The organism is Polaromonas sp. CF318, from assembly GCF_000282655.1.
GTDB lineage: Bacteria > Pseudomonadota > Gammaproteobacteria > Burkholderiales > Burkholderiaceae_C > Polaromonas.
Genome location: NZ_AKIV01000082.1, coordinates 1 through 56,260, shown reverse-complemented (window position 1 = coordinate 56,260; position 56,260 = coordinate 1). Strand labels below are relative to the sequence as shown.

At 65.2% G+C, this 56,260-nt stretch carries 55 protein-coding genes and 1 pseudogene (1 of these 56 cut by a window edge); 13 read left to right on the top strand and 43 right to left on the bottom strand.

Annotated features, from left to right (window positions below; all coding sequences use genetic code 11):
- The 3 genes from PMI15_RS16160 to PMI15_RS16155 form a co-directional block, all read right to left on the bottom strand.
- Positions 1-165 carry the 5' portion of a hypothetical protein gene (locus tag PMI15_RS16160; protein ID WP_007871299.1) on the bottom strand. The gene continues 111 nt to the left of window position 1, outside the view, so the window shows 165 of its 276 coding nt (coding positions 1-165); it begins with the start codon at positions 163-165; its stop codon lies beyond the left edge, outside the window.
- 97 nt (positions 166-262) lie between these two features.
- Positions 263-580: a hypothetical protein gene (locus PMI15_RS24870; protein ID WP_157214650.1), complete on the bottom strand. Its 318-nt coding sequence runs from the start codon at positions 578-580 to the stop codon at positions 263-265.
- 7 nt (positions 581-587) lie between these two features.
- Positions 588-1,436: an AraC family transcriptional regulator gene (locus PMI15_RS16155; protein WP_007871296.1), complete on the bottom strand. Its 849-nt coding sequence runs from the start codon at positions 1,434-1,436 to the stop codon at positions 588-590.
- A gap of 76 nt (positions 1,437-1,512) precedes the next feature.
- On the opposite strand from PMI15_RS16155, the gene PMI15_RS16150 reads away from it, so the two are divergent.
- The 4 genes from PMI15_RS16150 (at position 1,513) to PMI15_RS16135 (ending at position 4,239) form a co-directional block, all read left to right on the top strand.
- Positions 1,513-1,872, top strand: a complete 360-nt coding sequence (locus tag PMI15_RS16150; RefSeq protein ID WP_007871294.1) for a cupin domain-containing protein — start codon at positions 1,513-1,515, stop codon at positions 1,870-1,872.
- Between the two features lie 78 nt (positions 1,873-1,950).
- Positions 1,951-2,928, top strand: coding sequence for a GNAT family N-acetyltransferase (locus tag PMI15_RS16145; RefSeq protein ID WP_007871292.1), 978 nt, complete (start codon positions 1,951-1,953; stop codon positions 2,926-2,928).
- 145 nt (positions 2,929-3,073) lie between these two features.
- Positions 3,074-3,649 (top strand): chromate transporter, encoded by a 576-nt coding sequence (locus PMI15_RS16140; protein WP_157214649.1) that lies wholly within the window; start codon positions 3,074-3,076, stop codon positions 3,647-3,649.
- Positions 3,646-4,239 (top strand): chromate transporter, encoded by a 594-nt coding sequence (locus PMI15_RS16135; protein WP_007871287.1) that lies wholly within the window; start codon positions 3,646-3,648, stop codon positions 4,237-4,239. The genes PMI15_RS16140 and PMI15_RS16135 overlap by 4 nt, the downstream gene beginning before the upstream one ends.
- Before the next feature lie 16 nt (positions 4,240-4,255).
- Here PMI15_RS16135 and PMI15_RS16130 read toward each other — a convergent pair whose 3' ends face one another.
- Positions 4,256-5,401, bottom strand: coding sequence for an NAD(P)/FAD-dependent oxidoreductase (locus tag PMI15_RS16130; protein ID WP_007871285.1), 1,146 nt, complete (start codon positions 5,399-5,401; stop codon positions 4,256-4,258).
- Positions 5,398-6,150 carry a 23S rRNA (guanosine(2251)-2'-O)-methyltransferase RlmB gene (rlmB, locus tag PMI15_RS16125; RefSeq protein WP_007871283.1) on the bottom strand — a complete coding sequence of 251 codons (753 nt, stop codon included), beginning with the start codon at positions 6,148-6,150 and terminating at the stop codon, positions 5,398-5,400. The genes PMI15_RS16130 and rlmB overlap by 4 nt, the downstream gene beginning before the upstream one ends.
- Positions 6,151-6,358: 208 nt before the next feature.
- Here rlmB and PMI15_RS16120 point away from each other — a divergent pair, with 208 nt between their 5' ends.
- Both PMI15_RS16120 and PMI15_RS24085 read left to right on the top strand, forming a co-directional pair.
- A complete protein-coding gene (locus PMI15_RS16120; protein WP_007871282.1) occupies positions 6,359-7,237 on the top strand; it encodes a DUF3365 domain-containing protein in 879 nt (292 codons plus the stop codon).
- A 35-nt stretch (positions 7,238-7,272) separates the two neighbouring features.
- The gene (locus PMI15_RS24085; RefSeq protein ID WP_007871279.1) at positions 7,273-9,549 is read left to right on the top strand and encodes a protein kinase; all 2,277 of its coding nucleotides are present in this window, start codon (positions 7,273-7,275) and stop codon (positions 9,547-9,549) included.
- Between the two features lie 7 nt (positions 9,550-9,556).
- On the opposite strand, the gene PMI15_RS16110 is transcribed toward PMI15_RS24085, so the two are convergent.
- The gene (locus PMI15_RS16110) at positions 9,557-10,276 is read right to left on the bottom strand and encodes an ABC transporter ATP-binding protein (RefSeq protein ID WP_007871276.1); all 720 of its coding nucleotides are present in this window, start codon (positions 10,274-10,276) and stop codon (positions 9,557-9,559) included.
- A 49-nt stretch (positions 10,277-10,325) separates the two neighbouring features.
- Here PMI15_RS16110 and PMI15_RS16105 point away from each other — a divergent pair, with 49 nt between their 5' ends.
- The 3 genes from PMI15_RS16105 to PMI15_RS16095 are packed head-to-tail and all read left to right on the top strand — an operon-like array spanning position 10,326 to position 13,176.
- Positions 10,326-11,018 carry an arylesterase gene (locus PMI15_RS16105; RefSeq protein ID WP_157214648.1) on the top strand — a complete coding sequence of 231 codons (693 nt, stop codon included), beginning with the start codon at positions 10,326-10,328 and terminating at the stop codon, positions 11,016-11,018.
- Positions 11,015-12,082, top strand: coding sequence for a tRNA 2-selenouridine(34) synthase MnmH (gene mnmH, locus PMI15_RS16100; RefSeq protein WP_007871272.1), 1,068 nt, complete (start codon positions 11,015-11,017; stop codon positions 12,080-12,082). The genes PMI15_RS16105 and mnmH overlap by 4 nt, the downstream gene beginning before the upstream one ends.
- The gene (locus PMI15_RS16095; protein ID WP_007871270.1) at positions 12,079-13,176 is read left to right on the top strand and encodes an SMP-30/gluconolactonase/LRE family protein; all 1,098 of its coding nucleotides are present in this window, start codon (positions 12,079-12,081) and stop codon (positions 13,174-13,176) included. Before mnmH ends, PMI15_RS16095 begins: the two co-directional genes overlap by 4 nt.
- 75 nt (positions 13,177-13,251) lie before the next feature.
- On the opposite strand, the gene PMI15_RS16090 is transcribed toward PMI15_RS16095, so the two are convergent.
- The 22 genes from PMI15_RS16090 to PMI15_RS15985 form a co-directional block, all read right to left on the bottom strand.
- Positions 13,252-13,437, bottom strand: coding sequence for a hypothetical protein (locus PMI15_RS16090; protein WP_007871268.1), 186 nt, complete (start codon positions 13,435-13,437; stop codon positions 13,252-13,254).
- A 79-nt stretch (positions 13,438-13,516) separates the two neighbouring features.
- Positions 13,517-14,695, bottom strand: coding sequence for a PLP-dependent transferase (locus PMI15_RS16085; protein WP_007871265.1), 1,179 nt, complete (start codon positions 14,693-14,695; stop codon positions 13,517-13,519).
- A gap of 166 nt (positions 14,696-14,861) precedes the next feature.
- Positions 14,862-15,386: a phosphoribosyltransferase gene (locus tag PMI15_RS16080; RefSeq protein ID WP_007871242.1), complete on the bottom strand. Its 525-nt coding sequence runs from the start codon at positions 15,384-15,386 to the stop codon at positions 14,862-14,864.
- A gap of 89 nt (positions 15,387-15,475) precedes the next feature.
- Positions 15,476-16,819 (bottom strand): adenylosuccinate synthase, encoded by a 1,344-nt coding sequence (locus PMI15_RS16075; protein WP_007871240.1) that lies wholly within the window; start codon positions 16,817-16,819, stop codon positions 15,476-15,478.
- Between the two features lie 55 nt (positions 16,820-16,874).
- Positions 16,875-18,065: an ATP phosphoribosyltransferase regulatory subunit gene (locus PMI15_RS16070; protein WP_007871222.1), complete on the bottom strand. Its 1,191-nt coding sequence runs from the start codon at positions 18,063-18,065 to the stop codon at positions 16,875-16,877.
- 118 nt (positions 18,066-18,183) lie between these two features.
- Entirely contained in the window at positions 18,184-18,372 is a 189-nt protein-coding gene (locus tag PMI15_RS16065) for a DUF2065 domain-containing protein (RefSeq protein WP_007871221.1), read from the bottom strand.
- 6 nt (positions 18,373-18,378) lie between these two features.
- Complete coding sequence (gene hflC, locus PMI15_RS16060; RefSeq protein ID WP_007871219.1) at positions 18,379-19,281, bottom strand: protease modulator HflC; 903 nt, start codon at positions 19,279-19,281, stop codon at positions 18,379-18,381.
- An 11-nt stretch (positions 19,282-19,292) separates the two neighbouring features.
- Positions 19,293-20,717 (bottom strand): FtsH protease activity modulator HflK, encoded by a 1,425-nt coding sequence (gene hflK, locus PMI15_RS16055; RefSeq protein ID WP_007871217.1) that lies wholly within the window; start codon positions 20,715-20,717, stop codon positions 19,293-19,295.
- Between the two features lie 57 nt (positions 20,718-20,774).
- Positions 20,775-21,956: a GTPase HflX gene (gene hflX, locus PMI15_RS16050; RefSeq protein ID WP_036839414.1), complete on the bottom strand. Its 1,182-nt coding sequence runs from the start codon at positions 21,954-21,956 to the stop codon at positions 20,775-20,777.
- Entirely contained in the window at positions 21,953-22,222 is a 270-nt protein-coding gene (gene hfq / locus PMI15_RS16045) for an RNA chaperone Hfq (protein ID WP_074574082.1), read from the bottom strand. The genes hflX and hfq overlap by 4 nt, the downstream gene beginning before the upstream one ends.
- Before the next feature lie 51 nt (positions 22,223-22,273).
- The gene (der, locus tag PMI15_RS16040; protein WP_007871207.1) at positions 22,274-23,617 is read right to left on the bottom strand and encodes a ribosome biogenesis GTPase Der; all 1,344 of its coding nucleotides are present in this window, start codon (positions 23,615-23,617) and stop codon (positions 22,274-22,276) included.
- Between the two features lie 31 nt (positions 23,618-23,648).
- The gene (gene bamB / locus PMI15_RS16035; RefSeq protein WP_007871206.1) at positions 23,649-24,803 is read right to left on the bottom strand and encodes an outer membrane protein assembly factor BamB; all 1,155 of its coding nucleotides are present in this window, start codon (positions 24,801-24,803) and stop codon (positions 23,649-23,651) included.
- On the bottom strand, positions 24,800-25,492 hold the full coding sequence (locus PMI15_RS16030; protein ID WP_007871205.1) for a tetratricopeptide repeat protein: 693 nt from the start codon (positions 25,490-25,492) through the stop codon (positions 24,800-24,802). The genes bamB and PMI15_RS16030 overlap by 4 nt, the downstream gene beginning before the upstream one ends.
- A 97-nt stretch (positions 25,493-25,589) precedes the next feature.
- Positions 25,590-26,939 carry a histidine--tRNA ligase gene (gene hisS, locus PMI15_RS16025; protein ID WP_007871204.1) on the bottom strand — a complete coding sequence of 450 codons (1,350 nt, stop codon included), beginning with the start codon at positions 26,937-26,939 and terminating at the stop codon, positions 25,590-25,592.
- A gap of 5 nt (positions 26,940-26,944) precedes the next feature.
- Positions 26,945-28,201: a flavodoxin-dependent (E)-4-hydroxy-3-methylbut-2-enyl-diphosphate synthase gene (ispG, locus tag PMI15_RS16020; protein WP_238541138.1), complete on the bottom strand. Its 1,257-nt coding sequence runs from the start codon at positions 28,199-28,201 to the stop codon at positions 26,945-26,947.
- 20 nt (positions 28,202-28,221) lie between these two features.
- The gene (locus PMI15_RS16015) at positions 28,222-29,286 is read right to left on the bottom strand and encodes a helix-turn-helix domain-containing protein (RefSeq protein ID WP_007871202.1); all 1,065 of its coding nucleotides are present in this window, start codon (positions 29,284-29,286) and stop codon (positions 28,222-28,224) included.
- Positions 29,279-30,097: a type IV pilus biogenesis/stability protein PilW gene (pilW, locus tag PMI15_RS16010; protein WP_007871200.1), complete on the bottom strand. Its 819-nt coding sequence runs from the start codon at positions 30,095-30,097 to the stop codon at positions 29,279-29,281. The genes PMI15_RS16015 and pilW overlap by 8 nt, the downstream gene beginning before the upstream one ends.
- The gene (gene rlmN / locus PMI15_RS16005) at positions 30,094-31,242 is read right to left on the bottom strand and encodes a 23S rRNA (adenine(2503)-C(2))-methyltransferase RlmN (RefSeq protein WP_007871198.1); all 1,149 of its coding nucleotides are present in this window, start codon (positions 31,240-31,242) and stop codon (positions 30,094-30,096) included. Before rlmN ends, pilW begins: the two co-directional genes overlap by 4 nt.
- 80 nt (positions 31,243-31,322) lie before the next feature.
- Complete coding sequence (gene ndk / locus PMI15_RS16000; RefSeq protein ID WP_007871196.1) at positions 31,323-31,748, bottom strand: nucleoside-diphosphate kinase; 426 nt, start codon at positions 31,746-31,748, stop codon at positions 31,323-31,325.
- Positions 31,749-31,873: 125 nt separating this feature from the next.
- Entirely contained in the window at positions 31,874-33,478 is a 1,605-nt protein-coding gene (locus PMI15_RS15995) for a pseudouridine synthase (RefSeq protein ID WP_007871190.1), read from the bottom strand.
- Positions 33,479-33,481: 3 nt separating this feature from the next.
- Positions 33,482-34,309, bottom strand: coding sequence for an SMC-Scp complex subunit ScpB (scpB, locus tag PMI15_RS15990; RefSeq protein ID WP_007871185.1), 828 nt, complete (start codon positions 34,307-34,309; stop codon positions 33,482-33,484).
- Positions 34,310-34,430: 121 nt separating this feature from the next.
- Entirely contained in the window at positions 34,431-35,465 is a 1,035-nt protein-coding gene (locus PMI15_RS15985; protein WP_007871184.1) for an RluA family pseudouridine synthase, read from the bottom strand.
- 17 nt (positions 35,466-35,482) lie between these two features.
- On the opposite strand from PMI15_RS15985, the gene PMI15_RS15980 reads away from it, so the two are divergent.
- A complete protein-coding gene (locus PMI15_RS15980; RefSeq protein ID WP_007871182.1) occupies positions 35,483-36,307 on the top strand; it encodes an outer membrane protein assembly factor BamD in 825 nt (274 codons plus the stop codon).
- On the opposite strand, the gene PMI15_RS15975 is transcribed toward PMI15_RS15980, so the two are convergent.
- Positions 36,270-38,276 (bottom strand): ATP-dependent DNA helicase, encoded by a 2,007-nt coding sequence (locus tag PMI15_RS15975; protein WP_007871180.1) that lies wholly within the window; start codon positions 38,274-38,276, stop codon positions 36,270-36,272. The two genes, PMI15_RS15980 and PMI15_RS15975, sit on opposite strands and share 38 nt — an antisense overlap.
- A complete protein-coding gene (locus tag PMI15_RS15970) occupies positions 38,276-38,479 on the bottom strand; it encodes a DUF465 domain-containing protein (RefSeq protein WP_007871178.1) in 204 nt (67 codons plus the stop codon). Before PMI15_RS15970 ends, PMI15_RS15975 begins: the two co-directional genes overlap by 1 nt.
- 84 nt (positions 38,480-38,563) lie before the next feature.
- Between PMI15_RS15970 and PMI15_RS15965 the strand changes: the two genes are divergently transcribed.
- On the top strand, positions 38,564-39,352 hold the full coding sequence (locus tag PMI15_RS15965) for a PP2C family serine/threonine-protein phosphatase (RefSeq protein ID WP_007871176.1): 789 nt from the start codon (positions 38,564-38,566) through the stop codon (positions 39,350-39,352).
- Here the strand turns inward: PMI15_RS15965 and PMI15_RS15960 are convergent.
- The 13 genes from PMI15_RS15960 to PMI15_RS15900 form a co-directional block, all read right to left on the bottom strand.
- Positions 39,338-40,003, bottom strand: a complete 666-nt coding sequence (locus PMI15_RS15960) for a hypothetical protein (RefSeq protein WP_007871174.1) — start codon at positions 40,001-40,003, stop codon at positions 39,338-39,340. The genes PMI15_RS15965 and PMI15_RS15960 overlap by 15 nt on opposite strands.
- Positions 40,000-41,103 carry a cell division protein ZapE gene (gene zapE, locus PMI15_RS15955; RefSeq protein WP_036839423.1) on the bottom strand — a complete coding sequence of 368 codons (1,104 nt, stop codon included), beginning with the start codon at positions 41,101-41,103 and terminating at the stop codon, positions 40,000-40,002. The genes PMI15_RS15960 and zapE overlap by 4 nt, the downstream gene beginning before the upstream one ends.
- Positions 41,104-41,122: 19 nt before the next feature.
- Entirely contained in the window at positions 41,123-42,550 is a 1,428-nt protein-coding gene (gene lpdA / locus PMI15_RS15950) for a dihydrolipoyl dehydrogenase (protein ID WP_007871170.1), read from the bottom strand.
- A 65-nt stretch (positions 42,551-42,615) separates the two neighbouring features.
- On the bottom strand, positions 42,616-43,887 hold the full coding sequence (odhB, locus tag PMI15_RS15945) for a 2-oxoglutarate dehydrogenase complex dihydrolipoyllysine-residue succinyltransferase (protein WP_007871166.1): 1,272 nt from the start codon (positions 43,885-43,887) through the stop codon (positions 42,616-42,618).
- A 51-nt stretch (positions 43,888-43,938) separates the two neighbouring features.
- Positions 43,939-46,827 (bottom strand): 2-oxoglutarate dehydrogenase E1 component, encoded by a 2,889-nt coding sequence (locus tag PMI15_RS15940; RefSeq protein ID WP_007871164.1) that lies wholly within the window; start codon positions 46,825-46,827, stop codon positions 43,939-43,941.
- Between the two features lie 278 nt (positions 46,828-47,105).
- On the bottom strand, positions 47,106-48,824 hold the full coding sequence (gene soxB / locus PMI15_RS15935) for a thiosulfohydrolase SoxB (RefSeq protein WP_007871162.1): 1,719 nt from the start codon (positions 48,822-48,824) through the stop codon (positions 47,106-47,108).
- Between the two features lie 75 nt (positions 48,825-48,899).
- A complete protein-coding gene (gene soxX / locus PMI15_RS15930) occupies positions 48,900-49,559 on the bottom strand; it encodes a sulfur oxidation c-type cytochrome SoxX (RefSeq protein WP_007871159.1) in 660 nt (219 codons plus the stop codon).
- Positions 49,560-49,576: 17 nt separating this feature from the next.
- The gene (soxA, locus tag PMI15_RS15925; protein WP_007871156.1) at positions 49,577-50,383 is read right to left on the bottom strand and encodes a sulfur oxidation c-type cytochrome SoxA; all 807 of its coding nucleotides are present in this window, start codon (positions 50,381-50,383) and stop codon (positions 49,577-49,579) included.
- A 64-nt stretch (positions 50,384-50,447) separates the two neighbouring features.
- A complete protein-coding gene (gene soxZ / locus PMI15_RS15920; protein WP_007871154.1) occupies positions 50,448-50,759 on the bottom strand; it encodes a thiosulfate oxidation carrier complex protein SoxZ in 312 nt (103 codons plus the stop codon).
- A 49-nt stretch (positions 50,760-50,808) separates the two neighbouring features.
- Positions 50,809-51,276: a thiosulfate oxidation carrier protein SoxY gene (gene soxY / locus PMI15_RS15915; RefSeq protein WP_007871152.1), complete on the bottom strand. Its 468-nt coding sequence runs from the start codon at positions 51,274-51,276 to the stop codon at positions 50,809-50,811.
- A gap of 130 nt (positions 51,277-51,406) precedes the next feature.
- Positions 51,407-52,555: a c-type cytochrome gene (locus PMI15_RS15910; protein WP_007871151.1), complete on the bottom strand. Its 1,149-nt coding sequence runs from the start codon at positions 52,553-52,555 to the stop codon at positions 51,407-51,409.
- A complete protein-coding gene (gene soxC, locus PMI15_RS15905) occupies positions 52,542-53,885 on the bottom strand; it encodes a sulfite dehydrogenase (RefSeq protein WP_007871149.1) in 1,344 nt (447 codons plus the stop codon). The genes PMI15_RS15910 and soxC overlap by 14 nt, the downstream gene beginning before the upstream one ends.
- Positions 53,886-53,902: 17 nt before the next feature.
- A complete protein-coding gene (locus PMI15_RS15900) occupies positions 53,903-54,286 on the bottom strand; it encodes a helix-turn-helix transcriptional regulator (protein ID WP_007871148.1) in 384 nt (127 codons plus the stop codon).
- Positions 54,287-54,542: 256 nt separating this feature from the next.
- Here PMI15_RS15900 and PMI15_RS15895 point away from each other — a divergent pair, with 256 nt between their 5' ends.
- Entirely contained in the window at positions 54,543-55,877 is a 1,335-nt protein-coding gene (locus tag PMI15_RS15895) for a surface lipoprotein assembly modifier (protein WP_007871145.1), read from the top strand.
- A 46-nt stretch (positions 55,878-55,923) separates the two neighbouring features.
- A pseudogene (locus PMI15_RS15890) lies at positions 55,924-56,260 on the top strand (iron dicitrate transport regulator FecR); the annotation flags it as partial.

Sequence of the window (56,260 nt, the reverse complement as noted above, 5' to 3'; positions counted from 1 at the left end):
GAATTCGATCCAGCCCCCGTCCGTGAGCAACTCCAGAAGCATGTCCGCCCAGCTCACGGGCTGGCTTTGAATTTCCGGCTCATGCCTGGAGATCAGCAGCTTCCAGGCCCCCACCAGGAACAGGCCGCCGATAAAGCAGCAGAGGACCGCGAAGGCGTCAATCATGGGAGAGGAAGGGGCGATTCTTTTTACGCATTCTTTCCTTCCGTACTTTCAAGATCTGCGGCATAAACCGGACACGGAAAAATCATAAGCCGATAGATCATTGGCAATCTATGGTGGCTTGAGGTTTTGCAGCACATGTCGGCCGCGGCAAGAGCAGGAAGCTGCCGGCAAGCAATGCAATGCCCACCAATGCCCTCAGTGGCCACGACAACCGCCAAAAACCATAGCCAAGTGCCACCAGCATTGCCAAAGCCACCAGGCCGAAAACAACACCGATCGCTGTACCGCCAAGAGCGCTGCCGCAAAGCATTACCGCATAAAGCGCCGCAAGCAGAGACACAACCACCGCCGCGGCACCCGCAATCGTCACGGTTGCGGCTTTGCCGATGGAGGAAAGATAGTGAGATGCTGGCATGGTTTGGCTAGCACCCAAGCCGCATCTGCCGCAACCAGGCCCCAGGCGCAAGCCCCACACTCCCTTTGAAACGCCGGCTGAAATGGCTCTGGTCGGCGAAGCCGCAGGCTGCGGCGACGTCGGCCAGGCCCTGGCCGGCCAGCATGGCGGACTGGGCGCGTTCCAGGCGCACGGCATTGAGGTAGATATGCGGCGGCACGCCGAACTGCCGGGCAAAAGCGCGGGTCAGGTGTACGCGCGAAAGGCCGGCCTCGCGCGCCAGGGCGTCAACGGTGATGTCCTGGTCGTAGTGGCTGCGCAGGTAGTCGCGAATGCGGGCCATGCGGGCCGCGCCGGCGGCCTTGCTACCCTCGCCCGCGCTGCGCCGCTCGCCGTAACGCTGCAGCAGCCGCACCAGCACATGGCGCGTGAGTTCCTCGGCGCGCAGCGATTCCTGGGCCTGGCCCGCCGCGCCTATGGCGTGTGCCAGCGCGCGGCCCATGGCCGCGTCGCGCACCACGGGCTGGCGGAAGTAGGCCGCCATGTCGACGCCGGCCTCCTTGTCGCGGCACTCTTCCACCACATGCGGCGCCACATACAGCATGCTGTAGCCAAAGCCCTCCTGCGTGCCGCGCTGGCCGTCGTGCGGCTCGTCGGGATTAAAGAGGATGACGTCGCCGCGCAGGCTGGCGTGCAGTGTGCCGCCGCAATGAAAAGTCTGCACGCCGGAGGCGGTGACGCCTATGGAATAGGTTTCGTGGCTGTGGCGCTCAAACGTATGTTCGGTGAAGTGGGCCTTCATCTGCGTCACGCCGGCCAGCGCGCCGGGGCGAAAGCGCGCCCAGTCCTGGGCAGTGGGTTGCTGGGCATGGTGCATGAAACAATCGTACAAGACGCGGCAGGCGCGGACAAGCAGACTCCTTTCTTCCAACACAACGCAAGAGGAGTTCTCCGTGAAAACAGACGCCATAGACCTGCAGGCCAAGCTCGCGAGCTTTGAGGGCCACTGGCAGCCGCGCACCGTGAGCGAGTTTAACGGCCACGACGTCATGGTGGTCAAGGTGCAGGGTGAGTACAGCTGGCATTCGCACCCCGAGAGCGACGATTTCTTTCTGGTGCTCAAGGGGGAACTGCACATCGACATCGAAGGCAGCCCCACCGTGATCCTCAAGCCCGGCCAGCTTTATGTGGTGCCGCGCGGCGTGCGGCACCGGCCGCGCGCGGTGCAGGAGGCGCAACTGCTGCTGATAGAACCGACGGGCACGCCCAACAGCGGCGATGCGGCCACGGCAGCGCCGCGCAGGGTGATCTGAAGCCGGGCCTCGGGATTGGGATCTATCGGGGAATCTAATTACTTGACTTTGTCAATTAATTGCTTGACGATAGCCGGCATGGCTCTATCAAGCTCCCCCACCCTCCCCACGTCCGTCACCGCAGCCACACCGACCGCCGCCGTGGCGCACATCAAGGCGATACGCGGCTTTAACCGCTTCTATACCCAGCGCATCGGCGTGCTGGCCCCTTACCTGGGCAGCGAGTTCTCGTTGACGGAGGTGCGGGTGCTCTACGAGCTGGCCCACCGCGACCAGCCGACCGCGACCGAGCTGGGGCGCGATTTGTCGCTGGACGCGGGCTATTTGAGCCGCATCCTGCGGCGCTTTGAAAGCCAGGGCTGGCTGGCGCGTGTACCCTCGCCGGCCGACGCGCGGCAAAGCCTGCTGAAACTGACAGAGGCCGGGCACAAGGTATTCGCGCCGCTGCAACAGCAGTCGCGCGACGAGGCGGCCGCCCTGCTGGCCCCGCTGGCGCCAGAGGACCAGCACAAGGTGGTGAGCGCGATGGGCACGGTGCAGCGACTGCTGGCCGGTGCGGACGATGCCGCGGCGACGCGCACCGTAGTGCTGCGCGACCCGCAGCCCGGCGACATGGGCTGGGTGGTGCAGCAGCACGGCGAAATCTATGCGCGCGAATACGGCTGGAACAGCGAGTTCGAGGCGCTGGTGGCCGACATCGCGGGCAAGTACCTCAAGAACCACCGGCCCGACTGCGAGAAATGCTGGATCGCCGAACTCGACGGCGAGCGCGTGGGCGCGGTGTTTGTGGTGCGCAAGTCAGCCACGGTGGCGCAACTGCGCATGCTGATCCTCACGCCGGGGGCGCGCGGCCTGGGCCTGGGCGGACGGCTGTCGGACGAATGCATCGCCTTCGCGCGCGCCAAGGGCTACAAAAAAATGGTGCTCTGGACCAACAGCTGCCTGGCGGCGGCGCGCGCGATTTACGCCAAGCGCGGCTTCGAGCTGGTCAAGAGCGAGCCCTACCAGGGCTTTGGCCATGCGCTGGTGGGCGAGACCTGGGAGCTAAAGCTTTAGGGCTACAGCCTTGAAAGCTCCTGAGGTGTTCAGCCCGGGGCCTCGTGAACCACGAAGAGCGGGCTATTGTTTTAATAGCAGATGAAGCGCCTCGGCTTCTTGCGCGCGGACCTGGGAATGCGCTATGCGCGGCGATAATGGGCGCATGAGCCTCCCGCCCGCGCAAGAGCATCCGCAACCCAAATCCCTCACCGACCTCTTTGTTTCATTCACCCTGCTGGCCCTGCAGGGTTTCGGCGGCGTCCTCGCCGTCGTGCAGCGCGAGCTGGTCGAGAAAAAACGCTGGATGACGCGTGAAGAGTTCATCGAAGACTGGGCGGTGGCGCAAATCATGCCGGGCCCCAATGTGGTGAACCTGTCCTTGATGGTGGGCGGGCGTTATTTCGGCCTCAAGGGCGCGATGGCGGCGCTGGCCGGCATGCTGACGGTGCCGCTGGTGCTGGTGCTGCTGCTGGCGGTGCTGTATGCCCAGTTCGCGGGCCACCCCGGCGTGGCGGGCGCGCTGCGCGGCATGGCCGCGGTGGCGGCCGGGCTGATAGGCGCGACCGGCCTCAAGCTCTTCGGCGCCCTCAAAAAGAACGTGCTGGGCCTGCGGCTGTGCATGGGCCTGGGCGTGCTGTGCTTTGTGTCCATCGCGCTGCTGCGCATCCCGCTGGCTTACGTGCTGCTGAGCCTGGGCCTGGCGGCCTGCGTGCTGGCCTACCGGAAGCTCGCGCCATGAACGAACCGCTGCAAACGCTGCACCTGGTCTTCGGCGCGCGGGAATGGTTTGACCTGTTCCTGCACTACCTCTCGCTGTCGCTGCTGTCGGTGGGCGGCGCCATCAGCACCGCGCCCGACATGCACCGCTTCCTGGTCGACAAGCAGCACTGGCTGACCGACGCGCAGTTCAACGCCTCCATCGCCATCGCGCAGTCGGCGCCCGGGCCCAATGTGCTGTTCATCGCGCTGATGGGCTGGAACGTGGGCCTGAACGCCGGTGGCATGCTCAGCGGGCTGCTGGGCGTGTTCCTGGCGCTGCTGGGCATCCTGATTCCGAGCACCACGCTGACCTATACCGCCGCGCAATGGGGCCACCGCAACCGTGAGCTGCGGGCGGTGCGCGCCTTCAAGCAAGGCATGGGGCCCATCGTGGTGGCCTTGCTGATCGCCACCAGCTGGATCCTGGCCGGTGCCAACGGCAGCTCGCTGAAGGACTGGCCGGTATGGCTGGTGACGGCGGCCTCGGCCGTCATCGTCTGGCGCACCCGCATCCATCTGCTGTGGCTGCTGGGCGCGGGCGCGCTGCTGGGCTGGTACGGGCTGGTCTGAGCCGCTGCCCGAAAAGCTACTGTGGCTTGCCGCGCCGGTGAAAGTACACCATGCGCGCCGCCTGCCGCATGGGCTCGGTGTCCAGCGCCAGGTTGAAGATCCAGTCGGCCTGGAAATGATCGAACAGCCAGCGCAGCGTGCGCTTGGCGCGAAACGTCGGGTAGTTCCGCACCAGCCCGCGCATGGGATCGGCCGGGTCACCGCCATCGGCCGCACCGGCTTGCAAAAAGGCCGCCACGGCGCCACCCACCGCATCCCCATGCTCCAGCGCCGTATGGATGCCGCCGGCCGTCACAGGCGACACCATGCCGGCGGCGTCGCCGACCAGCATCACGCGCGCATCGGACACGCGCTTCAACACGCCGCCGCAGGGAATCATGCCGGCGCGCGTCGCCAGCGGCGCGGCATCGCCGACATCGACGTGCGGCGCGATCCTGGCCGTGAAAGAGTCCATCCAGGCCTGTTTGGGGGGCACACCTGAGGCCGACATCCGCCGGGCCAGGCCGATCTGCTGGATGCCGACGCCGGCGACAGCCCAGCCGATGTAGCCGGGCGCGAGCTTGCGGTTGATGAAGCAATGCAGCAGGTTGGCGTCCAGCCGGGCCTGGCCGTATTCGTGCTCGATGCCGAACAGGAACTGGGTATTGAGCGACAGGCCCAAGGCCTTGGCGACACGCGAATGCGGGCCGTCGGCGCCGACCAGGTAGCCGGCCCGCAGCACGGCCGGCTCCTGCGAGGCCACCGATTTGACCGACACGGCCCAGCCGCCGCCGCTGTCCCGCGCGGCGCTCTCAAACAGCGTGCCCGCGAGCAGCGTGACGCCGTCTGCCCGGACGGACGCGCACATCCAGTCCAGCAGGGCCGGCGTGTCGGTCGCCCAGAAGTAATAACCGGGCGCGTGCAGGTCCACGTGGCGCAGGTTGGGCGAATACAGCCGCACGCCGTCCACCCGGCGCACCAGCGATTCGGGCACCTGCTGCAGCCACGGGATGGTGTCTATGGCATCTTTGACGATGATGCCGGTGGTGTGCAGCTTGTCCCCTGAAGAAGATTTTTTTTCGACAACGGCGACTCGCAGGCCGGCCCGTACCGCGGCGCGCGCGCAGGCCAGCCCGGCAAAACTCGCGCCTATGACGACGAGGTCAAAGCGCTGCTGCGTCATGCCCTGCGCTGGCGCAAAGCTTCGTAGAGGCAGACGCCGCTGGCCACGGACACATTGAGGCTTTCCACCGCGCCGCGCATGGGAATGCTGACCAGCTCATCGCAGGTCTTGCGCGTGAGCTGGCGCATGCCCTCGCCTTCGGCGCCCAGCACCAGGGCGACCGGGCCTGTCAAATCCACGTCGTAAATGGTTCTTTCGGCATCGTCGCTGGTGCCTATGCACCAGATGTTGCGTTCCTTGAGCTCGCCCAGGGTGCGGGCCAGGTTGGTGACCATGAAATAAGGCATGGTCTCGGCCGCGCCGCTGGCCACCTTGGCGACGGTGGCATTGATGCCGGCGGCGTGGTCCTTGGGGGCGATCACGGCATGGGCGCCGGCGCCGTCGGCCACGCGCAGGCAGGCGCCCAGGTTGTGCGGGTCGGTGACGCCGTCCAGCACCAGCAGCAAGGGCTGGGCCGTACCGGCTTCCTCGAGTTGCTCGAGCAGTTCATCAAGCGACTTGACCTGGGCCAGGGCATCGACCCGGGCCACCACCCCCTGGTGGCCGTGGCTGCCGCACATCTTGGCCAGGCGCAGGCCGTCGGACTCGATCAGCCGTATGCCGGCTTCGCGGGCACGATCCGTGAACTGGCGCATGCGTGCATCGCGGCGTGAAGCGTCGAAAAACACCTCCAGAACGGACTTGGGCGCGGTTTTGATGCGCACGCCGACGGCATGGAAGCCAAAAAGGACTTTGGGGGTAGATGACATGCAGGGGATTATCACTGCAGCCCCGGAAGCCGCCGACGGTCGAAGCGCAGCCCTGTTTAGGCCGTCAACAGCTTCTTAGGCATTACTACCGGTGCATGGGGGCCGACCGGCGGTCACAATGCGGGCTGGGTAAGTCTAAAATAGTAACAATTTGTTGATCCTGCAGGGCAGGACGTTTTCCGCAATAAAGCGCACAGTTGGGGGCACTATGGGATTGAGGCTTAAATTTAATCTGGTGTTGATCGTGGTGTTCCTGGCCGGCTTCGGCGCCGCCGGGTTCATGTCGCGCCAACTCCTGCAGGAAAACGCACGCGAGGAAGTCCTGCGCAATGCGCGGCTCATGATGGACACCGCCCTCTCGGTGCGCGCCTACACGGTGGAGCAGATCAAGCCGCACCTGGACAAGCAGCTCGAAGAAGTCTTCCTGCCGCAGACCGTGCCGGCCTACGCCGCCACCGAAACCCTGGGCCACATCCAGAAGAAGTACCGGGACTACGGCTACAAGGAAGCGACGCTGAACCCGACCAACCCGCGCGACCGCGCGACCGACTGGGAAGCCGACATCGTCCAGCAGTTCCGCCAGAACGCCGACTCGAAAGAGCTGATCTCGGAGCGCGCCGCCGCCACGGGCCGGCTGCTCTACATCGCCAAGCCCATACAGATCACCAACGCGGCCTGCCTGCAGTGCCACAGCGTGCCGGCCGCCGCGCCGGCCAGCATGATCAAGATCTACGGCGAGGCCAACGGCTTCGGCTGGAAACACAATGAAATCATAGGTGCGCAGGTGGTGACGGTGCCCATGGAGATTCCCATCCGCAACGCCGAACGCACCTTCAAGACCTTCATGGCTTCGCTGGCCGCGGTGTTCGCCGTGGTCTTCGTGGTGCTCAACCTGATGCTGAGCTGGCTCATCGTGCGGCCCATACGCCGCATGTCACGGGCCGCCGACAAGGTCAGCACCGGCGACTTCGAGGTGCCCGAATTCGCCGACGGCGGCAAGGACGAGATGGCGGTGCTGGGCAGTTCCTTCAACCGCATGCGCCGCAGCCTGGAAAAAGCCATGCAGATGATTGACCGCGGCGACTGACCGAGAGATTGCCCGCCCACCACGACACCGGACGCATGACCGAGCCCGAAGACAAGACCCGAACACTGCCCGTGCGGCCCGACGCCGCGGGAAGCGGGGATGTGGCCGCCCTGGCGCCGGGGCAGACCGTCTTTGAATACCGCATTGAAAAAATGCTGGGCGGCGGCGGTTTCGGCATCACCTACCTGGCGCAGGACATCAACCTGCAGCTGCCGGTGGCCATCAAGGAGTATTTTCCGGGCGACCTGGCCGTGCGCTCGGCCGACCTGTCGGTCCACGTCCGCTCCGGCGAAAACCGGGGCCAGTTCCAGTGGGGCCTGGAACGCTTCCTGGACGAAGCCCGCGCGCTGGCCTCGTTTCGCCACCCCAACATCGTGCGGGTGCTGCGTTACTTCAAGGAAAACGGCACCGCCTACATCGTCATGGAGTACGAGTCGGGCGACCCGCTCAAGCGCTGGCTGGCCAAGCAGCCCGCGCTGGACCAGCAGGGCCTGCTGAAGATCGTCTATCCGCTGATGGACGGCCTGGAGGCGGTGCACAAGGTGAATTTCCTGCACCGGGACATCAAGCCGGACAACATCTACATCCGCGCCGACGGCACTCCGGTGTTGCTGGATTTCGGCGCGGCCAGGCGCCTGACCGGCAACCAGGACATGACCAACATCGTGAGCCCGGGCTTCGCGCCGTTCGAGCAGTACCACAGCAAGGGCCACCAGGGGCCGTGGACGGACGTCTATTCGCTGGGCGCGGTGATGTACTGGATGACGACCGGCCACAAGCCCATGGAGTCGGCTTCGCGCGTGCGCGAGGACAGCATGCCCAAGGCCGCCGACACCGCCAGCGCGGTGGTCTTCGGCGCGCCGCTGCTGCGCGCCATCGACTGGGCGATGACGCCCAACGAAACCCAGCGGCCGCAGGACATCGCGGCGCTGCGCCAGGCGCTGCTGAGCTCGGACTTCGTGAAGACGCAAACCCTGCGAGCGGCCAGTGTGCTGGTGCCCGCCACGCCCCCTGCTGCGCCCGCCCCGGCCGCGCCGGTGCCGGCGCCCGTTGAAACCAGAACAGTCACCGCGCCGCCCGACAACGCCCTGCTCGCCTACGCCGCCAATTCGCAGTCCATCCCGCTCAACAGCGCCGAAAACCTGCGCAAGAACGTGCTGGGCACCATCATGTTCCTGGACCTGGTGTCCTACTCCACCTATTCGGTGGACCAGCAGGTGGTGGTCAAGTCGCTGTTCAACGAGCTGATCACCAAGGCCATAGGCGGGGTGAAAGAGTCGTCGCGCATCATGATAGACACCGGCGACGGCGCGGCCATCTGCTTCCTGGGCGATCCCGAGGAGGCGCTGCAGTCGGCCCTGCTGCTGCGCGACCTGCTGGCGCAGAAGTACGGCCGCAAGCTGTCGCTGCGCGTGGGCCTGCACCTGGGCCCCATCCGCATGGTGTTCGACATCAACAACCGGGTCAACGTGGTGGGCGACGGCATCAACGTGGCCCAGCGCATCATGGACTTCGCCAGGCCCAACCAGGTGGTGGTCTCGCGCGCCTACTACGACGTGATCTCGCGCATCACCGACAGCGCGGCCGGCCATTTCGACTACCTCGGCCCGCACATGGACAAGCACCTGCGCTCGCATGAGATCTACGCGGTGCTGGACCCGAATGCCGCCCCGGCGGCGCCCGCGGCGCGCAACCTGGAATTCGAGCACACCGCCTCCTTCGCCGCGCTGGCCTCGCTGACACCCGAAGTCGTGCACGACATTGAAACCGAGCTGGCCAAGCTGATCGGCCCGCTGGCCCGGGTGCTGGTCAAGAAGTCGGTGCCGCGCACGGTGAGCGCCCAGGGCCTGCGCGACCTGCTGGCCGTCTCCATTCCCGACGCCACGGCGCGCGAAGCCTTTGTGCGGCCGCGCAGTGCCAGCGCGCCCGTGCATTCAACGCCGCTGGGCGCCTCGGGCCCGCGCACCGGTGTTACCAGCGCCACCGGCGGCACCAGCGTGCCCAGCCGCGTGCTGTCCATGCCGGTGTCCGGCCTGCGGCACCAGGACATGAGCCGGCCCTCGGGACTGTCGACGCCTTCGGGACCGTCCGCGACCTCGACCTCCATCAATGTGCAGTATTTCAGCGCCGAGCTGCAGGCCCAGCTGGAACGCATGCTGAGCCTGTACATAGGCCCGCTGGCCAGGACGCTGGTGCGCAGGGAATCGGCGCGCCACACTACGCTGGGCGGCCTGGCCAAGGCACTGGCCCTGCAGATCGACAAGCCCGACGACCGGGCGAAATTCCTGGCCGCGGCGCAAAAGCTGCGCTGAGCCCGGCTCAGGCCGAAACAACCCGTCCCGCGTCTATGGTGATGCGCCGCTCGCAGCGCGCGGCAATGCCCTGGTCGTGCGTCACCAGCACCAGGGTGGTCCCGAGTTCGCGGTTGAGCTCGAACATCAGCGACATGACGGTTTCACCGGTGGCGAAGTCCAGGCTGCCGGTGGGCTCGTCGGCCAGCAACACCGCCGGCTGCACCACAAAAGCCCGCGCCAGCGCCACGCGCTGCTGCTCGCCGCCCGACAGCACCTTGGGGTAGTGGCCCAGGCGCTCGCCCAGGCCGACGCGCCTGAGCATCTCGGTGGCCTGCGCGCGGGCGTTTTTGGCGCCCGACAGCTCCAGCGGCAGCATGACGTTCTCGAGCGCGGTCAGGTTGCCCATGAGCTGGAAGCTCTGGAACACAAAACCGACCTTCTGGGCGCGCAGGGCGGCGCGGTCGTCCTCACTGAGGGCGAACAGATCCTGCCCGGCCAGCTTGACCGTGCCCTCGGTGGGTGTGTCCAGCCCCGCGATGATGGACAGCAAGGTGCTTTTGCCCGAGCCCGAAGCGCCGACAATGGCGGCGGTTTCGCGCGCGGCGAGCGCGAAGTCAATATCGCGCAAAATGGCCAATGTGCCGGTGGAGTCGGTCACCGACTTGAAAACATGCTCCACGGAAATAATTGAAGCTGCCTGGGGCTTTGCAGCCGCGCCTGGAAAGCCGGGCGCCGTAGAGCCCATGGAAGCATCACTCACCGCAGGTTCAAACATGTCAGCCTTGTCAGAAAATATGAAATCCGACTTTACCAAGCTTGCCGGCCAAACAATAGCGCGCCTGCTAAAACCTTTGGCCGCGCTGCTGGTGGCCGCCGTGCTGGGGGTGGTCCCGGCCGTCCGGGCGCAAGCGCCCGCCTCCGCCGCCCAGGGCGACACGGTGCTGGTCGTTGGGGACTCCCTGAGCGCCGAGTACGGCCTCAAGCGCGGCACCGGCTGGGTGCCGTTGCTGGAAAAGCAGATCGCCGGCGAAAAGAAAAGCGCCAAGGTCGTCAACGCCAGCATCAGCGGCGACACGACTTCGGGCGGCCGCTCCCGGCTGCCGGCCCTGCTGGCGCAGCACAAGCCCGCCGTGGTGGTGATAGAGCTGGGCGGCAACGACGCCCTGCGCGGCCTGCCGCTGGACATGACCGAGCAAAACCTCAGCGCGATGACGCAGGCCGCCAAAAAGGCCGGCGCGCGGGTGCTGCTGGTGGGCATGCAGGTGCCGCCCAACTACGGCAGCGCTTATGCGGCGAATTTTTCGGGCCTGTTCGCCAAGGTCGCCAAAGCGGAAAAAGTGGCGCTGGTGCCGTTTTTCCTCAAGGGTGTCGCCGACGCCGCCGACCCGGTGGCCGCCTTCCAGGCCGACCGCATCCACCCCAACGAGCAGTCGCAGCCCCGCATGCTGGCCAATGTGTGGCCCGAACTCAAGAAACTGCTCAAGTGAGCCTGGACCGCATTTCCGCCGAGGAAGCGCTGGCCAGCCTGGGCCGGTACTCCGACATCATCGACGCCCGCAGCGAGGATGAATACGCCGAGGACCACCTGCCCGGCGCGCTGAACTGGCCCAGCCTGCACGACGAGGAACGCAAAATCGTCGGCACCCGGTACAAGCAGATCAGCCAGTTCGAGGCCAAAAAACTGGGCGCGGCGCTGGTCGCGAAAAACATCGCCGAACACATACAGCGCGAGGTGCTGGACAAACCGCGTGAATGGCAACCCCTGCTTTACTGCTGGCGCGGCGGCAAGCGCAGCGGCGCGCTGGCGCTGGTGCTGGAGCAGATCGGCTTTCGGGTCACGCTGGTCGACGGCGGCTACAAGGCCTTCAGGGCGGCGCTGGTGGCCGACCTGCCGCGGCTGGCGGCGCACTTTCACTACCGGGTGGTGTGCGGCCCCACCGGCTCCGGCAAGACCCGGCTGCTGCAGGCCCTGGCGGCCGAGGGCGCGCAGGTGCTGGACCTGGAAGCGCTGGCCCGGCACCGCAGCTCGGTGCTGGGTGCGATTCCCGGCCTCGAGCAGCCCAGCCAGAAGGCCTTTGACAGCGCTATCTGGTCCATCCTGCGCGGCTTCGATCCGGACAGGCCGGTGTATGTGGAAAGCGAAAGTAAAAAAGTCGGCAATGTGGCGGTGCCCGAAGGCCTGATGACCGCCATGCGGGCCAGCCCCTGCCTGGACCTGCGCCTGCCCGAGGACGAGCGCGTGGCGCTGCTGCTCGAAGACTATGACTTCTTCGTCAAGGACACCGCGTTTTTCTGCGAGCGTTTGGGCGCCTTGACCGAGGTGCGCGGCAAGGCCACGGTGCAGGACTGGCAGGCCCGCGCGCACGCCGGCGACGCGGCATCGGTGGTGCGCGAGCTGCTCACCCTGCACTACGACCCGGGCTATGCGCGCTCCATGGAGCGCAACTTCAGCCAGTACCCGAAAGCCACCCCGCTCAACGCGGCCGACCGGTCGGGGCAGACCATGGCGGGGCTGGCCAGAGCCATTCTTGAGGAGGAGACATCAACATGAAAAAAATCCTTGCCGCCCTCGGTATCGCCCTTGCCGGGTTGGCCGCCTACCTGTGCCTGTGGCCGGTGCCCATCGCGCCGCAAAGCTGGGAAGCGCCCGTGGCACCCGGCTACACCGGCCCATTCGCCGCCAACAGCAAGCTCGCCAACCTGAAAACCATCCCGCTGGGGGCCGAGGAAGGCCCTGAGCACCTAGTGGTGGCCCGGGACGGAAAGCTTTACGCCACGGTGGCCAGCGGCGCCGTCCTGCGGATGAACCCGGACGGCAGCGGCCGGGAGGTGGTGGTCAACACCGGCGGCCGCGTGCTGGGTTTTGACTTCGATGCAGCCGGCAACATCATCGCCGCCGACGCCTTCAGGGGCTTGCTGTCGATTTCGCCGGACAAAAAAGTGACGGTGCTGGCGGACCAAGCCGCGGGCACGCCGATCCTGTATGCCAATGCGGTGGTGGTAGCCCGCAACGGCAAGGTGTATTTCAGCGATGCCTCCACCCGCTTTGGGGCCCGGGACTGGGGCGGCACCTTCGAAGCCAGCATTCTCGACATCCTGGAGCAGTCCGCCACGGGCCGGGTGATCGAATATGACCCGGCGACCCAGGCCACACGCATCGTGGCAAAAGGCCTGAGCTTTGCCAACGGCGTGGCCTTGAGCCAGGACGAGCGCTCGCTGTTTGTGGCTGAAACCGGCAAATACCGCATCTGGAAACTGCCGGTGGATGCGCGGGAGCAGGACATAGGCCAGCCCGGCGCCGGGCTCAAGCCGCTTTTTGACAACCTGCCGGGCTATCCCGACAACCTGATGCGCGGCCTGGACGGCAAGGTCTGGGTAGGCCTCGTCAAGCCGCGCAACCCGAAGATCGACGGCATGGCCCGCAAGCCCTTGATGCGCAAGCTCACGCTTCGCCTGCCGCGCGCCTTGTGGCCTATTCCCAAGGCCTACGGCCACGTGGTGGCGTTCACGGAGGACGGGAAAGTGGTAGCCGACCTGCAGGATCCTACGGGCGCCTATCCAGAAACCACCGCCGTGACGGAGACGGCGGACAGGCTGTATGTGCAAAGCCTGCATGCCAGGGAGCTGGGCTGGCTACCCAAATAAAGCGGGGGCCATCAACAGAAAACCCGGCCACACGCTGGGTGTGCCGGGTTTTCGGGATGCGTAAAGCCTGGAAATTCAGGGCGCCGGGTCGGTGGGCGGTACACCGGCCGGTGCATCGCCGTCGGCGGGCGGCGCATCGTTCCCATCGTCGGCCGAGTCATCCTGCTTGCCCTCCGCCTTGCGCTTGAGCTTTTCTTCTTTTTTGCGTTTTTTCGCGAGCTCTTTCTGGCGCTTTTCGTAAGAGTAATTGGGAGTTGCCACTGCGTGCTTTCGTAAGGAGGTAACCCTTACTGTACTGCATTGCCGTCGGGCAATGCCAGGCTTTTGACGCGGCTTTGGGTCAGGCTTTTTCCAGGGCCTGGGCGATGTCGGCCTGCAGGTCGGCCACGGCCTCCAGCCCCACCGAAAACCGCACCAGCCCGCCTTTGTGGGGCCAGGGCGTGGTGCGCAGCGCCGGAATGTCGTAGGGCGCGCACAGACTCATGGGACCGGCCCAGCTGTAACCCAGTTTGAAAAGTTTCAGGCTGTCACAAAAGCGGTCTACCCGCTCGGGGCTGAACTCGGGCTTGAAGACCGCGCTCATCAGGCAGGCCGCGCCTGCGCAGTCGCGTTTCCAGGTTTCATGGCCGGGCGATCCGGGCAGAGCCGGATGCAGCACGGTGGCAATCTGCGGCCTGCCGGCCAGCCAGGCGGCCAGTTCGCGGGTGGCGGCGTCCTGGGCCGCGTAGCGCAAGGCCATGCTGTTGAGGCCGCGCAGCACCAGCTCGGCATCGTTGCCACCTATGCCGTAGCCGACGCGCATGTGGCAAAAGTGCACCAGGTGGTGCAGCGCCTCGTCGCGCGTGACCACGGAGCCCATCAGCACGTCGGCGCCGCCGCTGGGATATTTGGTCAGGGCCTGGACCGAGATGTCCAGACCCAGGTCGAAGGCATTGAAGGCCAGGCCGGCCCCCCAGGTGTTGTCGAGCGCGGTCACGATGCCGGCCGGGTGCGCGTTCTTGTGCGCCTTGACGGCCGCGACCAGCGCCGGCATGTCGGGGAATTCCAGCGTGATGGAGCCCGGCGCTTCCAGCCACACCAGCCGGGTTTTCGGGCCCAGCTTGGCGGCCAGGTCGGCCGGGTTCATCGCATCGTAAAAGCGGTGGGTAATGCCCCAGCCAGCGAGCTCGCCCTGCGCGAAGGTCTTGTTGGGCCCGTAGGCGTTGTCGGGGATCAGCAGCTCGTCGCCGGCCTTGAGCAAGGCCATGCCGACCAGCACCACCGCTGCCAGGCCGCTGGGCACCAGCGTGCAATGCTTGCCGCCTTCGAGCGTGGCGATGCGCTCTTCCAGCGTGAAAGTGGTGGGTGTGCCGTGCAGGCCGTAGGTGTAGCCGGTCTTGTGTTTCCAGTCGCGGCTGCGCAGCGCGGCGACGCTGGGAAAGGCAATGGTGGAGGCCTTGTAAACCCCGGGCGGAATGGCATCAAACCCGGCGGGCGGTTTGTAGGGGTGGTGGATCAGGGTGGTGGATGTTTCACTCATTTGGCTATGTTACGGCATGCCTTGGTGAGCGAGTAATCAAACCCAGCCTGGAGGTCCACACTCCAGCCGGGGCCGCGGAACCGGCTTTGCCGGGCCGCAGGCGCAGCGCCCCCCTCGGGGGCAGCGCATTACACGAGGTCGAAGACGCCGTGAAAAGTGTGGGGGCTCAAATCTTCCACTTCGCCATGAGCTGCGCCGGTGACAGCGAGTCATAACCCTCAAACGGCTGGTGGATCCAGGGATTGGTGGGCAGCAGTTCGACCGAGTAGTCGGGCTGGAAGGTGGACACGCCCTTGGTCCAGATCACCGCGCTGCGCAGTTCGGTGATGGGTTGGTAGTTGTTCTTGAGCTGGTGGATCACGGCGTTGAGCGTGTGGCCGGTATCGGCCAGGTCGTCGACCAGCAGCACCTTGCCGGCGATCTCGCCCTTGGGGGTGGTGATGTAGCGGGCGATGTCGAGGTTGCCCTGCGTCATGCCGGCGTCGGCGCGGTAGGAACTGGTGGACATGATGGCCAGCGGCTTGTCGAAGATGCGCGACAGGATGTCGCCGGGGCGCATGCCGCCCCTGGCCAGGCACAGGATGGTGTCGAACTGCCAGCCGGACTGGTGGATCTTGATCGCCAGTTTTTCAATCAGGTTGTGGTACTCGTCGTAGCTCACATAGAGATGCTTGCCGTCTTCTGTCAACATGGGTGGCGCTCCTGATGTTCCTGGTGTATTCGCTGCCCGCGCCGGTCTGGGCGGCGGGCTGTTTGGCTAAAGCTGCGGCCGGTATCCGCTCAAGCGGCGGCGTAGGGGTTACGCAGCAGGATGGTGTGGTCGCGGTCCGGACTGGTGGAGATCATGTCGATGGGCACGCCGGTCACCTCCTCGATGCGGTGCAGGTATTTTTGTGCGGCCGCGGGCAGTTTGTCGTACTCCGTGACGCCGACCGTGCTCTGGCTCCAGCCCGGCAGGGTTTCGTAAATCGGCTTGCAACGCGCGATGTCTTCTGCGCCCATGGGCAGGATGTCGGTGATGTGGCCATCGAGCTCGTAGCCGGTGCACAGCTTGAGCTCGTCGATGCCGTCGAGCACGTCGAGCTTGGTGATGCACAGGCCCGACAGGCCGTTGACCTGGGCCGAGCGCTTGAGCAGCGCGGCGTCGAACCAGCCGCAGCGGCGGCTGCGCCCGGTGGTCACGCCCTTTTCGGCACCCACAGTGCTCAGGTGGTAGCCCACGGTGCCGGGCTTTTCCCAGTCGAGTTCGGTTGGGAAAGGCCCGCCGCCAACGCGCGTGCAATAGGCCTTGGTGATGCCCAGGATGTAGTGCAGCATGCCCGGGCCCACGCCGGCGCCGGCCGCGGCATTGCCGGCCACGCAGTTGCTGGAGGTAACGTACGGGTAGGTGCCGTGGTCGACGTCGAGCAAGGTGCCCTGCGCGCCTTCAAACAGCAGGTTGGCGCCGTCGCGGTGGGCGTCGTTGAGCTCGCGCGAGACGTCGGCCATCATGGGCTTGAGCAGCTCGGCGTGGCGCATGGCTTCGGCGAACACGGTGTCGAAGTCGACGGCCGGCGCGTGCAGGTAGCCGGTCAGCACGAAGTTGTGCAGCTCCAGCAGCTCGCGCAGCTTGGCGGCGAAACGGTCGGGGTATTTGAGGTCCTGCACACGCAGGGCGCGGCGGGCGATCTTGTCTTCATAGGCGGGACCGATACCGCGGCCGGTGGTGCCGATCTTGGTGGTGCCGCCCTTTTCGCGGTAGGCTTCGCGCGCGATGTCGAGCGCGGCGTGGAAAGGCAAAATCAGCGGGCAGGCCTCGCTGATGCGCAGGCGCGAACGCACCTCGACGCCGGCCTTTTCCAGGCCCTCGATTTCCTCGAACAGCTTGGCGGCCGACAGCACCACGCCGTTGCCGATGTAGCACTTCACGCCCGGTCGCATGATGCCGCTGGGGATCAGGTGCAGCGCGGTCTTCACGCCGTTGATGACCAGCGTGTGGCCGGCATTGTGGCCGCCCTGGAAGCGCACCACGCCCTGCGACATTTCGGTGAGCCAGTCAACCAGCTTGCCCTTGCCTTCGTCGCCCCACTGGGTGCCCACGACCACGACATTGCGGCCCGCGTCTGCGGTTTGTTTGTTTGTCATCTTCAATTCTCGTTAAGGTGTGTTGGGATCAAGCCGGACGGGGGGCACGGGGCCCTCACGCGGCTTTCTTCAGGGGCTGGACCACCCATTGACCGGCAGCGTTGGCCAGTTCGCGGTCGCAATCGAATTCGTTGACTTCGTGTTCGTGGCCGGGCAGCACGCAGGCCACGGTTTCGCCGCCGGCACGCAGGCGGGCGATGGCCGCGCGCAGGCCGGCGTCCTCGCTCCAGGGCGCGCGTATGGCGGCTTTCAGGGGCCGGGGCGGCAGCACGCTGACGAGTTCCTTCAAGTCCAGGCTGAAGCCGGCCGCCGGACGGTTGCGGCCGAACACGGCGCCGACCTCGTCATAGCGGCCGCCGCGCGCCAGTTCGGCGCCCTGCCCATAGATGGCAAAGCGCGTGCCGCTGTAATAGGCATAGCCGCGCAGGTCGGCCAGGTCGAAGCTGACCTTGACTTCGCCGCTTTCGCCGCGGGTGTGGGCGGCCAGCCATTTGAGGTTCTGCAGCGCGGCCTTGAGGCCCGTCGAGGGCGGCAGGGCTTTTTCGGCCTCGGCCAGGACTTTTTCGTCACCGTAGAGCTGCAGCAGCGCCTTCAGGCCCTGGCGTGCTTCGCTGGAAATGCCGTCCTTAAGGCTGGCGGTGAGGCTGTCGAGCTCGCTCGAGTCCTTGGCGGCCAGCGCTGTGTGGATCAAGGCCAGGGTCTTGGCGCTGACGGTGGCACCGGCCAGCAAGCTGTTGACGATGCGCACGTCGGCCATATCGACGCTCAATGCGCTGACGCCGGCGGCCTTGAGGCCTTCCAGCGCCAGCTGCTGGGCTTCGAGGTCGGCTTCGAGGCCGGCATGGCCGTAGATTTCAGCGCCGAACTGCAGCGGCTCACGGGTGGCATGGGGCCGGTCGGCGCGGGTGTGCAGCACCGGGCCGCAGTAGCACAGGCGCGCCACGCCGCTGCGGTTGAGCAGATGGGCGTCGATGCGGGCAACCTGGGGCGTGGTGTCGGCGCGCAGGCCCAGGGTGCGGCCGGAAAGCTGGTCGACCAGCTTGAAGGTTTGCAGGTCCAGCGCTTCGCCGGTGCCGGTCAGCAGCGACTCGAGGTGCTCGAGCAGCGGCGGCATGACGAGTTCATAGCCGTAGCTGCGGGCGGTGTCCAGGAACAGGCGGCGCAGCTCTTCGATGTGGCGCGCCTCGGAGGGCAGGACATCGGCAATTTGATCGGGCAATTGCCATGATGACGACCAGGCGGGCATTGTGATTTTCGTGGGCTGTTAAAAACAGCATTTTACCGGGCTTGAAGCCGGTTTTCGGCTTGCCGGAGGCTGATAAGGCCCCCGCAGAGAAATAGTGCCTGGACTGTGGGTGTGAAATTCAACCCAGCAGCACCAGCAGAACGACGCCCGCCGCGATGCTGCACAGCCCGAAGAAGCGGATCTGGCCATCGCCCAGGGTGAGGATCCGCTCGAACATGCTGCGCCAGCCGCCGGGAGAGATGAAGGGCAACAGGCCCTCGATGACCAGCATCAGGGCCAGTGCCAGCCAGAAGGTGTTGCCGTCCACGCCGGCTTATTTTTTGGCCGGTGCGGCGCTGCCTGAGCCGGGGCCGCGCATCGCCTTGAAGAAGTCGGACGAAGGGTCCAGCACCATCACGTCGCTCTTTTTGCTGAAGCTGGCCTTGTAGGCATCCAGGCTGCGGTAGAACTGGGCGAACTGCGGGTCGCGGCCAAACGATTCGGCATAGGTGCGGGCGGCTTCGGCATCGCCCTCGCCCTTGACCTTCTGCGCGTCGCGGTAGGCGTTGGCGATGGTCACCTCACGCTGGCGGTCGGCATCGGCGCGGATTTTTTCACCTTCGGCCGCGCCGGTGGAGCGCAGCTCATTGGCCACGCGCTGGCGCTCGGCCACCATGCGCTTGTAGACCGAATCGGTGATGGCTTCCACATAGTCCACGCGCGTGATGCGCACGTCGACCACGTCCACGCCCCAGGGCTGGGCCCCCTGCACGGCCTGCAACACTTCGCGTTTGACGTCGGCCATCAGCGCTTCGCGCTTGAGCGAGAGCAGGTCCTTGACGGTGCGCTTGTTGATCTCTTCCTGGAAGGCGTTGCGAACCACACGGCTCAGCTGGTTGGCGCCGGCTTTTTCGTCCAGGCCGACATTGCGGATGTACTCGCTGGGCTGGGTAATGCGCCAGCGCACGTACCAGTCGATCACGACACGCTGCTTTTCGGCGGTCAGCATGGGCTCAGCGTCGACGCTGTCGAGCACCAGCAGGCGCTTGTCGATGTAGGAGACGTTCTGGAAAGGCGGCGGCATCTTGAAATGCAGGCCGGGTTCTGTGACCACGTCCTTGATCTGCCCCAGGGCATAGACCACGCCGAACTGGCGCTGGTCGACCACGAACAGCGTGGAACTGAGCAAAGCCAGGACGACCAGCAGCGAGGAAACAATAAATCCAACTCTATTCACGATCGTCTTCCTTAGCGTGTTTCACGGTCGCGCGAGCGGGCGGAATCGCGTGAACGGGCATCGATGGGTGGCAAGCTGGAGGTGGGCGCGGCAGGCACCGTGGACGACGAAGCCGAGCCAGGAGGAATCAGCGGGGTGTCGCCTGAAGCAGCGGCATCGCCCTGGGCCGTCATCTGCATGATCTTGTCCAGCGGCAGGTACAGCAGGTTGCTGCCCTGGCGCGATTCGACCAGCACCTTGGTGACATTGGTGTACACCTGCTGCATGGCATCGGTGTACATGCGGTCGCGCGTGACCTGGGGCGCCTTCTGGTATTCGGCCAGCACGGAACGAAAGCGCTGTGCGTCACCCTGGGCCTGCGCCACGATCTTGGCCTTGTAGGCCTCGGACTCTTCCTTCAGGCGCGAGGCGGAGCCGACCGCGCGCGGGATCACGTTGTTGGCATAGGCCTGGGCCTCATTCTTGGCGCGCTCGCGCTCCTGGCCGGCCCTGAGCACATCGTCGAAGGCCGACTGCACCTGCTCGGGCGGGCGCACGCCGCTTTGCTGCAGGTTGATGCCGACCACTTCCACACCGACCTTGTAGCGGTCCAGGATGGTCTGCATCAGGGTACGCACGCGTGGCCCGATCTGGTCGCGCTCTTCGGCGAGCGCGGAATCCATCTTCATCTTGCCGACCACTTCGCGCACGGCAGTCTCGGCGGCCTGCACCACCGCGGCGGCCGGGTCCTTGCTTTCAAACAGGTAAGCGCGCGCGTCGTTCAGGCGGTACTGCACGGCGAATTTGATCTCGACGATGTTTTCGTCCTCGGTCAGCATGGCCGAGTCGCGCAGGCCGGTGGCCTTGATGATGACGTCGCGGCCGACGTCCACGGAACGGATCTGCGTGACCACAACGATCTCATGGCGCTGGACGGGATAAGGCAGGCGCCAGTTAAAACCCGCGCCCACGGTGGAGTGGTATTTGCCGAACTGGGTGATGACGGCCTGCTGGCCTTCCTGGACGATAAAAAAGCCGGTGCCCAGCCAGATCAGCACGGCGACGCTGGCGATCAGGCCGACGCCTATGCCGGCGCTTTTCATGTCGGGCTGGAAGCCGCCGTTGTTTCCGCCGCCGCCATTGCCGCGGCCGAAACCGCCGCGGTTGGGGTTGTTGTTTTTACCGCCGCCGAAAAGCCCGCCGAGTTTGCGGTTGAAGTCGCGCCAGAGTTCGTCAAGGTCGGGCGGGCCCTGGTTGGGCCCCTGCCCTTGCGGGCGGTTGGGGGGACGCTGCGGTTGCTTGTCGTCCCGGGGGGCTTCGGGCTTGCTGTCGTCGGACGAGGCTTTGTCGTCGTCCCGGCCCCAGCGCGGATCATTGAGGTTGAACATGCCTTGGGCGCGTTGCCTGAGCCGGCCCGGCAAGGTCGTCAAAGTCTGCAGCACGGGGTTCAGATTCATGGGATCAAACTCACTTTTTTTCATTACACCGACATTGTGCCTAATGAATTCGCCATATCAGACAAGGTCTTCGGTGGCCAAGGGGATTTCCTCGGCCGGCGGATGGGCCGCGTAGCCGGCCAGCAAGGCGCGCAGAAGCGGCAGGCCCTCGCCTGTCCGGGCGCTCACGAACACCCGTTCAGCACTGCGGCTGGAGCCCTCAAACGCGTCCCTGAGTTCGAACATGTCCTGCAGTTGCAGGGGCATGTTGTCCTTTTCAATGGCATCCAGCTTGTTGAAGACAAGTATTTGCGGCACGTCGGCCGCGCCAATCTCCGAAAGCACGCGCTGCACCTGCTCGATCTGCTCGAGGTAGTCGGGGTTGGCGCCATCCACCACATGCAGCAGCAGGTCGGCGTCGGCGGCTTCCTGCAGGGTCGCGGCGAAGGCGTCTATCAGGCCGTGCGGCAGGTCGCGGATAAAACCCACGGTGTCCGACAGCGAAACCGAGCGCCCGGCGTCGCCCAGGTAGAGCTGGCGCGTGGTGGTGTCCAGCGTGGCGAACAGCTGGTCGGCGGCATAGGCGCGCGCCTTGACCAGCGCATTGAACAGCGTGGACTTGCCCGCGTTGGTGTAGCCCACCAGGGAGATGGTGAAGGAATTGCGGCGCTCGCGCTGCTTGCGCTGGGTTTGCCGCTGTTTTTTGACCTTGGCCAGGCGCTCCTTGGTGCGCTTGATGGCGTCGCCGATCATGCGTTTGTCGAGCTCGATCTGCTTTTCACCCGGACCGCCGCGCACGCCGGCGCCGCCGGTTTGCCGCTCCAGGTGGGACCAGCGGCGCACCAGGCGCGTGGACATGTATTGCAACCGGGCCAGTTCGACCTGCAGTTTGCCCTCGTGGCTGCGCGCGCGCTGGGCGAAGATTTCCAGGATCAGCAGGGTCCGGTCGTTGACCGGCATGTCGAGGTGACGCTCGAGGTTGCGCTGCTGCGCCGGGCTCAGGGACTGGTCGAATAAAACCTCGGTGGCGCCGGTGTCCAGCGCCAATAGCTTGATTTCGTCGGCCTTGCCGCTGCCGATAAAAAGCGCGGCGTCGGGCGCCCTGCGCTTGCAGGTGACGCGCGCAACCGGCTGCAGGCCCGCTGTTTGCGCGAGCAAACCCAGTTCCTGCAGATCAGCATCAAAGTTCGGCAAACCGAGATCCACCCCCACCAGAAGCACAAGGGGTTTCGGGCTCACCGGAGCATCGGACGAACTCAGCTGGCGGGGCTTTCTTCAGACTCGCTGGTCGCGAAATTCACCGCGCGGCCGGGAACAATGGTGGAAATCGCATGCTTGTAGACCATCTGGGTCACAGTGTTGCGAAGCAGAACCACGTATTGATCGAAGGATTCGATCTGGCCCTGCAATTTGATCCCGTTGACGAGATAGATGGAAACAGGAACATGCTCGCGACGCAAGGTGTTGAGAAATGGGTCCTGCAAGAGCTGGCCTTTGTTATTGCTCACGATATTTTCCGTGTTCAAAAGTTAATAGAACCTGACCTTACCACAGCGCTCGGCCCCGGTCATGTAGTCCTAGGCCGATTCCTTGTCCTTAAAGGGGTTGTGCGAGCTTTTCATCTGGATGCGCAGAGGGGTGCCGACCAGGTCGAACTCCTTGCGAAAACGCCCTTCGAGGTAGCGTTTATACGACTCGGTGACGTGCTCCAGCGAGTTGCCGTGGATGATGATGATGGGCGGGTTCATGCCGCCCTGGTGGGCGTAGCGCAGCTTGGGCCGGAACACGCCGGAACGCTGCGGCTGCTGGAACTGCACCGCCTCGAGCAGCAGCCGGGTCAGCACCGGGGTGGACATCTTGCGGTTGGCCGAGGCATGGGCCTGCACGATGGACTTCCAGACCGGGCCCAGGCCCTGGCGCTTGATGGCCGAAATCGCGTGGATGGATGCGAACTTGAGAAAACCCAGCCGGGTTTCGATGGAGCGCTCCAGCAGCTCGCGCTGGTAGGAGTCCACGGCATCCGATTTGTTGACGGCCACCACCACGGAACGGCCGCTTTCCAGGATATAGCCGGCGATGTGGGCGTCCTGGTCGGTCACGCCCTGGGTGGCGTCCAGCAGCAACAGCACCACATTGGCGTTTTCAATGGCCTGCAGGGTCTTGACGACGGAAAACTTCTCGATGGCCTCAAAAACCTTGCCTTTGCGGCGCAGCCCGGCGGTGTCGATGAGCTCGTACTTCTGCCCTGCCCGCTCGAAAGGCACCGAAATGGTATCCCGGGTCGTGCCGGGGAGGTCGAACGCGACCAGGCGCTCTTCGCCCAGCCAGGTGTTGATCAGCGTGGATTTCCCCACATTGGGGCGCCCGGCCACCGCCAGGCGGATGACGGAAGGATCCTGCGGCTCGGCCTCTTCTTCCGGGTCCGGCAGGTTGAGCGGCGCCAGCGCCGTGTCGACCAGCGTGCGCATGCCCTGGCCGTGCGAGGCGGAAACCGGCAGCACCTCGCCCAGGCCCAGCTCGAAGAATTCGGACAGTTGCACGCCTTCGGTCATACCCTCGGCCTTGTTGGCCGTCAGCACCGTGGGCTTGCCCAGCTTGCGCAGGTATTTGGCGATATCGTGGTCCTGCGCATTGAGGCCGGCGCGGGCATCGACCACAAAAATCACCACATCGGCTTCAGCGACCGCCTGCCGGGTCTGCTTGGCCATTTCCTTGTAGATGCCGGAGGCCGCGTCGGGCTCGAAGCCGCCGGTGTCGATCACGATGTACTCGTGCGGGCCCAGTTTGCCGTTACCGTAATGACGATCCCGCGTCAGGCCGGCAAAGTCGGCCACGATCGCATCCCGCGTCTTGGTCAGCCGGTTGAAAAGCGTCGACTTGCCCACGTTGGGGCGGCCGACTAGCGCAATGACAGGTTTCATCAATCAGTTTCTGGCGGGGCCGAAAGGCCCTTTATTGGGGCTGGAAGCCGTAAACGCCGCCGCCCTGGGTCACGGCAACCAGCGTATTGCCCACCAGCACGGGGGTGGCGACGATGGCGGTGCCGTCGGTGGGCAGGCGGTTGAGCAGGGAACCGTCTTCACGCGACAGCAGGTGCAGGTAACCCGTGAAGTCGCCGATGGCGATGGAACGCCCCACCACCAGCGGCGCGGTCAGGCCGCGGTAACGCAGTCGGTCCGTGGTCCAGGCGCGCTCGCCGTCGGTGCGGCGCCAGGCAACCACGTTGCCGTCGGCTTCCGTGCCGAAGACAAAACGGTCGTCGCCGTCCAGGCCCTGCACGCCATTGGCGGGTTTGGTCCAGAGCAGGTTGCCGCGGGCGGCGTTGACGCAGCCGACGCTGGCCTGGAAGGCCCGCGCGCAGACAACGTCACCCTGCCGGCTGACGTGCCCGACCAGGTCGACCAGGCGCTCCACGTCGTTGATGCCGCGCGGCGTCGCGATCGGGGCTTCCCAGCGGATGCTGCCGGTGGAAGGATTCAGGCCCGCCAGGCGGCCGGCCAGGCCCACCACCAGGGTGTCGCCGACGGCCAGCATCACACCGGACTGGCGCAGGATCAGGGGCTCATTGGGACGCTGCTGGGTCCAGAGCTTGCGCCCGGTCTGCCCGTCAAAGGCGTTGACCGAGCGGTCCGCCGCGAGCACAAACACGCGTGCACCGGCCACAAATGGTGCGGTGAAGGCCTGGGCGCCCAGCTTCTGACGCCACAGTTCGCGGCCGTCTTGCAGGGCGACGATTTCATTGGCCTTGGTGACCACGGCCACGACTTTGCCGTCGTTGCCGGCGCCCGCCGCCAAAGGCGTATTGAGCGAGAGGCGCCAGAGGTCGCGGCCGGTCTGGGCGTCGATCAGGGCGACGGTGCCGTCGCCGCTGGCCACGGCCACGCTGCTCCCGGCAACGCCGGTATCCAGCGGGAAATTCACCTGCCCGACACGCGTGGTCCAGGTCTGGCGGGCCGATACCAGGGCCGTCACCGGCTGGAGTTCTGCGGGCTGCGGCTTGACGGGGCCGCTACCGAACATCGAGCAGCCGCCCACGGCGGCGACCAGCAGGATGAGGGCCGGCACTCGCACGGCATGGGCCAGGGGCCTGAAAGACGGACGGATCATTTCTTCACCTCGGTAGTCGATGCTGCGGTTGCGGATTTGGCCTGCGCGGCCGGGTCTACACCCAGCGCATTGAGTTTGACTTCCACCAGCCGGCGGTATTCGGTGCGCTCGTCGAGCTCCTTGTAGGCCTTCTCATATTCCGCCTTGGCTTCAGCCTTTTTGCCCTGGGCGGCGAAGATGTCGCCGCGGCGGTCGGCGGCGAGCGCCGTGAAACCCTTGGGGAAGCTGCCCGAAACCTGCTGGAGCGCCTCGTCGTAGGCCTTCTTCTCGAGCAGCAGGCCCGACAGGCGCAGGCGCGCGATGGCCTGGTAGCCTTCATCGGAGGCTTTTTCGGCAACCCAGTTCAGGGCGGCACGCGAGGCATCGAGGTTGCCCTTGTCGTAGTAGGCCCGGGCGGCCAGCAGTCCGGCCTGCTGCGCATAGGCGGTTCCGCTGAAACGCTCTTTCATGTCGGCCAGGGAGCGGTCAATCCGGGCGACGTCGCCCGACTGCACGGAACGCTCGACCTCTTCGTACATGACCGCGGCCTGCGCCGCCTTGTTGCGCTGCCAGTACTGGTAGCCATTCCAGGCCGCGAAGGCGCCCAACACAACAATCAGCGCCCAGGTGATCATGTCACCGTACTGTTTCCAGAAGTGCTTGAGCTCGTCAAGCTGTTCCTGTTCTTCCAAATCGAGGTGTTTTGCCATAAAAGTCTTCTTGTTCTGCCCGGTGACGGCGCGGATTGAGTTGGGGTGATTGTAGAGGCCAGCGACAGGCGCCCCGCCGGGGGCGCAGCCCGCCGGTTCAGCCGCGCAGGGTATGGGCCCAGGCCGCCACATCGTCCAGCGGCTGGAGCGCCTGGGCCTGCAGGGCCTGGTCTTTTTCGCCGCGAAGGTGCTTGACGGCGACACGCCCCTGGGCCAGTTCGTCATCGCCGAAAATCAGCGCATAACGCGCGCCGCTGCCGTCGGCCTTCTTGAACTGGGATTTCATGCTGCCCATCCCCTCGGCGGTGCCGCCGTGCATCTGCACCTTGATGCCGGCGCCGCGCAGGGCCTCGCAGGCCGCCATGGCGGCGGGCAAGGCCTGGGCTGACGGCAGGATGGCGTAGGCGTCGGGCGCGTTGTCGGGCGGCAGCACACCGACCGCCTCAAGCAGCAGCAGCATGCGCTCCACGCCCATGCCCCAGCCGACCGCCGGCGTCGGCTTGCCGCCCAGTTGCTCGAACAGGCCGTCGTAGCGCCCGCCGCCGCAGACCGTGCCCTGGGAGCCGAGCTTGTCGGTGATCCACTCGAATACGGTGAGGTTGTAGTAGTCCATGCCGCGCACCAGGCGCGGATTGATGCGGTAGGCCAGCCCCGCCGCGTCGAGCACCGCGCGCACCGCGTTCAGGTGGGCGAGCGAAGCTTCGCCGAGGAAGTCCATCAGCTGCGGCGCCGCTTCGACGATGGCCTGCATGGCGGGATTCTTGGTGTCCAGGATGCGCAGCGGGTTGCTGTGCAGCCGGCGCCTGGCGTCTTCGTCGAGCACGTCGGCATGCGCCTCGAAGTGCGCGATCAGCGCGGCGCGGTGCGCCATGCGCTCGGCCGGCTGGCCCAGGCTGTTGAGCTCGAGCCGCACGTGCTCCATGGGAATGCCCAGGTCGCGCAGCAGCGCCCGGCACATCAGGATCTGCTCGGCATCCACATCGGGCCCGGCAAAGCCCAGGGCCTCGACGTCGATCTGGTGGAACTGGCGGTAGCGCCCCTTTTGCGGCCTTTCGTGGCGAAACAGAGTCACCGCCGACCAGACCCGCATGGGCCCGTTGTACAGCGCGTTGTGTTCGACCATGGCGCGCACGATGCCGGCCGTGGCCTCGGGGCGCAGCGTGAGCCTGTCGCCATTCATCGAGTCCACGAAGGAGTACATCTCTTTTTCGACGATGTCGGTGACCTCGCCGAGGCCGCGCACGAACAGCGCCGTCGGTTCGACGATGGGGGTGCGCACATTGGCGTAGGCATAGCGCGCCATCAGCGCGCGCACCTTGGCCTCGAACCACTCCCAGCGCGCCGATTCGGGCGGCAGGATGTCGTTCATGCCTTTGACGGCCAGGAGTTTTTCCGTCTTCGCCAAAGCGGGCTTCTCCGCCGTGGCGGCAACTGTTTTTTCAGCCATGGGTGTCAGACAGCTTCAGCGACGGCGTGCGTGCCAAAGCGTTTTTCAATGTAGTTTTCAACGATGACCTGGAACTCCTGCGCGATGTTGTCGCCGCGCAGGGTCAGCTTTTTCTCGCCGTCGATGAACACCGGCGCGGCCGGTGCCTCGCCGGAGCCCGGCAGGCTGATGCCGATGTCGGCATGCTTGCTCTCGCCAGGGCCGTTGACGATGCAGCCCATCACGGCGACCTTGAGCCCTTCGACGCCGGGGTATTGCTCGCGCCAGACGGGCATCTGGGCGCGCAGGAAGTCGTCAATCTGCTTGGCCAGCTCCTGGAAGGTGGTGCTGGTGGTGCGGCCGCATCCGGGGCAGGCCGTCACGCTGGGCACAAAGGTACGCAGGCCCAGCGCCTGGAGAATTTCGGAGGCGATCACCACTTCCTGGGTGCGAGCCTCGCCAGGCTGCGGGGTCAGGGAAACGCGTATGGTGTCACCCACACCTTCCTGCAGCAAAACCGACAGCGCCGTGGCCGAGGCCACCGTGCCCTTGGTGCCCATGCCGGCTTCGGTCAGGCCCAGGTGGAGCGCGTGGTCCGTGCGCCGGGCCAGTTCGCGGTAGACCGAGATCAGGTCCTGCACGCCGCTGACCTTGCAGGACAGGATGATCTGGCTGCGGGGCATGCCCATTTCCTCGGCACGCTGGGCCGATTCCACGGCGGAGGTGATCAAGGCCTCGTACATCACCTGCTTCGCGTCCCAGGGCACCGCGCGCGCGCTGTTTTCATCCATCAGGCTGGCCAGCAGTTCCTGGTCCAGGCTGCCCCAGTTCACGCCTATGCGCACGACCTTGTTCCAGCGCATGGCGACTTCTATCATCTGGCCGAACTGACGGTCGCGTTTGTCGCCCTTGCCGACATTGCCGGGGTTGATGCGGTATTTGGACAAGGCCTGGGCGCAGTCCGGATAGTCGGTCAGCAGCCGGTGGCCGTTGTAATGGAAGTCGCCGATCAGGGGCACATCGATGCCCATGCGATCGAGCTGCTCGCGCACGTAAGGCACGGCCTGGGCAGCTTCCGGCGTGTTGACCGTGATGCGGACCATCTCGGAGCCCGCCAGCGCGAGCTCCTTGACCTGGATAGCGGTGCCTATGGCGTCCACCGTGTCGGTATTGGTCATGGACTGCACGCGCACCGGCGCGTCGCCGCCCACGGTGACGATGCGCGAACCCCAGGCGACCTGCGCCTGGAGGGAGCGCCGCGCCTTGGGAAAGGCGGATTCAATGGGAAGGCTTGCCTGCGGCACTATTTCACCTCGAAACGGGCAACGTTGTCCCTGGCGACGGCATTCAGGTCGAAGGCCTTTCCGCGCACCTGCACCTGCGTCAGGTCGGCCTTGCCGACCACGGCGGCCAGCGGCAACACGCCGGATGCGCCGGCGACTTCACCGGCCGTCAGGGTGCGGCGCAGCACCACCGTGCCCCTGGCATCGGTCACCTCCACCCAGGATTCACCCTTGGCGCTGAAGGTCACGATGCCCGCGGGCATGGGCTGCGAGGCGGCGGCGACGGGCGCCGCAGCCGCAGCTGCCGACGGCACCGCAGCTGCCGACGGCACCGCAGGTGCCACGGCTGCGGCGGCAGGCGCGGAGACACTGGCTGCCGGTGGCGCGGGGTTAACCACCGCCGGGGGAAGTGCCGCGATGGACAAAGGAGCCGCCGTTGCCGCGCTGCCGGCGGCGGCATCGGACGCGCTGGAGGGCTCGGCCTGGGCGGCGGGCTTGGCAAGGCTGGAGCCGGCAATGGCCACCGGCAAGGGCTTGCCCGCATCGGCACCGCCCGGCGGCATGGTCGAGTCGGCGGTTTCGGCTTTGCCGTTGCTGCCGTCCTGCTTGACGGCAGGCAGGAAAATCAGGACCAGGGCCGCCAGCAGCAGGAGCAGGCCCGCCAGAACGGCTGGCCTGGAAACCTGGGTCCAGATCGAAGGCCCGGGGCCTTCGCCCGGCGAGCGGAACGGGGCATTGATACTCGTTCCTTGATAGGTCAGCTTGGGCGCGCTGGTCTGGGGCAGAAGGCCCAGCACCGGGGCCGCGTCGAGTTTGAGGGTGCGGCACACGCTGGAGGCCAGTGCCCGCACGAAAACGGCATCGGGCAGCAGGTCGAAGCGGTCCTGTTCGAGCGCCTCGAGTTTCTTCACGGGAACCTTGAGCGACACCGCAAGCGCGGCAATGTGGATGCCCGCAGCTTCCCTGGCCTCGCGAAGCAGGCTACCCGCCGTCGCACCGGGAGCCGGCATGCTGCTGTGACTGAAGCCGGAGGGCGCCGCTTCGCTGCTCGAGGGCCCCAGGGGTGCCGGGTCAAGCTCACTCATTGAAAGCGCCCTTCTCATAGGCAGCCGCTTCGCGGGACTGCGCAAAGCGCTTTTTCAGCTGGTCGCCCAGCTGCAGCACCGCGCTGCGATTGTTCAGCTTTTGTTCGGTCCTGATGCCCAGCCACAGGCTTTCGGCGTTGGCCAGGTCGCTGTTGTTGATACGGCGAATGTAGAACTGGGCGCGAGTCAGTTCACCGCGCTCATACAAAAGATGGGCCAGGTTGTAGCCGGTGACGGGATTGCCCGCGTCCAACTCGTAGGACTGCATGAGGCTTTGCTCGGCTTCGGCGCGCTGCCCCGCGCGAACCTGGCAGACCCCTTGCGTCATCAGTGTCTTGGCCCGGCCCCCGTAGTTGGGATTGGACGCAGCCTGGCCGAACATGCGCAGGGCGTCGCTGTAGCGCCCTTGCTGGCACATCAGCCAGCCGTAGTTGTGCGCCGCGTCCGCATCGCGCGGATTCAGCGCGAGCGCGCGGCGAAAGCTGTCCTCGGCCATCGGAATGTCGTTGAGGCGCATATACACCAGGCCGCGCAGGTTGTAGGCATCCCCGAAGCTCGGGTCGGCCTGCAGCGATTGCTTGATCTCGTCCAGCGCCACATTGGTCTGGCCCTGCTCGAAATAGCCCGAGGCCAGTTCAAGCCTGAGCCGCGCGCGCCTGCGGCCGTCGGGCTCATCCGATTCGGTGACGATGTCGGTGCGGCCGCCGGAAGCCCCGGCCGCCCCGGGAGAGCCCTGCTGGTTGGCGCATCCCGCCAGCATCACGACCAGCGCGCACGCCGGCAACCAGATCACATTGGAGAAAAACCTCATACACCCATCCCCTTGGCCACAACGACTTTAATTCCCCCGAGCATACCTTGTCGCTGGGCGGCCATGCGCTGTTCCACACCCGTGCGGTCCTGCACATCGCCCGCGAGTTGCCCGCAGGCCGCGTCGATATCGTCTCCCCGGGTTTTGCGCACCGTGGTCACAATGCCCGCGTCCATCAGGATTTTCGCAAATGCGGCGACCTGCGGCATGTCCGATCGCTTGAGGCCGGAGGCCGGAAAAGGGTTGAAGGGAATCAGGTTGAATTTGCAGGAGAGGCCGCGCGCCGCGTGCGCCTGGACCAGCGCCACCAGCTGGCGCGCATGCGCGGGTTGGTCGTTCACGCCGTCCAGCATGCAGTATTCGAAGGTGATGAAATCCCGGGGGGCCGACGCCTGGTAGCGGGTGCAGGCCTCGAGCAATTCCGCGATGGGGTATTTTTTGTTCAGCGGCACGAGGTTGTCGCGCAGCGCGTCTTCGGGCGCATGCAGCGAGACAGCCAGGGCCACCGGGCAATCGCCCGCAAGGCGGTCGATCATGGGCACCACACCGGAGGTGGAAACCGTCACACGGCGCCGCGACAGGCCGTAGCCATGGTCGTCCAGCATGACCTTGAGGGCCGGAACCAGTTGCCCGTAATTTTGCAGCGGCTCACCCATGCCCATCATGACCACATTGGAGATGACGCGCTCTTCGCGGCCCAGGTGCTGGCGCAGGAAGTGTTCGGCAAACCACAGCTGGGAGATGATTTCCCCGGTGGTCAGATTGCGGCTGAAGCCCTGGTGGCCCGTCGAGCAGAAGCGGCAACCCACGGCGCAGCCCGCCTGCGAGGAAATGCACAGGGTACCTCGGTCGGTTTCCGGAATGAAAACGGTTTCAATGACATCGCCCGCGCCGACGTCAAACAGCCATTTGACGGTGCCGTCGGCGGAATCGTGACGGGAGACCACTTTGGGTCCCTGGATATGGGCCGAACCGGTGAGCTTTTCGCGCAGGGACTTCGCGAGGTCCGTCATCTGCGTGAAATCGGTCGCCCCTTTCTGATGGATCCAGCGAAAAAGCTGGGTGGCGCGAAAGCGCTTTTCACCGAGCCGCTCGCAGAAGGCGGCCAAACCATCGAGATCGAAGTCAAGAAGGTTGGCCGTCATCGCAGCAGGCAACCGGCTGAACCGCCCCAGGCAAGCGACAGCCCCGGCAAAGGGTAGCGAAGCATGGGGTCGGACATGGTTTAACGCGAGTAGACGTTCATGCCGGGGAAAAAGAAGGCAATTTCCACCTTGGCGGTTTCCGCGGCGTCGGAACCGTGCACGGCATTGGCGTCAATGCTGTCGGCGAAGTCGGCGCGAATGGTGCCGGGAGCGGCCTTCTTCGGGTCGGTGGCGCCCATCAGGTCGCGGTTCTTCAGGATGGCGCCCTCGCCTTCCAGTGCCTGGATCATCACCGGGCCGGAAATCATGAAGGACACCAGGTCCTTGAAGAAAGGACGCTCTTTGTGCACGGCGTAGAAAGCCTCGGCTTCGCCTTGCGACAGGTGGGCCATGCGGGCGGCCACAACCTTCAGGCCGGCGGCTTCAAAACGCGCGTAAATCTGGCCGATCACGTTTTTGGCCACTGCGTCGGGTTTGATGATGGAGAGAGTGCGTTCGATTGCCATGAAAGTTCCTTAACTGAGATTTTTTGGATTTTTAAATTATTCAAAAATTGAATAAAGCCCATGATTTTAACCTGCGGGCTTTCTACCGCAGATCAACCCTGTGATTCAAAGTGCTTCTGCGGCGCTCAACGGTTTCCGCCACGGTTTCCACCGCCGCGATTGCCGCCCCCACGGTTTCCGCCCCCGCCGCCCCCACGGCGCTGGCCGCCGGCATTGCCGCCGCCCCCCATGCCGGAGCCGCCGCGGCGCTGCTGGCCTTGGCCCTGGCGTTGCCGCGTGAAGGTGTCCGCGCCTATATAGCCGAACGAGGTTTTCATGGGGTCGGGCTGGGCGCCGCCGGGAAGCTTGTCGCCGCGGTCACCGCGGTCGTCGCGCCGTTTTTGCCCCTGCATGCCATTACCGGGAGGCGGTCCGTTGCGGGGTCCGGGACCGGCATTGCCACCCTGGCCGCGGCCTTTTCCGCCGCGGCGCCGGTTGCCGCGAGGCGCGGAATCGTTTCGCGGAAGCGGCGGCTGCGAGTCGTCGGGCTCCTGCTCGTCACCGCCCTGCGCAGCGGCCCCGGAAGGAGCCTCCGCCGGCGGCGCCGCAAACCGGTCGCGCCCGCCGCGCGGCCGCTCGTTCCTGCGCGGGCCCCGTCCCTGGCGGGGTTCACCGCCTTCGCCGCCCGGCGCGCCCGCCTGGGGGCCTCCCGCGGCAGCGCGCGGATCGGCGCGGGATTCGGAACGCGCCACGGCATTGGTGAGGGCCCAGATGTCGCGCTCGTCCAGCTCAACAAACGCGCCGCGCTTGAGGCCGCGCGGCAGCACCATGGCCCCGTAACGGATGCGGATCAGGCGGCTCACGGCGTGGCCGACCGCCTCGAACATGCGCCGCACCTCGCGGTTGCGCCCTTCGGAAATCGTGACCCGGTACCAGCAGTTGGCGCCTTCGCCGCCACCGGCCTCGATGGAGCCGAACTGGGCGACGCCGTCGTCCAGGGTCACGCCGTCGAGCAGGCGGTTTTTCTCTTCGTTGTTCAGGGCACCCAGCACGCGGACCGCGTACTCGCGCTCAAGGCCGAAGCGCGGGTGCATCAGCTTGTTGGCCAGCTCGCCGGAACTGGTCAGCAGCAGCAGGCCTTCGGTGTTCAGGTCAAGCCGCCCCACCGACTGCCATTTGCCCTGAAACAGCTTGGGCAGGCGCCGGAAAACCGTCGGGCGGTTCTGCGGGTCGTCGTGCGTGACGACTTCGCCCGTGGGCTTGTGATAGGCGATCACGCGCGGCGGCGGCGGGTCTATGCGCACGCGGATGGGCTTGCCGTTGACTTTCACGGTGTCGCCGAACTGGATGCGCTGCCCGATGTGGGCCGGCTCGGCATTGACCGAAATCCGCCCCTCCAGGATCAGTTGCTCCATCTCCAGACGCGAACCCAGGCCGGCCTGCGCCAGCACCTTGTGCAGCTTGGGGGTCTCGGGCTGCGGCGACAGCACACGCTTGGGCGGCGCCAGGGCGATGTCCTCCTCGTCGGCGTCAAACTGCCCCGTCACCACATCTTCAAAGCGTATCGCGCCGGCGGCGGGGGCGGCGTTGCGTCCCCTGGCAGGCCGCGCGGACGGCGGCGCGTCGGCTTGCGCCGGCGTAATCAGCTCGGGAGCCTCCTGCGCGGGCTGCTCCTGGGGCAGCGTCTTGACCTGGTCTTCACCAGCGGGCACGTCCACGGGTTGCGAGACGGGAGGATCTTGTTGGGTCATTTTTTACATTCGTACGGGGAAATCGACGTCATCCTGCCCGGAAGCCTCGGCATCGCCGTCGCCGTGGGCTTGCAGTTGCGGGGCCTCGACCGCCGCTTCCACGGGTTCCGGCATTTCAATGTCAGCCGCCTCGGCGTTGCCGGCCGGTTCATGGGCTTCGCCCATGGCATCCGGTTCCGGGGATTCGCTCACGCCGGCCGGATCCTCCGCAAGGACGGCGTCCTGCGCCTGCGCGACAAGTGCCAGTCCTTCCAGTTGCGCCTCGCCGTCCCCGGCCATTCCAAATTCGATTTGCTCGAGCATTGCGGCCGGCGTCGCGCCGGCGCTGTCCATGACGGGAAGCTGGTCCAGCGACTCGACGCCCAGGTCGTCCAGGAATTGCCGGGTGGTCGCGTACAGCGCCGGCCGCCCCACGGTTTCCCGATGGCCTATGACCTCGACCCAGCCGCGATCCTCCAGCTGCTTGAGGATCATGCTGTTGATCGTCACGCCGCGGATATCTTCCATGTCGCCGCGCGTCACGGGCTGGCGGTAAGCGATGATGGCCAGCGTTTCCAGCGTCGCGCGGCTGTAACGCGGGGGTTTTTCCGGGTGCAGCCGGTCCAGGTACTCGCGCATCTGGGGCCGACTTTGAAAGCGCCAGCCCGTCGCGACGTGCACCAGCTCCACGCCGCGGCCCGACCAGTCGTTCTGCAATTCTTCAAGTACCAGCTTGAGGCTGTCGGCAGTCAGTACCCCGTTGAACAGCACACCCATTTCACGCAATGGCAGCGGTTGCTGCGCGCAAATAAGTGCTGTTTCGAGGACGCGCTTTGCATCCGTCGTATTCATGATTGTGGTCGTTCCGAAAAAGGGCGGAAAAAAAGGCCGGGAAAACGTGGGTTCGGCGCTTGTTCGCGCATGCATCCATGCGCAATCTCCTGTCAGGAGCCATGGTGCAGGTAGCTGGAAACTACTGAATTTGATTGTATATCAGGCCCAAACCGGCCATAGCGGCCTGAAGGTCGGCAGGCGGCTCGGCCCGGAACTCCATGACCTTGCCCGTGACGGGGTGGGTGAAGGCCAAGCGCCAAGCATGAAGGCCCTGCCGACCCAGGCCCGCGGCGGGTGCTCCGCCATAGAGTTCGTCAGACACCAGCGGATGGCCCAGAAGCGCCATGTGGACCCGGATCTGGTGGGTGCGCCCCGTATGCAGCTTGCACTTGACGAGGCAGTGCTTGTCGGTGCCATGCAGCAGCGACACCACCGTGGAGGCCGTCTTGCCGGCGTTTTTTTCCAGGTCCACCACCGCCATGCGCAGCCGGTTGCGCGGGTCTCGGCCTATGGGGGCGTCGACCTGGCGGGTCTTTGCGCCCTGCCAGGCGCCGTGGGCCAGGGCCACATACTCCCGGCTCACGTCGCGGGCGGCGATCAGGCCGACCAGCTGGTCCATCACCGTCCGCTGGCGAGCGACCACCATCAGGCCGCTGGTGTCCTTGTCGAGGCGGTGGACGATACCGGCGCGCGGCAGGAACACGGCCTGGGGGTCGTGCGCCAGCAAGCCGTTGAGCAGGGTTCCGCTCCAGTTGCCCGGTGCGGGGTGCACCACCAGCCCCGCCGGTTTGTTGAGCACCATCAGGTAAGCGTCTTCAAACACGATGTCCAGCGCCATGGCTTCGGGCTTGAAAGCCTGGCTTTGCGGCGTGGGTCGCAACTCGATCAGGAGCGCATCCCCGGCCTTGACTTTGGCCGAGGCCTTGGTCGCCGGCGCACCGGCCAGCTTCACCATGCCGCCTTCGATCAATTGCTGGAGATAAGTGCGCGAGAACTCGGGCACAATGGCGGCCAAAGCGCGGTCAAGCCGGCTGCCGTGACTCTCCGCGGGAACCGTCACCTGCCGCAACTCCATCTCGGCCGCTGTATCCCCCTCCTCCTGGGCCTCATCCGGGACGCTTTTGGGCGCAGCAGCGGCCGATATAATCAATTTGCTTTGTTCTGAATCAGTCATCAAGAAGGTCGATTGCAATGTTTTCCACCAAATTATCGGTTGTTCCCAATGCAATGCCGCTTCTTGCAGCCGTTTGCGCACTGTCCTTCGTGATCGCCGGCTGCTCCAGCACACCAGCCCCCGACAAGACGGCCACCTGGAGCCCCAACAAGATCTACGCCGAAGCCAAGGACGAAGCGAGTTCGGGCGCCTACGACAAGGCGATCCCCCTGTATGAAAAACTTGAAGGCCGCGCAGCGGGAACCCCGCTGGCCCAGCAGGCCCAAATCGAAAAAGCCTATGCCCAGTACAAGGGCGGCGAACAAGCCCAGGCCATCGCGACGCTGGACCGCTTCATGAAGCTGCACCCCGCCAGCCCCGCATACGACTATGCGCTTTACCTCAAGGGCCTGGTCAACTTTAACGACAACCTGGGCATTTTCGGTTTCATCTCGCGCCAGGACCTGTCCGAGCGAGACCAGAAGGCCGCCAAGGAATCGTTTGAATCATTCCGGGAGCTGGTGACCCGTTTCCCCGAATCCAAGTACACGCCCGATGCCCGCCTGCGCATGAGCTACATCGTGAACTCGCTGGCGCAATCGGAAGTGCATGTGGCGCGCTACTACTACTCCCGCGGCGCCTATGTGGCCGCCATCAACCGCGCACAGACCGCGATCGCCGACTACCGCGACGTGCCCGCGCTGGAAGAAGCTATCTACATCCTCTACAAATCCTATGATGCCCTGGGCATGGCCGAGCTGCGCGACGACACCCGCCGCATCATGGAAAAGAACTACCCGCAGAGCCCCTACCTCACCAAGGGCTTCAAGGCTGCAGACAATCCCTGGTACAAGTTCTGGTAAGGGCGTCCAGCCTGTCCGCCAGCTCCTGCTCCGACAGCAGGCGCCGCATGGGCGGCAACGCCCTTAGCAGCCGCTTGCCGTAGCCCATGGACGCCAGGCGGCTGTCGCACACCACCAGCACACCCTCGTCGGTTTCACGGCGTATCAGCCGGCCGGCACCTTGCTTGAGCGCCACGGCCGCCTCGGGCAGAAAATAATCGTTGAACGCGCTGCGCCCCTGTGACTCCAGCAGTTTGGAGCGGGCTTCGGCCAGCGGGTCGTTCGGCGGCGGAAACGGCAGCTTGTCGATGATGACCAGTTGCAGCGCGTCGCCCGGCACATCGATGCCCTCCCAGAACGAAGCCGACGCCACCAGCACGCAGCCCTTGCCGCCGTTGGCGTTGCCCTCGCGAAAGCGCTCTATCAGCACGCGCTTGGGCATGGCGCCCTGCACCAGCACTTCCATGTCGGGCGACTCCCGGAAAGCATCCCTGAGCGCGTCACCGATGGTGCGCAATGCCCGCAGCGTGGTGGTCAGCACCATGGTGCGGCCGCCCAGGTGCCGCGACCACCTGGCGGCGGATTCGGCCACCTTCACCGTATGGAGGGGGTCTCCCGGCTTGGGAAAGGCCGGCGGTATATAGAGCGCCGCCTGGCGTTCATAGTCAAAAGGGCTGCCGACGCGCAAGACCTCGGCCTCCTCCAGCCCGCAAGGCTGGGTGAACCAGCTGAGCTTGTCGTCGTCACCCAGCGTGGCCGAGGTGAACACCCAGGTTTTGTCGGCGCCGTTGCCCGCACCCAGCACCTTGCTTTTGACGGCCTTGGAAATGTCCAGTGGCGACTCGACCAGCCGCAGCTGGGTGCCCACGTCGGCCCAGCGCACACAGCCCGGCTCACAAGCATGGACAAAGCGCCGGGCGCGTTCGGACAGCTCCGCGGCACGTTCATGCAGACGAACAAAGTCGGGGGCGATTTCACTGACCGTATCCAGGGCCGCGCAGGCCTGCTCGCAGGAGGCGTGAACGGCCTGCAAAGCGCCGTTCCATTCGTCCGCATCCAGGCCCTCGGGGGATTCGCCCACCCACCTGAGCTTGGTTCCGGGGTATTGCTTGCCAGCGCACAGACGCAGCTCGCGCGCAGCATGCTCCACCGCGGACACCACCTCCTGCCAGTCGACCAGGCCGCGGGCCAGTTGCAGGCCGGTGGCCAGCATGTCCCTCGCGAAATCCAGCAGTTGGCCGGTGGTGAGGTTGGTGCCCAGGAACTGCACACCGGTTTCGTTGAGCTGGTGTGCCTCATCGAAGATGGCAATGCGCACTGAAGGCAGCAGTTCGGCCACGCCGGATTCACGCACCGCCAGGTCGGCAAAAAACAGGTGGTGGTTGATCACCACCACGTCGGCTGCCATGGCCTCCCTGCGGGCCAGGTTCACGTGACAGGCCCGAAAACGCGGGCACGGGGCGCCCAGGCAGTTTTCGCGCGTGGAAGTCACCAGCGGGATCATGGGGGAACGCTCGTCCAGCCCCGGCAGCTCGGCCAGGTCGCCGGTGCGCGTCACCTTGGACCATTCCTCTATCCTGGCCAGGGCGCGCACGGAAACGCCGTCGGGCAGGTAGGCCTCCTGGCGGGCCATCTCCATGCGATGCAGGCACAGGTAGCTGGCCCGCCCCTTGAGCAAGGCCGTGCTCACAGGGAGCCCCAGTGCCTCGACCAGGCGCGGAAGGTCTCGGCCGAACAGCTGGTCCTGCAGGGCCTTGGTCGCGGTCGACAGCAGCACGCGCTCGCCGCTCAACAGGGCCGGGACCAGGTAAGAAAAAGTTTTACCAACACCGGTGCTGGCCTCGACCACCAGGGGGTAAGCCCCCTCGATGGCGCGTGCCACGGCCAGGGCCATTTCAGTCTGCCCGCTGCGCGGCGTGAAGTGCTCCGCCGCTCGCGACAGCACACCGCCGGGCGCAAAAGCCTCTTCGACTTCAAGCGCAAGCGTCATCAGGCGGGCTCGGGGGGGTCCAGCGACAACTCGAGTTGAGCGATCTGGTCACGCAGCTGCAGGCGCCGCTTTTTAAGGCGCCTGAGCAGCAGTTCGTCGATAGGCATGGTGTGCGCCGCGATGTCCACCAGCGCGTTGAGGTCCGCATGCTCCATCCTGAGTTCAATCAGCTGCCGTTCCGGGGAATGTAAATTTAAGTCCAAGGTTTTTTATCCGTACGCGCCGCTTCGCTTGATAATACGTCGATTGCGACCATAAATCGAGCCTCGCGCCCGAACGACCACACAATGTCCAAAGGTTATCGAATCACAGCTTCCACCGGTATCCACAAAGGGGATCGGGACTACCAGCAAGACCAGGTCAACCTGTTCAGCCACTCGCGGATTCCCGGCTGCATGCTGGGCATCGTGGCTGACGGCATGGGAGGCCGCAGCGGCGGGCGCAAGGCTTCCGACCAGGTCATGCTGACCGCCAAGCAGCTCTTTGACCGCTATTCACCGGAAACCGATGACGCCCCCGCCATGCTCAAGCAGATCGTCGAGGAAGCACACATCGTGATCAAGCTCACGGCGATCTCAGCCGAACAGGAACCCCACAGCACGCTGGCGGCCTTCCTGATCAACCCGGGCGGCGACTGCCACTGGGTGCACACCGGCGACTCCCGCATCTACCACTACCAGGGCAGCAAGCTGGTGCACCGGACGGTGGACCATTCCTACGTGCAGACGCTGGTCGACAAGGGCGAGATCACCGAAGAGGAAGCCAATGTCCATCCCCAGTCCAATATCCTGATGGGCTGCCTGGGCACCGAAGACGCTCCGCCCATCACACACCACTTTATCCCCCAGTTACGCCCGGAAGACGTGCTGCTGGCCTGCAGCGACGGTGTCTGGCACTACTTCAGCGCCAGCGAAATGGGCTCGGCCCTGTCCATGCTGTCACCGCGCGAAGCCACCGAGTTCCTGATCCAGAAGGCCCGCTCGCGTGCACGGGGCGGCGGCGACAACCTCTCGCTGGTGATCGTCAAGCTCGAACCCCTGGCCCCCGAGCCACCGCCCCGCTTAGTCCTGGGGTAAAGGCAGGGACTTGGCCGGCGGCTTGGTCTGCTTGAGCCGTTCGCTTTCGTGCTGGGCCTTGCGCTCCTGCGCTTCCTTCACGCGGTCGTTGTATTTTTTCGCCTCCGCTGCCGCAGTGGCTTGCTTGTCAGCCTTCGCCTGGGATTTCTCCTGGCTGCCCTTGAGCCGGGCGGCGCTGGCATCGCTGTTGCCCTGCTCAGCGGCTTTGGCGGCGGCGCGGTCCTCGTTCTTTTTCTTCTCCCGCTCCAGGCGCGACTGGTAGTCGGCCGCGGCTTTTGCCCGGCGGTCGGCGGCTTCCTGCTGGTTTTCGGGTGATGCCTTTTCCTCGGTCTTGCGGATCTGCTCCGCACCGCGGATGCGCCGCTCTTCGTCGTTGAGCAGGATTTCCTGGCGGCGCAGGTCGCCCATCACTTCGCGCCGGCGCTCGTTGACCTTGCCCAGGCAGCTGTTGACGGCGAATTTTTTATAGCACTCGGCGTCTTCAGCGAGGAAGCCCGCTTCCAGCCGGGCGCGTTCCGCGTTGATCCTGGCTCGCTCGGCATCGATGCTGCGGGGGGCCTCAGCGGGCGCGGCCGGCTGTTGCACCGCGGGTTGCGCGCCCGCAAGCACGCCCACGGTGGCGAGAAAGCATGCGGCGGCGAATTTTTTCATGTGAGAGTGGTATCCACGTTTCGGCGATCAAGCGCCAGGAATTCCTTTGACTGCATTTCGTTGAGCCGGGAGACGGTGCGGGGGAACTCGTGCACCAGCGGGCCCTCGGTGTACAACGCCTCGGGCGGAACTTCTGCCGACATGATGAGCTTGACCCGCCGGTCGTACAGCACATCCACCAGCCAGGTAAAGCGCCTGGCTTCCGAGGCCATACGTAAGGGCATGTAAGGAACGTCACTCAGCAGCACGGTATGGAACTGGGTCGCGATCTCCAGGTAGTCGTTCTGCGAGCGCGGACCGCCGCACAGCGTCTTGAAGTCGAACCACACCACCCCGCCCGCCTTGCGCCTGGCCTGGATCTGCCTGGACTCGATCTGCAGCACCGGGTTCTCATCCTGGGACTCCGCCAGCGCGTTGAAAGTTTCCGTCATTTCGGCATCGGCCTGGGGGCCCAGCGGTGTGTGGTAGAGCCTGGCCTGCTCCAGGGTGCGCCTGCGATAGTCGGTGCCGTTGTCGACGCTGAGGACCTCCAGGTTGGCCTTGAGCAACTCAATGGCCGGCAGCACGCGGTCCCGGTGCATGCCGTTGGGGTAGAGCTCGTCCGGGTGGAAGTTGGAGGTGGTGACAAAGCCCACGCCGTTCTCGAACAGGGCCGAGAGCAGGCGATGAAGAATCATGGCGTCGGTGATGTCGGCCACGTGGAACTCATCAAAGCAGATCAGCCGATAGCGTTTGGCAATGCGCCGGCCGAGCTCGTCCAGCGGGTTGGCCGTGCCCTGCAGGTCCTGCAGTTCGCGGTGCACTTCGCGCATGAACTCGTGAAAATGCAGCCGGACCTTGCGCCGCAACGGAACCGCCCCGAAAAAGCAGTCCATCAAAAAGCTTTTGCCGCGCCCGACGCCCCCGTGCATGTACACACCGCGGGGAATGTCGGGCCGGTTGATCAGCTTCTTGAAGGCGTTGGAGCGCTGCTCCTTGAAATCAGCCCACTCGGAGGCGCAGCGTTCCAGCGCCTCGACGGCGCGCAGCTGCGCGGGGTCGCTGACGTAACCCCGCGCCGCCAGTTCAGCGTCGTACGCTGCGCGTACTGGTTGAGTCACCGGCACTGCGCCCGTGTGCTCAGAAGTTCAGCGTACGTTTGTCGACCGCCAGGGCGGCTTCCTTGGTCGCCTCGCTGAGCGACGGGTGCGCGTGGCAGATGCGCGCGATGTCCTCGCTGCTGGCGCGGAACTCCATGGCCACCACGCATTCGGCGATCAGTTCGCTGGCGAAAGGCCCGACGATGTGCACCCCCAGGATTTCGTCGGTCGCGGCGTCGGCCAGCATCTTGACCATGCCGGTGGTGTCGCCCAGTGCCCGCGCGCGGCCGTTGGCCATGAAGGGGAAGGTGCCGGCCTTGTAGGCGCGGCCGGCGGCCTTGAGCTGCTCTTCCGTCTGGCCCACCCATGCGATCTCGGGATTCGTGTAGATCACCCAGGGAATGGTGTTGAAGTTGACGTGGCCGTGCTGGCCGGCGATGCGCTCGGCGACCGCAACGCCCTCTTCCTCGGCCTTGTGCGCCAGCATGGGGCCGCGCACCACGTCACCGATGGCCCAGACATTGGGCAGGTTGGTTTTGCAGGCGTCATCAACCACCACGGCACCGCGCTCGTCGAGCTTGAGGCCCACGGCTTCGGGCGCCAGGCCTATGGTGTTGGCCACGCGGCCGATGGAGACGATCAGCTTGTCGACTTCCAGCGTCTGCGCCTGTCCCTTGGCATCGACATAGGCGACCGACACGCCCTTCTTGGAGGACTTGACCTCGCCGACCTTGACGCCGAGCTCGATCTTCAGGCCTTGTTTGGTGAAAGCCTTGTGGGCTTCCTTGGCGATCTGCTGGTCCACCGCGCCCAGGAAGGTCGGCAGGCCTTCGAGCACCGTCACGTCGGCGCCCAGGCGGCGCCAGACCGAGCCCATTTCCAGGCCGATCACGCCGGAGCCGATCAAGCCCAGCTTCTTCGGCACCGCGCCTATGCGCAGCGCACCGTCGTTGGAGAGGATGTTTTCCTCGTCAAACGGCGCGCCGGGCAATGCGCGGGCATTCGAGCCCGTGGCCACGATAATGTGCTTGCCGGAGATGGTCTCCTCGGCGGCGCCGGCCACTTTGATCTCATAAAGGCCGTTCTTGGCTGCCGCAAAGGAACCGCGGCCGTGGAAAAAGGTGACCTTGTTTTTCTTGAACAGGTAGACGATGCCGTCGTTGTTTTGCTTGACGACGGTGTCCTTGCGGCCCAGCATCTTGGCCACGTCCAGGCCCAGGCCCTTGACCTCAATGCCATGGTCGGCGAAGTGGTGACCGGCCTGCTCATAGTGCTCGGACGACTGCAGCAACGCCTTGGACGGAATGCAGCCTACGTTGGTGCAGGTGCCGCCCAGGGCCGGGCCGCCCTTGGCGTTTTTCCACTCGTCGATACAGGCGACGTTAAAACCCAGTTGGGCGGCGCGAATGGCGGCAATATAGCCGCCAGGACCGCCGCCGATGACGATCACGTCAAATTGTTTGGACATGTTGTTTTTCCGATTGAGCGGTGGCGAGCGACCCGTCAAGCGACGGCCACCCTGCCCCGGAGTTTTTAGATATCAAACAGGAGGCGGGCCGGGTCTTCCAGCGCTTCCTTCATGGCCACCAGGCCCAGCACGGCTTCGCGGCCGTCCACGATGCGGTGGTCGTAGCTCATGGCGAGGTAGTTCATCGGGCGCACCACGATCTGGCCGTTTTCGACCACGGCGCGGTCCTTGGTCGCGTGCACGCCCAGGATGGCCGACTGGGGCGGGTTGATGATGGGGGTGGACAGCATGGAGCCGAACACGCCGCCGTTGGAGATCGAGAAGGTGCCGCCGCTCATTTCTTCAATGCCCAGCTTGCCGTCGCGCGCCTTGGCGCCGTATTCGGCGATCTTCTTTTCGATGTCGGCAAAGCTCATCTGGTCGGCGTTGCGCAGGATGGGCACCACCAGGCCGCGCGGCGAACCGACGGCGATACCGATGTCGAAATAACCGTGGTAAACGATGTCGTTGCCGTCGACCGAGGCGTTGAGCACAGGGTATTTCTTCAGGGCATGCACAGCCGCCTTGACGAAGAAGCTCATGAAGCCGATCTTCACGCCGTGCTCTTTTTCGAACTTTTCCTGGAAGCGCTTGCGCATTTCCATCACGGGTGCCATGTTGACTTCATTGAAGGTGGTCAGGATGGCGTTGGTGGCCTGCGATTGCAGCAGGCGTTCCGCGATGCGCGCGCGCAGGCGGCTCATGGGCACACGCTGCTCGGGGCGCTCGCCCAGGTCGGCGGGCTTGGCTGAGGCCGCGACCTGCGGCAGGGCTGTGGTCGGCGCACCCGTGGGAATCGCGGCAGCGGCGGGCTTGGCGCCGCCGGCTGTCGCACCCAGGACGTCGCCCTTGGTGACGCGGCCGTCCTTGCCGGTGCCCGGCACGGAGCCGGCGGCCAGGTTGTTGTCGGCCATCAGCTTGGCGGCCGCGGGCATGGCAACACCGGCCATGGAGCCACCCGCCGCAGCGGGAGCGGCGGCAGGGGCCGGCGCCGAAGCTGCCGCGGCAGCCGGTGCGGCCGCCGCAGCGGCGACAGGCGCACCAGCGCCCGCCTTGCCTTCGGTATCTATCCTGGCGATCACCTGGTCGGACACCACGGTGCCGCCGTCGGCAACCACCAGCTCGGTCAGCACGCCGGCGGAAGGCGCGGGCACTTCGAGCACGACCTTGTCGGTTTCGATTTCGATCAGGATTTCATCGACGGCGATTGCTTCACCGACTTTTTTCTTCCACTGCAGCATGGTGGCCTCGGCCACGGACTCGGACAGCTGGGGGACTTTGACTTCTACGATAGCCATGTTGTTTCTTTCGTGTACGTTCTTGTGTTCTGTAGGGTGAAGTGACCGGCCTTACTTGGACAGCACAAAGCCCTTAAGCTTGCCGAAGGCGCCGTCGACCAGCGCCTTTTGCTGCTCCTGGTGCAGGTGCGAGTAGCCCACAGCCGGCGATGCCGAAGCGGCGCGGCCTGAGTAGCCCAGCTTCTGGCCATCGAGCATGTTTTCGTGGATGTAGTGCTGCACGAAGAACCAGGCGCCCTGGTTTTGCGGCTCGTCCTGGCACCACACGATGTCGGTGGCGTTCGGGTAGCGCTTGAGTTCGGTGGCGAAGGCCTTGTGCGGGAAGGGATAGAGCTGCTCGACACGCAGGATGACGGTGTCGTCCGCGCCCTTTTCCTCGCGCTTCTTGGCCAGGTCGTAATAGACCTTGCCCGAGCAGGCGATGATGCGCTTGACCTTGTCGGCCTTCTTGTTGATCTCTTCCTTGTTCTCGGGGATCACGGTCTGGAAAGCGCCCTTGGTGAACTCGGACAGCGGCGAGGTCGCGTCCTTGTTGCGCAGCAGCGACTTGGGCGTCATGATGACCAGCGGCTTGCGCAGGTTACGCACCATCTGGCGGCGCAGCACGTGGAAGATCTGGCTGGCCGTGGTGGGCTGCACCACCTGCATGTTGAGGTCGGCCGACAGCTGCATGAAGCGCTCCAGGCGCGCCGAGCTGTGCTCGGGGCCCTGCCCTTCGTAGCCGTGCGGCAGCATCAGCGTGATGCCGTTGACGCGGCCCCACTTCACCTCGCCCGAGGCGATGAACTGGTCGATCACGACCTGCGCGCCGTTGGCGAAGTCGCCGAACTGGGCTTCCCAGATCACCAGCGTGTTGGGGTCGTTGGAGGCGTAGCCGTATTCAAACGCCAGCACCGCCTCTTCGGACAGGATGGAGTCGATGACGACGAACGGGGCCTGGTTGTCGGCCACGTTCTGCAGGGGCACATAGGTGCCGGTGTCGAACTTTTCGCGGTTCTGGTCGTGGATCACGGCGTGGCGGTGCGTGAAGGTGCCGCGGCCGCAGTCTTCGCCGGACAGGCGCACCGGGTAGCCGCTGGCCACCAGCGAGGCAAACGCCATGTGCTCGCCCATGCCCCAGTCCACGGGGATGTCGCCGCGGCCCATGGCGGCGCGGTCGTCGTACACCTTCTTGACCAGCTGGTGCGGGGTCACGGTGGACGGGATGGCGGTGATCCTGTCGGCCAGGCGTTTCCACTCGGCCATGGGGATGGCGGTGTCGCCCGCGTCGGTCCACTTCTTGCCGAGGTAAGGGGTCCAGTCGACCGCGTACTTGCTCTTAAAGTTGGTCAGCACCGGGTCGAAGGTGCTCTTGCCGGCGTCCAGCGCCGCGCGCGTGGCCTTGACGAGGTCGTCGCCCAGCGTGTCGCCCATGCCCTGGGCCGCCAGCTTGTCGGCGTACAGCTTGCGCGTGCCGGGGTGCTGCGCGATCTTTTTGTACATCAGCGGCTGGGTCAGCGCGGGGGTGTCCTGCTCGTTGTGGCCCAGTTTGCGGAAGCAGATGATGTCGACCACGACATCCTTATGGAACTCCATGCGGAATTCGAGCGCCAGCTGGGTGGCCAGCACGACGGCTTCGGGATCGTCGCCGTTGACGTGCAGCACCGGTGCCTCGATCATCTTGACGACGTCGGAGCAGTACAGCGTCGAGCGGCTGTCGCGCGGGTCGCTGGTGGTGAAGCCGATCTGGTTGTTGATCACGATGTGCACCGTGCCGCCCGTAAAGTAGCCACGGGTTTCGGCCAGCGCCAGCGTTTCCATGACCACGCCCTGCCCCGCAAAGGCGGCGTCGCCGTGCACCAGCACGGGCAGCACCTGCTTGCCCTGCGGGTCGGCGCGGCGGTCCATGCGGGCGCGCACCGAGCCTTCCACCACGGGATTGACGATTTCCAGGTGCGAGGGGTTGAAGGCCAGGGTCAGGTGGACCGGGCCGCCGGGGGTGGTCACGTCGGAGCTGAAGCCCTGGTGGTATTTGACGTCGCCGCTGGGCAGGTCTTCAGGAGCGGTATGGTCGAACTCGGCGAACAGGTCGGCCGGGACTTTACCCAGCGAATTGACCAGCACGTTCAGGCGGCCGCGGTGGGCCATGCCGATCACGATCTCCTGCACGCCCTTGATGCCGCCCTGCTGGATCAGCTCGTCCATGCTGGCGATGAAGCTTTCGCCGCCTTCCAGCGAGAAGCGCTTCTGGCCGACGTATTTGGTGTGGAGGAAACGCTCCAGGCCTTCGGCGGCCGTCAGGCGGTCGAGGATGTGGAGTTTCTTTTCCTTGGCGAAATTGGGTTTGCTGCGGATCGATTCGAGCTTTTGCTGCCACCAGCGCTTGTGGTTCTGGTCGGTGGCGTACATGTATTCGGCGCCAATCGTGCCGCAATAGGTTTCGCGCAGCGCGTTCATGAGCTCGCGCAGGCTCATGGTGTCCTTGCCGAAGAAGGTGTTGCTCGTATTGAACACAGTTTCCTGGTCGGCGTCGCTGAAGCCGTAGAACGAGGGCTCCAGTTCGGGAATCTTGTCGCGCTCGGCGCGCTTGAGTGGGTCCAGGTCGGCCCAGCGTGCGCCGACGTTGCGGTAGGCGGCGATCAGTTGCTGGACGGCCGTGCGCTTGCGGCCCATTTCGGAGTCGGCGCCGCTGGCGACCACGACCTTGGTCTGGCCCTGCTTGGCGCGCTCGGCGAAGGCATTGACGACCGGCAGGTGCGGAACGTCCTTGGCATTGCTGCCGTCCACGGCGGGAACATGCTGGAGTGCGTCGAAATACTCGCGCCAGTTGTCGGGCACGCTGCCGGGGTTGGCGAGGTAGTTTTCGTACATCTCTTCGACATAGGGCGCATTGCCGCCGAAGAGGTAGGTATTGCCTTGATAGGCTGAATAGACGGACGATGCCGTCGGGCTGGAACTCATATCCGCTGACCTCCGTTTCCCTTAGGGAAACATTAGCTGGTTAAAGCTGGTTGATTAACCTTCCGCAACACGGCTGGACCGATTAGCGGATGCGACTGTGGCAGGAAGGGCCTTCAGAAACACCCCAGATTGTGCCACCGAACTGTGACAGCGGAAAGACCAGGCCATGCCCATTTCGAATAGGCCATGACTTTTACATGCCTCACACACCCTCACACGCCGTCACACGCCGTCACATGCGCCGCATTGACAGCTGTTTGACAGATTGGGGCAAAAACTCAGGCAGCAAGGCCCGGGTCGCCGGCCACACCGACCAGCTTTGGCGTGTTGGGCTTGACGGGTTTGATGACTTTGTGGGCCTTGAGGTAGCTCTCCACCACCTCCCAGACCGGCGGGCCGGCGTTTTTGCTGGCTTCGGCCACCGGTGCCCAACCGGCTACCTTGTAGGTCTTGCCGGCTTCGATAAGCTTGCCGCCCAGACGCATGTCCTGAATGCGTTCGCCCATCTTGGCACCGGGCTCGCAGGTATAGGTCAGGCCGCCCACGCGCACCATGTCACCGCCCTGCTGGTAATACGGATCGGGGTTGAACAGGTTGTCGCCCACATCTTCCAGGATGGTCTTGATCATGTCGCCGCGCATATCGGTCAGCGTGGTCCAGGGATAGCTGATGGCGGTCTGGTCCATCACATGCTCGCGCGTGATGGCCTGGCCAGGCAATAAAGAAGTGCCCCAGCGGAATCCCGGCGAGAACGCGATCTCGGCACCGCGCACCTTCATCAGCGCGTCGAGGATCAGTTGGTCAAAACTGCCGTTGAAATTGCCGCGCCGGTAGAGCGTGCCTTCCGTCACTGCCAGTTTTTCGCCGAGTTTGGCGCTGTAAGGCGCCCTCACCTTCGCGATCAGCTCGTTCATGGCGGTGTCGGCCGGCAACAAATTGGCGAACACCGGCAGCAGCCGGTAGTTGAAGCCGGCCACCTTGCCGTCCTTGACGTCGAGGTCCAGCACGCCCAGGAACTTGCCGTTGCTGCCGGCATTGGTCACGATGGTCTGGCCGCCCGGGTTTTTGACGATCACCGGCACCGGCACGCCGTCGTGGGTGTGGCCGCCCAGGATCGCATCTATGCCGGTCACGCGCGAGGCCATCTTGAGGTCCACGTCCATGCCGTTGTGGCTCAGCAGCACCACGGCCTGGGCGCCCTTGGCGCGCGCCTCGTTGACGGTTTCCTGCATCTCGCTTTCACGGATGCCGAAGGTCCAGTTGGGCGTGAGCCAGGCCGGGTTGGCGATCGGCGTGTAGGGAAAGGCCTGGCCGACGATGGCCACCGGCACGCCGTTCATTTCCTTGATCACATAGGGCTTGAACACCGGGTCGCCGAAGTCGCTGGTCTTGACGTTCTGCGCGACGAAGTCGACCTTGCCGGCGAAATCCTGTTCGACGATTTTTTTGATGCGCTCCTCGCCATAGGTGAAGTCCCAGTGGCCGGTCATCACGTCCACGCCCAGCAACTTGGCCGCATCGACCATGTCCTGCCCCTGCGTCCAGAGCGCCGTGGCGCTGCCTTGCCAGGTGTCGCCGCCGTCCAGCAGCAAGGCGCCGGGGCGCCCGGCCTTGAGCTGTTTGACCAAGGTGGCGAGATGGGCAAAACCGCCCACCTTGCCGTACTGGCGCGCGGCCCGCTCGAAGTCGAGGAAGGTCAGCGCATGGGCTTGGGCCGTGCCCGACTTGAGGCCGGCCGCCTTGAGCAGATGCTCGCCCACCCGATGCGGCGCCTGCCCACGCATGGCGCCCACGCCCAGGTTGACAGAGGGCTCGCGGAAGTAGATAGGCAACAGCTGTGCATGGCAGTCGGTCATGTGCAGCAGGTGCACATTGCCGCTGCGCGGCAGTTCGTACAGGCCGGCGGCCTGGGCGGCGCCGGCCTCTCGCTGCAGGGGAAAACCGGCGGCCAGGGCGGCCGCCATGACACTTGCAAACTCGCGGCGGGAGAGGTTCATGGCGTTGGTCATCCTGCCCGGCGCGCCAGGCATGCTTTCAGGTTGCGGTCGATCCGGGCGCCGGAGCGCCGCGGATTACTTGTTGACGGGCGAGTTCGGGTCCAGCAGCAATGCCATCACGTCGCGGATCTGCTGCTCGCTCAGGATGGACGCGTGGCCGAAGCGGGGCATGTCGGAGCAGGCGTTGTAGGCCTTGGCGTTCCAGAGCTTGCCCCAGGTGTAGTCCACGATGGGCTTGCTTTCGGGCGAGGCCGGGTTGCTCACACCGCGCAGCTTGCCGTAGTTGTAAAGGCTGGGGCCTATGGAGCCGAAGGACAGCTCGGCCTTGCTGATCTGGTGGCAGTTGTAGCAGCTGCCGCCGTTGGCCTCGCCGGGTTTATCGCTCCAGGTCAGGCCGCGGCCGTTTTGCGCGATTTTTTCGCCCTCGCTCCAGTTGCCCAGGTACTTGCCGTCCGAAGGCAGCTTCACGGTTTGCAGGTTGGCCTCTTCAATGGACTTGGCGAGTTTTTCGTCCAGCGGCTTGCCGGCCGCTTCCGAGCAGGCCTTGTTGGAGGCGTCCAGCGTCAGCCGGTCCATCTTGGCGATGCCCTGCTCGCGGAACGAGCTTTTGAGCACCTGCTGGGTGGCTTCATCGACCTGCTGGGCCGTGGGCGCGGTGGCGCAGCTGGACAGGAAGAAGGCCGCAAAAGCCAGGCCCGCCGCGGACAGCGCTGCTTGTGTGTAGGAAGTGTTCATGAGGATTTCCTGCCGGATTAACGTTTCAAGGCGGGCGCGATCGACACGCCGCCCTTGCTGTTGACGCCCATGTACACGCCCAGGGCGATGGTGGCATCGGAGGCGTAGCCCGGGAAGGGGAAGCGTTGCTGCCGGTAGCAGTCGTTCAGGCGGCGCTGCATGCTCCACAGGTCGCCGCTGGAGACGCGGTAGGCCGGCCAGGCGCCGAAGCCGTTGCCGGCGCCGGGCTGTTTGGTCAGGTTGGGCAGGTCCTGCAGGCGCACGCGCTTGTTGTCCTCGCCGTGGCAGGAGGCGCAGGAAAAGTCATAGGGGCCGCCGCGAAGGTAAAACACCTTCTTGCCGACCTCGTACATCAGCTTTTCCTTGGCATGCGACTGCGGCACGTTGAAGGCCATGTCGCGCGACTCGGCCGAGATGTAGGCCACCAGCGATTCAATCGATTTCTGCTCGCCCGCGCCGAAAGGGGTCTTGGCGATCTCGGCTGCGCTGAAGCCCTGCAACTGCTCCATGCAGCTCAGCAGGCGCGACTCCAGGTCCTGCACACGCTGGGTGTCGGCGAAAAAACGCGGCAGCTCGACGAAAGCCCCCTTGACCACGCCCGGCCCCTTGCCCAGGTCGCATTTCTCCAGCGAGGCGTTCTTGGGGCCGCGCGCCTGTTTCCAGAGAGCCTCGCCCTTGGCTTCGTACAGCTCGGCCGGGTTGCCGTCGGCCAGCATGGCGCGGTATTCGGCAATGCCTTCGGCCGTGCTCTTCTGCGCCGCCGCCGGCAGCGGCAAGGCGGATACGGCGGCCAGGGCCGCCAGCCCAAACAGGCTCAACTTCATCGTGGTCTCTCCTCAAATATCGTTGTGGGCGGCCGGGGCATCAGCGCGAAAACCGGCGGGGAACTCAGGAAATCACGGCCTCGTCGGTGCGCTTGTCGCCGTGGTTGTCGGTCCAGCTGACCGCGATCTTGTCGCCGGCCTTGCCGCCCTTGAAGCTGAACTGCACAAAGGGGTTTTTGGACACGGCCGTGCCCCACTGGGCACTCATGACGGTCTTGCCGTTCCAGGTGGCGCTGATGTTCTGGATGAACCAGGCCGGCACGGTCTTGCCGGCGGCGTCCTTGCGCTGGCCGCTTTCCATTTCATGGCTCACGAGCACGCGCACCGTGGTTTTATCGCCTTGGGCCTGGGCCCGGATTCGCATGGGGTCTGACATTTTTTTCTCCTGATTTCAAGGTTGGGATGATGGACGGGACTGGCGCGAATTAACCGCCACAGCCGCCGAGCGTGACCTTCACTTCCTTGACCGCATAGAAGTACTTGTCGCCGGCCTTGGCCAGCGCATAAACATTGGAGGACTGGCCCATCTTGATATTGGTCGAGACATTGGCGTCGGTGCCGGCCGGGATCTCGAACATGGCGGCCAGCGCGCTGGGGTTCTTTTCAACCACAAGCGCGATCTGCGTGGTGCCCGCGATGTTGCTCTGGGCGCCGACGCGCACCACATTGCCGTTTTCGGCGATTTCGGGCGCCTGCAGCAGCAGGTCCTTGCTTTCGACAGGCGCGCTGGTGGCGCCCATGGCCTTGGCCGCGTCGGCCAGGGATTTGCTCTCAAAAGCGGCCTTGTTCCAGCCCGGGGCGTTTTGCGCGTAGGCCGGGCTCAGGCCCGAAGCGGCTGCCAGCGCCAGCGCCGTGGCACCGGAACTGCTGGCCAAAAAATCACGACGTTCCATGGTTGAACTCCTCTTTTATATAACTTGAATGTCTTAAAAACTTAGTCCGATTGGACACCAAAAACTCAAAAATCCGGGAGGGTATTTCTCCCAAGCATGCCTCAAAAGAACACCACCGGCCCGCAAGCTCCTACTTCACCGCGCCCTGCGCCAGCCACTGGGAAATCTGCGCCGACTCCGCCGCGCTCAAAGCCTGCGACGGCATCGGAATCGCACCCCAGACGCCCTGCCCGCCTGCCTTGATTTTGCCCGAGAGGTAATTCACCGCGTCGGCACGGTCCTTATATTTGTTGGCTATATCCTTGAAGGACGGCCCCACCAGTTTGTTGTCCATGCCGTGGCAGGCCACGCAGGTATTTTTCTGCAGCAGCGGCATCACCGACGCGGCGCCTGTGGCCGCCGTCTTCACCACGGCAGCCACCGGGATTGCCGCGGCGGGCGCGCGATCAGCCTGCGCCACGGCGCTGCCCGATTGTGCCGCCGCGGCCGAAGCCGGCCGTGTCGTGTCCACCCCGCGGCTTTCGCCCACCAGGCGGGATTGCTCGGCCAGGTTGCCATGGGCGTTGCGCGCATAGTCGGGCAGAAAGCTTTTGATCACCACTTCGGCCTTGCAGTTCACCATGCAGTTCGAGCCCTGCACGTCGGGCCTGGCCGTGCCGCCCAGCTCCTTGCCGGGCCACATCGCGTGCGCCGTCGTCATGCCCTTGCGGTTGGGCAGGCGATCCTGCACCTCGCGGATGTTGGCGTCCGACAGCGTGAAGTCTTCCGGCAGCACATTGCCCAGGAACAGGATGTAGGCCGTCGCGGCATAGACCTCGTCGGGTGTCAGCGTCTTGGGCGCGGTCCAGGGCATGGCGCGGTTGATGTAGTCCCACAGCGTCGACAGCGTGGACACCTTCATCAGCGTGGTGCGGTTGGGCTGGTTGGCGCCCGGCATCAAGCCGTCGACCCGGCCGCTTTTCACGTCCTGCGCCGTGGTGCCGCCGGCGATCGGCGTGAACACCTCGGACGACTCGGCAAAGCTGCCATGGCAGGAGGCGCATTGCGCTTCCCACAGCACTTCACCCTGGCGCACCGAACCCCGCCCTTTGGGCAGGCCCTTGAAATCGGGCCGCACGTCGATGTCCCAGGCCTTCACTTCGGCGGGCGTGGCGGTCCGGCCGATGTTGGCCAGCGCCGCCTGCCGCGCGGCGGCTTGCGTTTGCGCGGATGCCATGCCCATGGTGCCGAGGCAGGCGAGCACCAGCAACGAGCACCGGACGCGTTTAAACCTGGACATTTTTCACCTCGCCGTTTTCTTCCAGCGACCACGACTGGATGGCGTTGTTGTGGTAAATGCTGCGCGAGGCGCGCACCTTGCGCAACTCGTTGTAGCTCGGCTGGATCTGCCCGGTTTCGTCCACCGCGCGGCTCTGGAAAATCGCCGGCTTGCCGTCCCAGACGAAGTCGGCGTTAAAACGCGTGAGGCACTTGGCCAGCACCGGGCCTTCGAGCCGCGCCTGCGTCCAGTTGCGCCCGCCGTCGACCGAGACATCGACGCGGCGTATCTTGCCGCGCCCGCTCCAGGCCAGGCCCGAGATGTTGTGAAAGCCCTTTTGCAGCAGCACCTGGCCGCCGCTGGGCGAGGTAACCACGCTTTTGACTTCCTGGATGCTGGTGTACTGCCGGTGCAGCCCGCTGGGCTGCAGGTCCACGTAGTGAATCGTTTCGTCCTTGGCGCCGTAGGGCATGTCACCCACTTCGATGCGGCGCAGGTATTTGACCCAGCTCACCCCCTGCACGCCGGGCACGATGAGCCGCAGCGGGTAGCCGTTTTCGGGCCGCAGCATTTCGCCGTTTTGCCCATAGGCGACCAGCACTTCGCCGCTCATCACCAGGCTCATGGGAATGGTGCGCGTCATGCCCGAGCCGTCGGCGCCTTCGGCCAGGATGAATTTGGCACGCTTGAGGTCGGCGCCGCAAAGTTCCAGCAAGGTGCGCAGCGGCACGCCGGTGAACTCGCTGCAGCTCAACATGCCGTGGGTGTACTGCACCGTCGGGACGGCGGCGTTGCCCCATTCCATGCCGGTGTTGGCCCCGCATTCGATGAAATGCATGCGGCTCACGCTGGGCAAGCGCATCAACTCATCCATGTTGAAGACCATGGGGCGCTTGAGCATGGCCTCGTCGCAGCCGTTGAGCATCAGCCGGTGTTTGGAGGGGTCTATGTCCCACCAGCCCTGGTGGTGGCGCTCAAAGTGCAGGCCGCTGGGCGTGATGATGCCGAACAGGCCCTGCAAAGGGCAAAAACTCACGCTGGCCTGGCTCACGCGCGTCAGCCCCGGGCTTTCGCGGCGCTGCAGGTTTTTCTCGAACTCACTGGGCAGGCCGTAGCCGCGGGCCGCCACCGGCTGGCCCAGGCCCTTGCTGTGCGGTGGAAGGTTCAGGATTTCAGGTTCGCCTTCGGCAGGCGTCGCCGCGCCCTGCGCGACGGCGCGGCCCGCGGCCACAGTGCCGGCCGCGGCGGCAAAGGCGCCGGCCAGAAAGCCGCGGCGCCCTGCCCGCACTTCTTGTATCTGCTGGCGCGAAAGAAAGTTTTCGGGCGCGCGCTGTAGGAATCGGTTCAGCATGGGTGGCGTCTTTCGGTTCAGGCGTCCTGCAGGCCGGATCGCGGCGACAGGCTTTGCGCCGGCGACAGCGCGCCCGGCTCGTCCAGTTCGATGGCGATCTGGGTGCAGACGCTGCGGCACAGCGCCACGGCTTTTTCGCTTTGCACCCGGTAAATCACCTGGGTGCCTTCCCTGCGCTTGGCCAGCACACCAGTGCGGTAGAGCACGGCAAGGTGCTGAGAAAGATTGGGCTGGGTGGTGTCGATCTCGGCCAGCAACTCGTTGACGGATTTTTCGCGTTCGCACAGGGCGCTGAGCACGCGCAAGCGCATGGGCGTTGCGAGTACGGCAAACAGTTCGGCGGCCAGCTCAAACACCCGTCCCCGTTCCACCTGGGCACTGGCCTGAATCATCTCGTCCATAGTGACTTCTTCTTAATATAAGCAATGACTAATATTACCCCCGCAAACCGGAAAGATGTCCCCCGTAAATACCCTTGGCCGCCCCTTGAAACTGGTGAATATCACCAAGCCGGTGCCAAAGCCCGAAAAAGGTGTTGCCGCGCCGCACACCCGCCCTCTGTAGCAGGTGTAATAAACCCCTGAAAATCATCCCCGCGTGATATAAAACTTTTGTTGCTTACGGGTTGTTACCTGGGATCTTTATAAAATAATACTTATGTATTCAAAAAACAAACTTTTCTCGGGCGGGGTCACTGTTCTTCTCGCCATCCTGGCCAACGGCCTAGCGCACGCGGAAGTCGACGCACTGGTCAGCAACGCCCGTAGTCTGCTGGACCAAAGCCAGGCGCAAAAAGCCTTCGATCTGCTGGAGCCGCAAGAGGCGGCGCGCGCGGGCGACCCGGACTTCGACACCGTGCTGGGCATTGCCGCGAACGAGACCGGCCAGTACACCCGCGCGGTATTCGCCCTGGAACGCGTGCTGGCCGTGCAGCCCAGCAACTCCCGGGCACGTGCCGAACTCGGCCGCGCGCTGTTCTCCGTCGGTGACACCAAGGCCTCGCGGCAAGTGCTGCTGGAAACCAAGCAGGACAACATCCCTGCCGAAGCCGCCGCCACCATAGACCAGTTCCTGCAGGCCATAGACCGCACCGAAGAAGCCGCCCGCTCGTCGGTCAAGCCCTTCCTGGAAGCCAGCATAGGTTACGACACCAACATCAACAGCGGCCCCGGCAACCCGAATGTGGCCGTGCCCGCTTTCGGCGGCCTGATCTTCACGCTCAATCCCGCCGGCGTCGAAACCAAGGACGCGTTCATGAGCCTGGGCGGCGGGCTGTCGGCCCGCTATGTGGTCGACCCGCGCTGGTCGCTGATCGGCAACGTCTACGGCAACGCGCGCGTCAACAGCAAATACAACGACTTCAACACCGGCCAGGTCGATGTCAATTTCGGCGCCAGCTACCGCTACGACAAACACGAGTTCTCGGGCGTCGTGCAGGCCGGGACTTACACCGTGGCCGGCTCGCGCGCCCGCGACCAGCAAGGCCTGGTCGGCGAATGGACCTACCGCATCGACGGATTTCGCCAGTGGAGCACCTACATCCAGTGGGGCGACCTGAGCTACCCCGGCCAGTCGCTGCGCGACGCGACGCGCACGGTGGTCGGAACCTCCTATGCCCACGCCTTCCGCGACAGCAACATCGTGGTCTTCGCGGGCGGCTACGTCGGAACGGAAAAGGAGCGCGCCGCGGGCGTTCCGCAGCTGGGCCATGACCTTGTCGGCCTGCGCACCGGCATCCAGAAAACGCTTTCGGACGCGCTGGCGCTGTTCGGCAGCCTCGCTTACGAAGACCGCAAGTACGGCGGCGCCGATCCGCTCTTCCTCGTCACCCGCCATGACAAGCAGTGGAACCTGAACATGGGCCTGAACTGGGTGCCCGCCAAACTGTGGCGCGTCACGCCCCAGCTGGCCCTGACCTCGGTGAAATCCAACGTCGCGATTTCCGACTACAAGCGCAGCCTGTTCTCGGTCACGGTGCGCCGCGACTTCTGAACCCGCGGTGCCGACCGAACACGCCCGCCCGCGCCCAGACAGCCCCATGAAAACCCGACGGGAATTTCCCCTCAAACGCGCCGCCCTGTCGGTCGTGGTTGCGGCGGCTTTCCCCGCGCAATCCTTTGCCGCCGGCTCGGCGGGCGTCGCCCAGTTCATCGCCGGCGACGTCAACGTGCTGCGTGCCAACGGCAAGGCAGAGCCCCTGGCCAAGGGCAAGCCGCTGGAGAGCGGCGAATCCATACTGACGGGCACCGCCGGCCGCGCCCAGGTGCGGTTTTCCGACGGCGGCCTGGTGTCGCTGCAGCCCAATACCGAGTTCAAGATCGCCAACTATGTCGACGAGGCCGACCCCAAGCAGGACCGTTTCCTGGTCGACCTGC

Coding starts and splice junctions, on each gene's coding strand:
- PMI15_RS15985 (WP_007871184.1), bottom strand. CDS start 35,465: ATGACTGATTCAGAACAAAGCAAATTGATTATATCGGCCGCTGCTGCG.
- PMI15_RS16145 (WP_007871292.1), top strand. CDS start 1,951: ATGGCTCTATCAAGCTCCCCCACCCTCCCCACGTCCGTCACCGCAGCC.
- ndk (WP_007871196.1), bottom strand. CDS start 31,748: ATGGCAATCGAACGCACTCTCTCCATCATCAAACCCGACGCAGTGGCC.
- PMI15_RS15980 (WP_007871182.1), top strand. CDS start 35,483: ATGTTTTCCACCAAATTATCGGTTGTTCCCAATGCAATGCCGCTTCTT.
- rlmB (WP_007871283.1), bottom strand. CDS start 6,150: ATGTCATCTACCCCCAAAGTCCTTTTTGGCTTCCATGCCGTCGGCGTG.
- PMI15_RS15940 (WP_007871164.1), bottom strand. CDS start 46,827: ATGAGTTCCAGCCCGACGGCATCGTCCGTCTATTCAGCCTATCAAGGC.
- PMI15_RS15965 (WP_007871176.1), top strand. CDS start 38,564: ATGTCCAAAGGTTATCGAATCACAGCTTCCACCGGTATCCACAAAGGG.
- der (WP_007871207.1), bottom strand. CDS start 23,617: ATGAAACCTGTCATTGCGCTAGTCGGCCGCCCCAACGTGGGCAAGTCG.
- PMI15_RS16155 (WP_007871296.1), bottom strand. CDS start 1,436: ATGCACCATGCCCAGCAACCCACTGCCCAGGACTGGGCGCGCTTTCGC.
- PMI15_RS16070 (WP_007871222.1), bottom strand. CDS start 18,065: ATGCCCGCCTGGTCGTCATCATGGCAATTGCCCGATCAAATTGCCGAT.
- soxZ (WP_007871154.1), bottom strand. CDS start 50,759: ATGTCAGACCCCATGCGAATCCGGGCCCAGGCCCAAGGCGATAAAACC.
- hisS (WP_007871204.1), bottom strand. CDS start 26,939: ATGGCTGAAAAAACAGTTGCCGCCACGGCGGAGAAGCCCGCTTTGGCG.
- PMI15_RS15895 (WP_007871145.1), top strand. CDS start 54,543: ATGTATTCAAAAAACAAACTTTTCTCGGGCGGGGTCACTGTTCTTCTC.
- PMI15_RS24870 (WP_157214650.1), bottom strand. CDS start 580: ATGCCAGCATCTCACTATCTTTCCTCCATCGGCAAAGCCGCAACCGTG.
- rlmN (WP_007871198.1), bottom strand. CDS start 31,242: ATGACGGCCAACCTTCTTGACTTCGATCTCGATGGTTTGGCCGCCTTC.
- PMI15_RS15960 (WP_007871174.1), bottom strand. CDS start 40,003: ATGAAAAAATTCGCCGCCGCATGCTTTCTCGCCACCGTGGGCGTGCTT.
- PMI15_RS15900 (WP_007871148.1), bottom strand. CDS start 54,286: ATGGACGAGATGATTCAGGCCAGTGCCCAGGTGGAACGGGGACGGGTG.
- PMI15_RS16030 (WP_007871205.1), bottom strand. CDS start 25,492: ATGGCAAAACACCTCGATTTGGAAGAACAGGAACAGCTTGACGAGCTC.
- PMI15_RS16015 (WP_007871202.1), bottom strand. CDS start 29,286: ATGAGTGAGCTTGACCCGGCACCCCTGGGGCCCTCGAGCAGCGAAGCG.
- odhB (WP_007871166.1), bottom strand. CDS start 43,887: ATGGCTATCGTAGAAGTCAAAGTCCCCCAGCTGTCCGAGTCCGTGGCC.
- soxB (WP_007871162.1), bottom strand. CDS start 48,824: ATGAACCTCTCCCGCCGCGAGTTTGCAAGTGTCATGGCGGCCGCCCTG.
- pilW (WP_007871200.1), bottom strand. CDS start 30,097: ATGAGGTTTTTCTCCAATGTGATCTGGTTGCCGGCGTGCGCGCTGGTC.
- PMI15_RS16110 (WP_007871276.1), bottom strand. CDS start 10,276: ATGGGCTCTACGGCGCCCGGCTTTCCAGGCGCGGCTGCAAAGCCCCAG.
- scpB (WP_007871185.1), bottom strand. CDS start 34,309: ATGAATACGACGGATGCAAAGCGCGTCCTCGAAACAGCACTTATTTGC.
- PMI15_RS16130 (WP_007871285.1), bottom strand. CDS start 5,401: ATGACGCAGCAGCGCTTTGACCTCGTCGTCATAGGCGCGAGTTTTGCC.
- PMI15_RS16080 (WP_007871242.1), bottom strand. CDS start 15,386: ATGTTGACAGAAGACGGCAAGCATCTCTATGTGAGCTACGACGAGTAC.
- PMI15_RS16140 (WP_157214649.1), top strand. CDS start 3,074: ATGAGCCTCCCGCCCGCGCAAGAGCATCCGCAACCCAAATCCCTCACC.
- PMI15_RS16075 (WP_007871240.1), bottom strand. CDS start 16,819: ATGACAAACAAACAAACCGCAGACGCGGGCCGCAATGTCGTGGTCGTG.
- PMI15_RS15910 (WP_007871151.1), bottom strand. CDS start 52,555: ATGTCCAGGTTTAAACGCGTCCGGTGCTCGTTGCTGGTGCTCGCCTGC.
- PMI15_RS15975 (WP_007871180.1), bottom strand. CDS start 38,276: ATGACGCTTGCGCTTGAAGTCGAAGAGGCTTTTGCGCCCGGCGGTGTG.
- soxA (WP_007871156.1), bottom strand. CDS start 50,383: ATGAAGTTGAGCCTGTTTGGGCTGGCGGCCCTGGCCGCCGTATCCGCC.
- PMI15_RS16135 (WP_007871287.1), top strand. CDS start 3,646: ATGAACGAACCGCTGCAAACGCTGCACCTGGTCTTCGGCGCGCGGGAA.
- PMI15_RS16105 (WP_157214648.1), top strand. CDS start 10,326: ATGAAATCCGACTTTACCAAGCTTGCCGGCCAAACAATAGCGCGCCTG.
- lpdA (WP_007871170.1), bottom strand. CDS start 42,550: ATGTCCAAACAATTTGACGTGATCGTCATCGGCGGCGGTCCTGGCGGC.
- soxY (WP_007871152.1), bottom strand. CDS start 51,276: ATGGAACGTCGTGATTTTTTGGCCAGCAGTTCCGGTGCCACGGCGCTG.
- PMI15_RS16095 (WP_007871270.1), top strand. CDS start 12,079: ATGAAAAAAATCCTTGCCGCCCTCGGTATCGCCCTTGCCGGGTTGGCC.
- PMI15_RS16085 (WP_007871265.1), bottom strand. CDS start 14,695: ATGAGTGAAACATCCACCACCCTGATCCACCACCCCTACAAACCGCCC.
- hflK (WP_007871217.1), bottom strand. CDS start 20,717: ATGAATCTGAACCCCGTGCTGCAGACTTTGACGACCTTGCCGGGCCGG.
- soxC (WP_007871149.1), bottom strand. CDS start 53,885: ATGCTGAACCGATTCCTACAGCGCGCGCCCGAAAACTTTCTTTCGCGC.
- PMI15_RS15995 (WP_007871190.1), bottom strand. CDS start 33,478: ATGACCCAACAAGATCCTCCCGTCTCGCAACCCGTGGACGTGCCCGCT.
- PMI15_RS24085 (WP_007871279.1), top strand. CDS start 7,273: ATGACCGAGCCCGAAGACAAGACCCGAACACTGCCCGTGCGGCCCGAC.
- bamB (WP_007871206.1), bottom strand. CDS start 24,803: ATGATCCGTCCGTCTTTCAGGCCCCTGGCCCATGCCGTGCGAGTGCCG.
- soxX (WP_007871159.1), bottom strand. CDS start 49,559: ATGAACACTTCCTACACACAAGCAGCGCTGTCCGCGGCGGGCCTGGCT.
- PMI15_RS16120 (WP_007871282.1), top strand. CDS start 6,359: ATGGGATTGAGGCTTAAATTTAATCTGGTGTTGATCGTGGTGTTCCTG.